The 57,671-nt window shown below is 71.4% G+C and carries 49 protein-coding genes (2 of these 49 cut by a window edge); 31 read left to right on the top strand and 18 right to left on the bottom strand.

Features of this window, described 5'->3' with window-relative positions; genetic code table 11:
• Together ADL03_RS09335 and ADL03_RS09330 are read left to right on the top strand one after the other, a co-directional pair.
• A protein-coding gene (locus tag ADL03_RS09335) for a type I polyketide synthase (RefSeq protein WP_053732972.1) crosses the window boundary here: on the top strand, positions 1-4,468 show its 3' portion. The gene continues 2,798 nt to the left of window position 1, outside the view; 4,468 of the gene's 7,266 nt are visible here — the last part of the coding sequence; its start codon lies beyond the left edge, outside the window; the stop codon is at positions 4,466-4,468.
• A gap of 11 nt (positions 4,469-4,479) precedes the next feature.
• On the top strand, positions 4,480-6,063 hold the full coding sequence (locus tag ADL03_RS09330; RefSeq protein WP_231641688.1) for an aldehyde dehydrogenase: 1,584 nt from the start codon (positions 4,480-4,482) through the stop codon (positions 6,061-6,063).
• 61 nt (positions 6,064-6,124) lie between these two features.
• On the opposite strand, the gene ADL03_RS46795 is transcribed toward ADL03_RS09330, so the two are convergent.
• Positions 6,125-6,883, bottom strand: coding sequence for a hypothetical protein (locus ADL03_RS46795; RefSeq protein ID WP_157528389.1), 759 nt, complete (start codon positions 6,881-6,883; stop codon positions 6,125-6,127).
• Positions 6,880-7,728 (bottom strand): SAM-dependent methyltransferase, encoded by an 849-nt coding sequence (locus tag ADL03_RS09320; protein ID WP_063798519.1) that lies wholly within the window; start codon positions 7,726-7,728, stop codon positions 6,880-6,882. The genes ADL03_RS46795 and ADL03_RS09320 overlap by 4 nt, the downstream gene beginning before the upstream one ends.
• A 533-nt stretch (positions 7,729-8,261) precedes the next feature.
• On the opposite strand from ADL03_RS09320, the gene ADL03_RS09315 reads away from it, so the two are divergent.
• The 4 genes from ADL03_RS09315 (at position 8,262) to ADL03_RS09300 (ending at position 11,324) form a co-directional block, all read left to right on the top strand.
• Complete coding sequence (locus tag ADL03_RS09315) at positions 8,262-8,927, top strand: SGNH/GDSL hydrolase family protein (RefSeq protein WP_053732968.1); 666 nt, start codon at positions 8,262-8,264, stop codon at positions 8,925-8,927.
• A gap of 129 nt (positions 8,928-9,056) precedes the next feature.
• Positions 9,057-10,121: a cobalamin-independent methionine synthase II family protein gene (locus ADL03_RS09310; protein ID WP_053732967.1), complete on the top strand. Its 1,065-nt coding sequence runs from the start codon at positions 9,057-9,059 to the stop codon at positions 10,119-10,121.
• A 53-nt stretch (positions 10,122-10,174) separates the two neighbouring features.
• Complete coding sequence (locus tag ADL03_RS09305) at positions 10,175-10,612, top strand: hypothetical protein (protein ID WP_197288218.1); 438 nt, start codon at positions 10,175-10,177, stop codon at positions 10,610-10,612.
• A 25-nt stretch (positions 10,613-10,637) separates the two neighbouring features.
• On the top strand, positions 10,638-11,324 hold the full coding sequence (locus tag ADL03_RS09300) for a winged helix-turn-helix transcriptional regulator (RefSeq protein ID WP_231641686.1): 687 nt from the start codon (positions 10,638-10,640) through the stop codon (positions 11,322-11,324).
• 4 nt (positions 11,325-11,328) lie between these two features.
• Here the strand turns inward: ADL03_RS09300 and ADL03_RS09295 are convergent, their stop codons facing one another.
• Positions 11,329-12,093: a helix-turn-helix transcriptional regulator gene (locus tag ADL03_RS09295; protein ID WP_157528387.1), complete on the bottom strand. Its 765-nt coding sequence runs from the start codon at positions 12,091-12,093 to the stop codon at positions 11,329-11,331.
• 85 nt (positions 12,094-12,178) lie between these two features.
• Here ADL03_RS09295 and ADL03_RS09290 point away from each other — a divergent pair, with 85 nt between their 5' ends.
• The 12 genes from ADL03_RS09290 to ADL03_RS09235 all read left to right on the top strand — a co-directional run bounded on the left by ADL03_RS09290 (position 12,179) and on the right by ADL03_RS09235 (position 20,895).
• Positions 12,179-12,505: a hypothetical protein gene (locus tag ADL03_RS09290; protein ID WP_053732964.1), complete on the top strand. Its 327-nt coding sequence runs from the start codon at positions 12,179-12,181 to the stop codon at positions 12,503-12,505.
• 105 nt (positions 12,506-12,610) lie between these two features.
• Positions 12,611-12,973 carry a VOC family protein gene (locus tag ADL03_RS09285; protein WP_053732963.1) on the top strand — a complete coding sequence of 121 codons (363 nt, stop codon included), beginning with the start codon at positions 12,611-12,613 and terminating at the stop codon, positions 12,971-12,973.
• A 3-nt stretch (positions 12,974-12,976) separates the two neighbouring features.
• Positions 12,977-14,179 carry a hypothetical protein gene (locus ADL03_RS09280; protein WP_053732962.1) on the top strand — a complete coding sequence of 401 codons (1,203 nt, stop codon included), beginning with the start codon at positions 12,977-12,979 and terminating at the stop codon, positions 14,177-14,179.
• A gap of 19 nt (positions 14,180-14,198) precedes the next feature.
• Positions 14,199-15,056, top strand: coding sequence for a hypothetical protein (locus tag ADL03_RS48305; RefSeq protein ID WP_053732961.1), 858 nt, complete (start codon positions 14,199-14,201; stop codon positions 15,054-15,056).
• A complete protein-coding gene (locus tag ADL03_RS09270; protein WP_053732960.1) occupies positions 15,046-15,738 on the top strand; it encodes an ABC transporter ATP-binding protein in 693 nt (230 codons plus the stop codon). The genes ADL03_RS48305 and ADL03_RS09270 overlap by 11 nt, the downstream gene beginning before the upstream one ends.
• Complete coding sequence (locus ADL03_RS09265; protein ID WP_053732959.1) at positions 15,696-16,412, top strand: heme exporter protein CcmB; 717 nt, start codon at positions 15,696-15,698, stop codon at positions 16,410-16,412. The genes ADL03_RS09270 and ADL03_RS09265 overlap by 43 nt, the downstream gene beginning before the upstream one ends.
• Position 16,413: 1 nt before the next feature.
• Complete coding sequence (gene ccsA / locus ADL03_RS09260) at positions 16,414-17,124, top strand: cytochrome c biogenesis protein CcsA (protein ID WP_053732958.1); 711 nt, start codon at positions 16,414-16,416, stop codon at positions 17,122-17,124.
• A 112-nt stretch (positions 17,125-17,236) separates the two neighbouring features.
• Positions 17,237-17,614, top strand: coding sequence for a cytochrome c maturation protein CcmE (locus ADL03_RS09255; protein ID WP_082373005.1), 378 nt, complete (start codon positions 17,237-17,239; stop codon positions 17,612-17,614).
• Positions 17,611-19,452: a heme lyase CcmF/NrfE family subunit gene (locus tag ADL03_RS09250; RefSeq protein WP_053732956.1), complete on the top strand. Its 1,842-nt coding sequence runs from the start codon at positions 17,611-17,613 to the stop codon at positions 19,450-19,452. Before ADL03_RS09255 ends, ADL03_RS09250 begins: the two co-directional genes overlap by 4 nt.
• On the top strand, positions 19,449-19,961 hold the full coding sequence (locus ADL03_RS09245; RefSeq protein ID WP_053732955.1) for a TlpA disulfide reductase family protein: 513 nt from the start codon (positions 19,449-19,451) through the stop codon (positions 19,959-19,961). Before ADL03_RS09250 ends, ADL03_RS09245 begins: the two co-directional genes overlap by 4 nt.
• Positions 19,958-20,338, top strand: a complete 381-nt coding sequence (locus ADL03_RS09240) for a cytochrome c-type biogenesis protein CcmH (protein WP_053732954.1) — start codon at positions 19,958-19,960, stop codon at positions 20,336-20,338. Before ADL03_RS09245 ends, ADL03_RS09240 begins: the two co-directional genes overlap by 4 nt.
• The gene (locus ADL03_RS09235) at positions 20,335-20,895 is read left to right on the top strand and encodes a tetratricopeptide repeat protein (protein WP_053732953.1); all 561 of its coding nucleotides are present in this window, start codon (positions 20,335-20,337) and stop codon (positions 20,893-20,895) included. The genes ADL03_RS09240 and ADL03_RS09235 overlap by 4 nt, the downstream gene beginning before the upstream one ends.
• Positions 20,896-20,898: 3 nt before the next feature.
• Here the strand turns inward: ADL03_RS09235 and ADL03_RS09230 are convergent, their stop codons facing one another.
• From ADL03_RS09230 to ADL03_RS09210, 5 genes are read right to left on the bottom strand one after another with little or no spacing between them, the layout of a single operon-like run.
• The gene (locus tag ADL03_RS09230) at positions 20,899-21,309 is read right to left on the bottom strand and encodes a thioesterase family protein (RefSeq protein ID WP_053732952.1); all 411 of its coding nucleotides are present in this window, start codon (positions 21,307-21,309) and stop codon (positions 20,899-20,901) included.
• Positions 21,306-26,495 carry a type I polyketide synthase gene (locus ADL03_RS09225; protein ID WP_053732951.1) on the bottom strand — a complete coding sequence of 1,730 codons (5,190 nt, stop codon included), beginning with the start codon at positions 26,493-26,495 and terminating at the stop codon, positions 21,306-21,308. Before ADL03_RS09225 ends, ADL03_RS09230 begins: the two co-directional genes overlap by 4 nt.
• Positions 26,495-27,412 carry an enediyne biosynthesis protein gene (locus ADL03_RS09220; RefSeq protein ID WP_197288217.1) on the bottom strand — a complete coding sequence of 306 codons (918 nt, stop codon included), beginning with the start codon at positions 27,410-27,412 and terminating at the stop codon, positions 26,495-26,497. Before ADL03_RS09220 ends, ADL03_RS09225 begins: the two co-directional genes overlap by 1 nt.
• A complete protein-coding gene (locus tag ADL03_RS09215) occupies positions 27,409-29,277 on the bottom strand; it encodes a CRTAC1 family protein (protein WP_053732950.1) in 1,869 nt (622 codons plus the stop codon). Before ADL03_RS09215 ends, ADL03_RS09220 begins: the two co-directional genes overlap by 4 nt.
• Before the next feature lie 20 nt (positions 29,278-29,297).
• Positions 29,298-30,233 (bottom strand): DUF1702 family protein, encoded by a 936-nt coding sequence (locus ADL03_RS09210; RefSeq protein ID WP_255353346.1) that lies wholly within the window; start codon positions 30,231-30,233, stop codon positions 29,298-29,300.
• Positions 30,234-30,490: 257 nt separating this feature from the next.
• On the opposite strand from ADL03_RS09210, the gene ADL03_RS50160 reads away from it, so the two are divergent.
• Entirely contained in the window at positions 30,491-30,619 is a 129-nt protein-coding gene (locus ADL03_RS50160; RefSeq protein ID WP_255353344.1) for a hypothetical protein, read from the top strand.
• A gap of 90 nt (positions 30,620-30,709) precedes the next feature.
• The gene (locus tag ADL03_RS09205; RefSeq protein WP_082373003.1) at positions 30,710-32,152 is read left to right on the top strand and encodes an FAD-dependent oxidoreductase; all 1,443 of its coding nucleotides are present in this window, start codon (positions 30,710-30,712) and stop codon (positions 32,150-32,152) included.
• A gap of 110 nt (positions 32,153-32,262) precedes the next feature.
• Here the strand turns inward: ADL03_RS09205 and ADL03_RS09200 are convergent, their stop codons facing one another.
• The gene (locus ADL03_RS09200; RefSeq protein WP_053732947.1) at positions 32,263-32,787 is read right to left on the bottom strand and encodes a hypothetical protein; all 525 of its coding nucleotides are present in this window, start codon (positions 32,785-32,787) and stop codon (positions 32,263-32,265) included.
• Positions 32,788-32,971: 184 nt separating this feature from the next.
• Positions 32,972-33,181, bottom strand: a complete 210-nt coding sequence (locus ADL03_RS09195; RefSeq protein WP_053732946.1) for a hypothetical protein — start codon at positions 33,179-33,181, stop codon at positions 32,972-32,974.
• Positions 33,182-33,271: 90 nt separating this feature from the next.
• Between ADL03_RS09195 and ADL03_RS09190 the strand changes: the two genes are divergently transcribed.
• Entirely contained in the window at positions 33,272-33,487 is a 216-nt protein-coding gene (locus ADL03_RS09190; RefSeq protein WP_053732945.1) for a hypothetical protein, read from the top strand.
• Here ADL03_RS09190 and ADL03_RS09185 read toward each other — a convergent pair.
• The 5 genes from ADL03_RS09185 to ADL03_RS48300 all read right to left on the bottom strand — a co-directional run bounded on the left by ADL03_RS09185 (position 33,476) and on the right by ADL03_RS48300 (position 41,610).
• The gene (locus ADL03_RS09185; protein ID WP_082373002.1) at positions 33,476-36,364 is read right to left on the bottom strand and encodes a LuxR family transcriptional regulator; all 2,889 of its coding nucleotides are present in this window, start codon (positions 36,362-36,364) and stop codon (positions 33,476-33,478) included. The genes ADL03_RS09190 and ADL03_RS09185 overlap by 12 nt on opposite strands.
• 435 nt (positions 36,365-36,799) lie before the next feature.
• Positions 36,800-38,266, bottom strand: a complete 1,467-nt coding sequence (locus tag ADL03_RS09180; protein ID WP_053732943.1) for an acyl-CoA carboxylase subunit beta — start codon at positions 38,264-38,266, stop codon at positions 36,800-36,802.
• A gap of 28 nt (positions 38,267-38,294) precedes the next feature.
• A complete protein-coding gene (locus tag ADL03_RS09175; RefSeq protein ID WP_157528379.1) occupies positions 38,295-40,136 on the bottom strand; it encodes an acyl-CoA dehydrogenase in 1,842 nt (613 codons plus the stop codon).
• Between the two features lie 29 nt (positions 40,137-40,165).
• Positions 40,166-41,386 carry a beta-ketoacyl synthase gene (locus ADL03_RS09170; protein WP_053732941.1) on the bottom strand — a complete coding sequence of 407 codons (1,221 nt, stop codon included), beginning with the start codon at positions 41,384-41,386 and terminating at the stop codon, positions 40,166-40,168.
• Positions 41,383-41,610, bottom strand: a complete 228-nt coding sequence (locus ADL03_RS48300) for an acyl carrier protein (protein WP_053732940.1) — start codon at positions 41,608-41,610, stop codon at positions 41,383-41,385. The genes ADL03_RS09170 and ADL03_RS48300 overlap by 4 nt, the downstream gene beginning before the upstream one ends.
• 459 nt (positions 41,611-42,069) lie before the next feature.
• On the opposite strand from ADL03_RS48300, the gene ADL03_RS09160 reads away from it, so the two are divergent.
• The 3 genes from ADL03_RS09160 to ADL03_RS09150 all read left to right on the top strand — a co-directional run bounded on the left by ADL03_RS09160 (position 42,070) and on the right by ADL03_RS09150 (position 44,265).
• Positions 42,070-43,083 carry a beta-ketoacyl-ACP synthase III gene (locus ADL03_RS09160; RefSeq protein ID WP_053732939.1) on the top strand — a complete coding sequence of 338 codons (1,014 nt, stop codon included), beginning with the start codon at positions 42,070-42,072 and terminating at the stop codon, positions 43,081-43,083.
• Positions 43,084-43,108: 25 nt separating this feature from the next.
• On the top strand, positions 43,109-43,567 hold the full coding sequence (locus ADL03_RS09155; RefSeq protein ID WP_053732938.1) for a MaoC family dehydratase: 459 nt from the start codon (positions 43,109-43,111) through the stop codon (positions 43,565-43,567).
• A gap of 104 nt (positions 43,568-43,671) precedes the next feature.
• Entirely contained in the window at positions 43,672-44,265 is a 594-nt protein-coding gene (locus ADL03_RS09150; protein ID WP_053732937.1) for a hypothetical protein, read from the top strand.
• A gap of 61 nt (positions 44,266-44,326) precedes the next feature.
• Here the strand turns inward: ADL03_RS09150 and ADL03_RS09145 are convergent, their stop codons facing one another.
• Entirely contained in the window at positions 44,327-44,716 is a 390-nt protein-coding gene (locus tag ADL03_RS09145; RefSeq protein WP_053732995.1) for an HPF/RaiA family ribosome-associated protein, read from the bottom strand.
• A gap of 198 nt (positions 44,717-44,914) precedes the next feature.
• On the opposite strand from ADL03_RS09145, the gene ADL03_RS09140 reads away from it, so the two are divergent.
• Positions 44,915-46,411, top strand: a complete 1,497-nt coding sequence (locus tag ADL03_RS09140) for a hypothetical protein (RefSeq protein WP_053732936.1) — start codon at positions 44,915-44,917, stop codon at positions 46,409-46,411.
• Between the two features lie 120 nt (positions 46,412-46,531).
• Here ADL03_RS09140 and ADL03_RS09135 read toward each other — a convergent pair whose 3' ends face one another.
• Positions 46,532-47,509: a zinc-binding dehydrogenase gene (locus ADL03_RS09135; protein ID WP_053732935.1), complete on the bottom strand. Its 978-nt coding sequence runs from the start codon at positions 47,507-47,509 to the stop codon at positions 46,532-46,534.
• 697 nt (positions 47,510-48,206) lie between these two features.
• On the opposite strand from ADL03_RS09135, the gene ADL03_RS09130 reads away from it, so the two are divergent.
• The 5 genes from ADL03_RS09130 (at position 48,207) to ADL03_RS09110 (ending at position 55,220) form a co-directional block, all read left to right on the top strand.
• The gene (locus ADL03_RS09130) at positions 48,207-50,930 is read left to right on the top strand and encodes an AAA family ATPase (protein WP_197288214.1); all 2,724 of its coding nucleotides are present in this window, start codon (positions 48,207-48,209) and stop codon (positions 50,928-50,930) included.
• A 33-nt stretch (positions 50,931-50,963) separates the two neighbouring features.
• Positions 50,964-52,190 (top strand): class I SAM-dependent methyltransferase, encoded by a 1,227-nt coding sequence (locus ADL03_RS09125; RefSeq protein ID WP_053732934.1) that lies wholly within the window; start codon positions 50,964-50,966, stop codon positions 52,188-52,190.
• A gap of 2 nt (positions 52,191-52,192) precedes the next feature.
• On the top strand, positions 52,193-53,164 hold the full coding sequence (locus ADL03_RS09120) for an NAD(P)-dependent oxidoreductase (RefSeq protein ID WP_231641684.1): 972 nt from the start codon (positions 52,193-52,195) through the stop codon (positions 53,162-53,164).
• A 75-nt stretch (positions 53,165-53,239) separates the two neighbouring features.
• Positions 53,240-53,806, top strand: a complete 567-nt coding sequence (locus ADL03_RS09115; RefSeq protein WP_053732933.1) for a dTDP-4-dehydrorhamnose 3,5-epimerase family protein — start codon at positions 53,240-53,242, stop codon at positions 53,804-53,806.
• Between the two features lie 19 nt (positions 53,807-53,825).
• Positions 53,826-55,220, top strand: coding sequence for an NDP-hexose 2,3-dehydratase family protein (locus tag ADL03_RS09110; protein ID WP_231641682.1), 1,395 nt, complete (start codon positions 53,826-53,828; stop codon positions 55,218-55,220).
• 31 nt (positions 55,221-55,251) lie between these two features.
• Here the strand turns inward: ADL03_RS09110 and ADL03_RS09105 are convergent, their stop codons facing one another.
• Positions 55,252-56,361, bottom strand: coding sequence for a DegT/DnrJ/EryC1/StrS aminotransferase family protein (locus ADL03_RS09105; protein ID WP_053732932.1), 1,110 nt, complete (start codon positions 56,359-56,361; stop codon positions 55,252-55,254).
• A 258-nt stretch (positions 56,362-56,619) separates the two neighbouring features.
• On the opposite strand from ADL03_RS09105, the gene ADL03_RS09100 reads away from it, so the two are divergent.
• Positions 56,620-57,671, top strand: the 5' portion of a protein-coding gene (locus tag ADL03_RS09100; RefSeq protein ID WP_053732931.1) for a macrolide family glycosyltransferase. Its footprint extends 169 nt past the window's final position; the window shows 1,052 of its 1,221 coding nt (coding positions 1-1,052); its start codon is at positions 56,620-56,622; its stop codon lies off the right edge, out of view.

Raw genomic sequence — 57,671 nt, 5'->3', positions numbered from 1 at the left:
GCACATCACCAAGCCGATGGTGGCTCCCGACGACGAGTCGGTGTTGCCCCGCATGCAGGTGTCACTGTCCGAAGAGGACGGCGTGTTCCGGGTCGCCACCTGCTCGGCCGAGAGGCAGATGTGGGTGACCCACGCACGCGGGCGGGTGCGCCGCCGGGTCGCCTCCGCCCCGCCGCCACTCGACCTGGCCGCACTGCGGGCACGGTTCGCCGAGAGGGGCGAGCACGTGGACCGGGAGACGCTGTACGCCGACGGCGAGCGGATCGGTCTCGGCTACGGCCCCGACTTCCTGGTCATCTCGGACCTGTGGGTGGACGGCACGGAGGTCCTCGCCGACTACGACTGCGGCCACCTGGACTTCACCGGGTTCCACGCGCACCCGGCGTGGACCGACGTGGCCCCGCAGGCCGCGATCCAACTCGGCCGGATGCGCCGTGGCCACGTCGCCGACGAGGACTCCTACATGCCCGTGGCGGTCGGCTCCGCCCGGTTGTGGAACGCGCCCACCAAGACCGGCGCCGTGCACTTCCGCTGCCGCACGCTCTCGGAGTCCTGGGCCTCGGCCGACATCACGCTCACCGACGACGCCGGCACCGTGCAGCTGGAGCTGCTCGACTGCCGGTTCCTGCGGGTCAAGGTGCCCAGCCGGCGCGTGGTCCGGCGCCAGCACACCGAGCTCCGCGCCGCACCGCGCGGCCTGCCGCCCACCGCGGCGGTGCCCTGCCCGTCGCCCCAGGTCGAGGCGCGGCCGGTCACCGGCTACGCGGAGCTGAGGCGACGGCGGCTCGCGGCGGCCGCCGCCTTCACGGTGCGCGCGTTCACCACCATTCTCGACGGAGCGGAGGCGTTCTTCGTCGACGACCTGCTGGCCGCCGGGGTGCGGCCGGAGTTCGGACGCCTGCTCGACCTGCTGACCGGACTGGCCGCCGACCACGACCACCTGGAGTGGTCCGGCGAGTTCCAGGGACGCACCCGCTGGCGGATCCGCCCCGACGTCGCCGAGCCCGTGTTCGCGGGCCTGGTCGCCGACTTCCCCGAGCACGTCCCGGACCTGACCTTGTTCGGCCGGTGCGGCATGCACCTGGCCGAGCTGCTGCGCGGTGAACGCGACGCACTGGACATCCTCCTCCCCGCGCACGGCAGTGACACCCTCACCCACTACTACGACCTGTCTCCGGCGCTGCGGTCCTGCAACCACGCCGCGGCGGAGGTGGTGCGTGCGTTGGCCGAGGCGTGGCCCGCGGACCGTCCACTGAGGATCCTGGAGGTGGGTGGCGGCACCGGTGCGCTGACCGCGGCGTTGCTGCCCGTCCTGCCGAGGGACCGCACCCGATACGTGTTCACGGACGTCTCGCAGTCCTTCCTCACCTCGGCCGAGGCACGCTTCGGGCGGTACGACTTCGTCGAGTACCGGACCCTGGACCTCGACCGGCCCGACATCGAGGCCGGTGGCTTCGACGTCGTGGTGGCCGGGCACGCCCTCCACGCGGCCAAGGACGTGCGTGCCGCGCTGAGTGCGCTGTCGGAGGTGCTGACCGACAACGGACGCCTGCTGTTCGTCGAGGCCCACGACCCGGTGCTGCTCGCCCTGCCGTTCGGCCTGGTGCCGGAGTTCTGGTCGATGACCGATCTCGGCCTGCGGCCCGCCTCGCCGTTGCTGTCCGCTCAGCAGTGGCGTGATCTGCTGCCAGGCAACGGTTTCCATGCCGCGCGAACGGTGCTCGAAGGGGAGCTGTGCTCGTTGACGACGGCGAGCAGGATGCCGCGCACCGCCTCGCTGCCGGAAGCGCCGGGCACCGCGCCGACCAGCCGTGTCGTGGTCGTCGCTGAGGACGACACGGACGACGATCTGGCCGCCGCGCTCACGACGAGGCTCGCGGGGCTGGGTGCCGACGCGGTGCGGACGACCGCCGTCAGCGGCCCGGCTGACTGGTTCACCGCCGCCGAGACCGACGTGGTGCTCGTGCTCGCCGGGACCGAGCGGGATCCGCTGGCCGCCGTCGAGGCGACCACCCGGCGGTTCGAGCTCGTGCGCGCGCTCGCGGTCAGGTCGGCCGAGCTCCCCGCGGGCGCGGTGACGCGGCTGTGGCTGGTCAGCCGCCCCTGCGGGGCCAACCCGGCGCCCGAAGGGGCGACGGACCCGGCCGACGCGGCGTTCTGGGGCGCCACCCGCACCGTGGCCGCCGAACACAGCCTGATCGACATCCGGCGTGTCTCGGCCGGGCGTGACGTCCCGGTCGACCGGGTCGCACGTGAGCTCCTCGACCCCACGAACGAGGACGAGGTGGTGCTCACCGCGTCGGGCCGGTTCGTGCCGCGTCTGCGCGACCTGCCGCCACCACCGGCCGACGACCCCGCCACCCCGTACCGGCTCGTCGCCCGGGACGCGGGGCCCTCCTACGAGCTGGCGTGGGTGGCCGCGGAGATGCCGCGACCCGGTCCGGGTCAGGTTGCCGTCGAGGTCCACGCGACGGGCATCAACTACCGCGACGCGCTGCTCGCGGTCGGACTGCTGCCGGGGTGGGTGGTGGAGGCCGGCATGACCGGCACGCACCTCGGCGGCGAGTGCGCGGGCGTGGTCACGGCGGTCGGCCCCGGCGTGACGCGGTACCGGCCGGGTGACCGGGTCTTCGGGTCCGTCGCCGGGTCCTTCGCCTCGCACGTGCTGGCCGACGAGAACCTGGTGGGACCGGTGCCCGACGGGATCGACCTGGTCTCGGCGGCGACCATGCCCGTCGCGTTGATCAGCGCGAGCTACGGGCTGGTGCGCCAGGCCAAGCTCGCCAAGGGCGAGACGGTCCTGGTGCACGGCGCCGCCGGTGGTGTCGGGCTGGCCGCCTTCCAGTGCGCCCGCTACCTGGGTGCCACGGTGATCGCCACCGCGGGCACCGAGGAGAAGCGCGACTTCCTCAGGCTGCTCGGCGTGGAGCACGTCTTCGACTCGCGCAGTCTCAGCTTCGTGGCCGACGTGCTCGCCGTCACCGACGGGCAGGGCGTCGACGTCGTGCTCAACTCGCTGGGCGGGGAGTTCATCGGCCGCAGCCTGGAGCTGCTGCGGTTCGGCGGCCGGTTCGTCGAGCTCGGCAAGCGCGACCTCTACAGCGACCGCAACGTCTCGCTGTTCCCGTTGCGCAACAACATCAGCTACTTCGTCGTGGACGTCGACCAGCTGGGGAGCCAGCGCCTGCCGGAGATCGCCGCCGAGCACAGCAAGATCATCGAGCACGTCCAGTCGGGAGCTGTCCGCCCGGTCCCGTACCGGGCGTTCCCGGCCGCCCAGGCCGCCGAGGCGTTCCGGTCCCTCCAGCACTCCCGGCACATCGGCAAGCTGGTCGTCACCTTCGACCGGCGCCCACCGGTCGAGCGGGCCGCCCAGCCGAGCGGCTTCGCTCCCGACCCGTCCGGCACCTACCTGGTGACCGGCGGCGCGAGCGGGTTCGGCGCCGAGACGGCGCGCTGGCTCGCGGACCGCGGGGCCGGACACCTCGCACTGGTGAACCGGCGGGGAACGGCCGCACCGGAGGCCGGAGACCTCGTCGCCGAGCTGACCGCACGGGGCGTGGCGGTGACCGTGCACGCCGCCGACGTGACAGACGAGTCCGCGATGCGCGCCGTCATCGACTCCATCGACGGCGGTGGCGCCCCGCTGCGCGGCGTCGTGCACGCGGCGATGGTGCTCGACGACGCGATGATCAGGGACCTGACGCCGGAGCGGTTCCGCGCCGTTCTCGCGCCGAAGATGGCCGGCGCCATGGTCCTCGACCGCCTCACCCGTGGCCACGACCTCGACCTGTTCCTCATGTTCTCCTCGGGGGCGGCCGTGGTCGGCAACGCGGGGCAGGCCGCCTACTGCGCCGGGAACCTCTTCCTGGAAGCACTGGCCCGTGCCCGCCGCACCTGGGGGCTGGCCGGGCAGACGATCGCCTGGGGTGCCCTCGCCGAGGTCGGCTACATCGCGCGCAACGAGGCCACCGCCAAGACGGTGACCAGGGCGGGCCTGGCCCTGCTGCCGTTGCGCCAGGTGCGCCAGGCGCTGGACGACCTGGTCGGCGGCCCCGAGGTCGCGCTGGTGTGGAGCCACGACGGCCAGTTCCTGCGCCGCCTCTACTCCCACCTCACCACACCCAGGCTCGGCGAGCTGGCAGGCGGTGAACAGGCCGCTGACGACGAGGACGACGACCTGCTCGCCCGGCTGCGGGAGGCGTCGGTGGACGAGACGATCGAGCTCGTCGCCGACCACATCGTGAAGTCGCTCGCCGAGGTGCTCGGCGTCGCACCGGACCGCATCGACCGCAACCGGCCGCTGGACCAGCTGGGGGTGGACTCGCTGATGGGCGCCGAGCTGGTCACCAAGATGCGGCGCCGGTTCGGCAGGGAGATCCCGGTCATGCGGGTGGTCGCGAGCAGCGGCATCGACGACCTGGCCCGTTCCCTGGCCACCTACTTCAAGACCGAGGGCAACCAGTGACCCAGACGACCGTGAGGCACTTCCCGCTCTACATCGGCGGCGAGTTCGTGGACACCGACGAACGCGCGTACGGCATGAGCGTCCGCGCCGTCCTGAACCCGGACGGGGCCACCGCGACCTCGCTGTTCCGCCTGCTCCGCGAGGGCACCGAGGAGGAGCTGCACGCCCACCCGCACATCCTCTGCTCGGTCGCGCTGTCCACACCCGAACAGGGGCAGGCAGCGCTGCGGGCGGCAGCCGAGGCAGCGGCACGGTTGCGCCTGGTGCCGTTCGCCGACCGCCTGGCGTGCATCGGCGACCTGTACCAGGGGTTCCTCGAACACCGCGAAGAGCTCGCACGGCTGATGCGCATGGAGGGGTGCCCGCGGCTGCTGGCGGAGGCCCAGCTCAACGCGGTGCTGGACCTCGTCCGCCCGGAAAGCCTGGAGCTGGCCCGTTCCCTGCTCCGGCAGGAGATCACCACCCCGCACCACACGATCGTGCTGCAACGCCAGCCCGACGGTGTGGTCTGCGTCGACCCGCCCGCCAACATCCCGCTGTACGGGCTGATCGCCTCGCTGGTGCTGCTGACGGGCAACAGCGTGGTCATCCGGGTACCGCGCAGCTGCGCCAGCTCGCTGGCACACGCGCTGCACAACATCATCATCCCGGTGCTGGAGGCACACGGTGCGCCGCCGGGAACGATCAACGTGCTGTGCGCCGACTTCGACGTCACCATGCGGCAGTGGCTGAACAGCCCGTTGGTGAACACCATCTACTACTTCGGCTCCAGCGCCCGCGGGCTGGCACTGGAACGCGAATGCGTGGAGCGGGGCAAGCGGGCGATCCTGGAGCTGTCCGGCAACGACGGCCTGCTGGTGTGGCACGACGCCGACCTCGACCACGCCACCGCGGCGCTGATCGAGTCGTTCTACGCCTCGGGCCAGGCCTGCATCGGCCCGAAGTACGCCGTCGTCCACCCCGCCATCGCCGATGAGCTGCTCACCCGGCTGCGCGACGCCGCGTCCGCGTTGCGACCGGGCGACCCGGAAGACTCCGACACGGTGCTCAGTCCCGTTCTGCGCGCCACGGCCTTCAGGCGCTGCCTCGACGAGGCGCTGGGCGCCGGCGCCACGAAGGTCTGCGGCGGCGCGCAGGTCAACCTGCGCGGCGAACCCGATGCCCAGGGACTGTTCATCGAACCGACCGTGTTGCGCGTCAACGGCTTCGAGTTCGCCGAGACCCTCGCCGCCGTGCGGGAGGAGTGCTTCTTCCCGCTGCTGTCCGTGGTGGTGCCGCAGGACGGCCCGGACCTGCTCGACCGCTGCACCGCCTTCCTCAACGGCAACAGGTTCGGCCTGCGCAACTCCCTGTGGGCGGAGAGCCGAGAGGTGATCGAGCGGTTCACCACGGCGGTGACCAACGGGGGAGTGCTCAAGGTCAACGACTCCCACATGGCCCACGTCCCGTACACGCCCGGCCTCGGCGGCACCGGGCACAGCGGAGGTACTCACGGCGAGGCCGCCTACCCGTTCCTGCGCGCCAGCCGCCTCCAAGCCGTCGCCATCGCCACGACCAGGACCCATCCGTGGGAAGCCGTCATCGGCATGAACTGACACCGGACACCGGCGCACCGGGAGAACCCTCCGTGCGCCGGTGTTCGTCCTTTCGGGATGGTCAGGCAGGCAGCGAGGACGGCAGGGGCCACGCGCGACCCCCACCCGTCGCAGTGAACACCGTGTCCGTCACGGCGAACAACGCAACGCCGAACGCCTTCGTGAAGGCGTCCACGCCCTCCTGGGTGGGGGTGATCGGGATGTCGCTGCCCTTGATCACGGTCGGCTGCCCCGGCGCCCCCGGCTGCACGGACAGCCGCACCGCACTCACGTCGCTGGCGTACAACGGCAGCTCGCCGACCCACTGGTCGTTGATCTTCAAGAACGCGAAGACCCGCCCGTCGGGAACCGACGCCCGGATGCCGGCGATCTCCATCCGCGCCTTCGAGTTGCGCAGGACCACCCCGCCCAGCGCGCGTCCGGAACCCTTCGCGGGCTGTCCCACCGGGCTGATCGAGCCCGTGCTGTACTCGGGCGGCAGCTTGACGCCCACAACGGTCGTGCCGTCAGCCCCCGTGATGGCGGTGGCCGGCGCCAAGGCCTGCACCTCGATCTGCTGCGTCGCGAGCCGCTCGCGCGCGACATCGGTCAGCCGCATCTCACCCAGCCCATCCAGCAGGGTGAACGTCGCGTCAGCCGTCGGACTCGCGTTCGCGGATGCCTCTCCGTGCAGCTGCGCGAGAACGGGCGCCGCCATCGCGCCGCCGACAAACATACGTCGAGTGATCGCCATGATGCCCAGTGTCAGGCAATTCCGGGAGGAATCTGCGGTGGATGACACGAAAGGAGGAAGTTCGCGCGTCGCGGAAGGCCAGGTCACGGCCGGGTGATGGCCGCGCGCACGAACCACACGCGTCCCGGGTCCACCAGGTGCCGGTCCAGCACCGGCGGCAGGCGGCGGGCCGCGGTCGCCGCGGGGCGGTCGGGGGACATCACCTGGGCGTTCCAGCCGTAGGTGGCGAGCCAGGCGATCACGTCGTCCTTCGCGGACTTCCAGATCGGCCCCAGGACCGTCAGCAGCTGCTCCGCCACGCAGAAGCGCGGGTTGCGGCGTATCGCGTGGTTGAAGTGGTCTGCCACCAGCCTGCTCCCGGAGGCGGACAGACCGGTGATCTCCGCCATCACCTCGTCGTTCTCCGCTTCGCTCAACCGTGACAGCAAGCCCTCCAGCACCCACGCGGTCGGCTCGTCCGGGTTGAAGCCCGCCGAGTGCAGAGCCGTCCGCAGGCCGGACAGGTCCTCGACCGCAACCGGGCTGCGGTAGCAGGTCGGGTGGGCGGAGGCGACCACGTCCGCTTGCAGCGCGAGCATCGCGGGACTGTCCACATCGAACACTCTGGTGCCCTCGGGCCATTGGAGCCGGAAGGCGCGCGTGTCCAAGCCGCCGCCCAGCAGCACCACCTGGCGGCAGGTGGTGCGGGCGGCCTCAAGCGCACAGGTGTCGTAGAACCAGGTGCGGAGCGGGATGTAGCCGCGCAGGAAACCGGACACGTTGCTGAACGCGGCGGTGGCGGCCATGGACGGGGCGCCGCGCAGGGCGGTCAGGAAGCGGGCGGCGAACGGGTCGTGGAACAGGCGATCTGTGCGCGCGTTCTCCACGCGGCGTTCCAGCACCACGTACAACGCCGTCATGCCGACGCCTGTCGGCAGTCCTCGTCCGGCCATGACGCCTCCACCCCGTTGTGCCACCCGCAGAGGGTCGGGCTGCCGTGGTGTCGGAAGGTGCGAGCGGAGGCAGGTCGGTGTCCTTCGACTGGATCCGTTCCGTGACGAACCGCTGAAGGCTGGGGAAGACAGCTGCTACCTCGACGTCCTCGCCCGCCAGCACCCCGGCGAGCTCGGGTGGGACGGCCACCAGCACGCGGTGGCCTTCCGCGCGCAACGCACGGGTGAACGGCAGCATGGAACGGACGTGGGACGGCGATCCGGTGACGGTGCACAGCACGCGCACGACGACTCCTGTTCGGTGAGGTGAACTTCCTCAACCGAAGGTAGGAGCGACACGCGGGTCCGCACGATCGTCAGGCACCGCATCGGCAGCATCCGACATCGGCTGACGGCGCGCCGGTGGAAAACCACGTCGGCACGGCCTGAAGGACATCTCTGCCAACGGCCTGGGAGTCAGCTGGCACGTCAACCGGTTCTCTGCCAGTTCGGCGTGCGGGGCCTGTCAGCGCATCGGACCAGGGGTCGTGACCATGACGATCACACTCGACTCCGGCAGCAGGGTCATGTTCACCGGTGACTCCATCACCAGCCTCTGGCGCCCGCCTGGCGGGGACCGCGCCGCTTACCCGCTGCAGGTCGCCGGCCGGTGGTGCTTCGAGCACCCCGACCGCCCGATGACCTGGCTCAACACCGGCTACCCCGGCGACACGGTCGCCGACCTGGAGGCCCGCTGGCAGGCGGAGGTGCTCGACGCCCGCCCGGACGTGCTGTCGATCCTCGTCGGCATCAACGACGTCGACCTGCCGGCGATGGTTCCCGGCGCCGGACGGGCCCCGGTGCGGGAGTTCGCGGCCACCTACGAGCGCCTGCTGGCACCGCTCACGGGCACACCGCTGATCCTGGTGGAGCCGTTCCTGCTGCCGGTCGAGGGCGTCATCGAGCGTGAGCTGCACCTCGACACCGGACCCCACCGGGTGCGGATCGGCCCGGACGAGCGCGAGCGGTGGCGGGCCGGCCTGGACCCGCACATCGAGGTTGTCCACGAGCTGGCCGCCCGGCACGGCGCCGAGCTGCTCACCGCCGACCGCCTGTTCGCCGAGCTGGGCGAGCCGGACCGCTGGTCGGACGACGGCATCCACCCGACCCCGGCCGGACACAGCGCCCTGGCCGAGGCCTGGCTGAACCTGGTCGCCTGATCACGCAGCCGGTCGTCGAGGCACAGCGCCTCTTCCGGGCGAGGTTTCAACCGTACGGGTGCAAAGGTGTTCGTCCGGTTCCGAGCCTCGTGGCGCGGTGCTACGTTGCGATCGGGGAGGACGATCGCTATGACAATTCCCACCGAACCGATCGGCAGCATCCCGAGGCCGCCGAGCCTGGTCCAGGCGCTGGAAGACCGCGGCCGGGGGCGCGGTGACGACGCCGCACTTCAAGCAGCGCAAGAAGAAGCGGTGAAGGACACCATCGCGAGGTTCGAGGCGACGGGCTCTCCCGTCATCACGGACGGCGAGCAGCTCAAGCCGAGTTTCGCCACGTACCCCGTCGCGGGCGTCACCACGTTGGTTCCGGAAGGTGTGGTGATCCCGTTCGCGGACGGGCACACCAGGACGCTGCCCTCGCTGAGCGAGGGGCCGTTCCGGTATGCCACCTTTGCGGAAAGCTATGTGCGCCAGGCGAAGAAGCACACCGACCTGCCGGTGAAGCAGCCGGTCATCGCCCCGTCCGCGCTCAGCCTGCTGTACCCGGCGGGGGGTGTCGAGGGGTACCCGAGGGAAGCGTTCCTCGCGGATCTGGCCGATCAGGCGGAGACGGACATCCGGTCCAGCCTGGAGGCCGGTGCCACCTCGGTGCAGCTCGACTTCACCGAGGGGCGCCTGGCGGTCAAGCTCGACCCGTCGAAGGGGTTGCTCGACCAGTTCGTCGCGCTGAACAACGAGGTGCTGGACCGGTTCTCCGACTCCGAGCGGGCGAGGATCGGCGTGCACACCTGCCCGGGAGGCGACCAGGACTCGACGCACAGCCTGGACGTCGACTACGCCGAGCTGCTCCCGTCGTTGTTCCGGTTGCACGTCGGAGCCTTCTACCTGCAGCTGGCGAGCGAGCCCGACCCCGGCAGGGTGCTGGAGGTGGTGCGTTCGCACCTGCGGCCCGGTCAGCGGGTCTTCGTCGGCGTGATCGACCCGATCGATCCGGTCGTCGAGACACCGGAGCAGGTCCGGGACCGCGTGCTGGAGGCGGCGCGGTACCTCCCGGCCGAGCAGCTCGGCACGTGCGACGACTGCGGCTTCGCCCCGTTCGCCGACGACACGTCCACGTCGCGCGACATCGCGTTCGCCAAGATCGCGGCACGGGTGGAGGGAACTCGCCTCGCCGCTGAAGTGCTTGGCGGGTAACGGTGTGGGCCGCGCTGAACGGTCGTCGGCACGGGACGGCGCTGTGGTGGTTCATGGTGGTGGTGATCGCCCATTGGGCCGAGCACCTCGCGCAGGCCTACCAGATCTACGTGCTGGGCTGGCCGGTGCACCACGCGCTGGGCGTGCTGGGCATGCCGTTTCCGTGGCTGGTGCACTCCGAGTGGCTGCACTACGGGTACGCCCTGGTGATGCTGGCCGGTCTCGTCCTGCTGCGGCCCGGCATGACGGGACGTGCGCGGACCTGGTGGACCGTGGCGCTGTGGATCCAGGTGTGGCACCACTTCGAGCACCTGCTGCTACTGCTCCAGGCACTGACCGGGCACCACCTCGCAGGGCGCCCGGTGCCGACCAGCCTGGTGCAGCTGCTGGTCCCGCGGGTCGAGCTGCACCTGTTCTACAACGCGGTCGTGTTCGTGCCGATGGTCGTGGCCGTGGTGCTGCGGCGCAGGAGCGCGCTCGTACCGGCGTGACCCGACAGCTGGAATGTTACCGTCTATGTCGCAAGCGAACCTGCGGCAACGGCGGGGTGACATGGCGGCCAAGCGGGACTACGGGCAGTTCTGCGGACTGGCCGGCGGCCTGAACGTCGTCGGCGAGCGGTGGACGTTGCTCGTCGTCCGCGAGCTGCTGATCGGCCCGGCCCGCTTCAACGACATGATGGACAACCTCGCGGGCATCGGCCCCAACCTGCTCGCCGACCGGCTGCGGACGCTGGTGACGCACGGCGTGGTGGAGCAGGCGGCGGTGCCCGGTGACGGCCGCGGCAAGCTGTACCGGCTCACGGCGCTCGGCGAGGAGTTGCGGGAGCCGGTGCTCGGTCTCGCCAAGTGGGGCATGGGGTTCCTCGGCGACGCCGGCACCGGGGTGGTGCGCGCGGAGTGGGGTTTCCTCGCGGTGCAGTCGATGATCGTGCGCGACCGCGTCCCGGCCGTCGACGAGGTGTACCAGTTCGACGTCGGTGAGGAGGTGTTCACGATCGAGGTGCGCGCCGGTCAGGTGACCTTCTCCCGTGCCGCCGCCGAAGCGCCGACGTTGCGCATCACCTGCGAGCCCGACACGTTCATCCGCATCGGCGCGCGGATGCTGACCCCGTTCGACGCGATCGTCACCGGCGCGGTCAAGATCGAGGGTCCGAACGAGGCGATCCACCGGTGCACGCGGCTGCTCGGACTGGTCGACTGAGACCTCACGACGCGGCGAGCACGGGCAGGGCGAGCACCAGCGGTGGATCGGTCGGCCGCTGTGCCCGCATGGACAGTGGGATGTCCGCGGCGGTGTGGCAGCCGGGAATGCGGGTGGTCGTGCGGGGAGCGGCGACGGTCCACCCGGTGAGGCGGCTGCGGTCGATCGAGTCGGCGAGCGACGTGGCCGGAGGCAGGCAGACGGCCTGCACCCGGTACTCGCCGCACGGCACCGTTCCGAACCTGATCCGCTGCACGCCCGTGCCCACCACGCGCTTGTCCGCGTTGCCCGCCAGGCAGGCGAACGTGACGCCCACGCCGCCGTCCACGATTCCCACCGGGCCGTCTGCTCGCTTCGGCGCCCATCGGCCGGCCACGTCGGCCACCCTGTCGTCGCCCCGGCTGTCCACGAGGGAACGGAGGCGGCCGGGGGAGAGCCCGGCCAGCCTGGTGAACTGGGTGGTGAAGGTGCCGAGGCTCGCGTAGCCGGTCTCGACCGCGATGTCGGTGACCGGCAGGCCGGACCTGATCAGCAGCCGTTCCGCCTCGTGCATCCGCAACGCCGCCAGGAACCTGCCCGGCGTGGTTCCGGTGACCTGCTGGAACACCCGGTGGAAGTGGTACGGGCTGAGGTTCGCCGCCCGTGCGTGGTCCGACAGGTGCTGAGGCCGTGGTAGTTGGTCGGTCATCCACTCGATCGCGCGCTCCACGCCGAGACGCCAGTCGCGCCGCACCCCTGCTCGCGTGAGAACGCCCTCCCCCAAAGACACTTGCAAATCATATAGCGATCGGTCCGGCTATGGTTATCGCCTGTTCGGGTCGACCGGCACCCGGCAGCGGTGGAGGGAGACCGAGATGGCGGACACGGCCGCGGTGCGGGCGAAGAAGATCTTCGACGAGCTCGCGGAGGAGCTGGCGCCGAGCGGAGTGGACCACGGGAGCCTCTTCGGCAAACCGTGCCTGAAGACCGGTGGCAAGGCGTTCGCCTGTCAGTTCAAGGAAGGCGTGGCGTTCAAGCTGCCGGCGCAGCCGCACGCCGAGGCGCTCGCGTTGAGCGGCGCCGTGCTGTTCGACCCGTCGGGCAAGGGACGGCCGATGAAGGAATGGGTTCTGGTGCCGGTGAAGCACTCGGCGACCTGGCCGGAGTTCGCGGCACAGGCGCGCAAGGCGCTCGGCGGCTGAGACCGCGGCGGCCGGGACCGCGAACGGCCAAGACCGCAATCTCGGAGAAGCACGCGGCCGTCCGCACTGCCAGGCTACGACAGGTAGCCGAGCAGAGGTGCGGACATGGGAAACGCCTTTGGGTACGTCCAGCTCGCGACGAGTGATCTCGCGCGGGCACAGGAGTTCTACGGGGAACTGTTCGACTGGCGGCTGGAGCAGACGGGCAGCGATGACAGGCCGTACCTGGAGATCCGGGTCGGTGAGGGCGTCGCGGGCGGGATCATGCCGCAGGCGCCGCACGCCCCGTCGGCGTGGGTGCCGTACGTGCAGGTCGCCGACGTCGCCGCCGTGACGGAACAGGCCCGCGGTCTGGGCGCGACCGTCGCGGTCGGACCGCTGCAGCTGCCGGACGAGAGCTGGTACAGCGTTCTCGTCGACCCGACCGGAGCCGCGTTCGCGCTGCACGGCCCCTTCCCCGCGGCGTAGGCCATGGCGCACAACGGAAGCCGCTACGCCGTCGTGGGACTGTCCGGTCTGCTCGCGATGATGGTCGCGCTGCTGTCCGGCAGCGTGCAGACGAGCACACCGCGGCAGGTCGCCGCACCCGAGCAGGAACAGCAGGGCGACGGACTGCTCGCCCGGGGCCGCTACCTGGCGACCATCGGCGTCTGCGAGGCCTGCCACACGCCGCCCGCCGTGCCGGAGACGCCACCCGATCCGTCCGATGTCGAGCAGGTCAAGCGGGAACGCGAGTTCCGCACCGATCCCGACTGGAAGAAGTACCTGGACGAGACGAGGCGCAACGCCGGTGGTGTGCCGTTCATCCTGCGCCTGTCCGCCACCTCCAGCGGTGTCGTGTACAGCCGCAACATCACGCCCGACCTGGAGACGGGCATCGGCAGCTGGTCCGAGGACGACATCGTGCGCGCGTTGCGGACGGGTGTCACACCGGACGGCCGGGTCCTGTTCCTGTTCGCACCGCACACGTTCTTCGCCAACATGGCGGACTCCGACGCGAAGGCGCTGGCGAAGTACCTGAAGTCCCTGCCGCCGGTGCGGCACAGGGTGCCCGACCGCGAACTGCCCTTCCCGCCGCAGCCGGCACCCGAGGTGCCCCACCCGAAGGACCCGCCGAGGGGACGGACGCCCGAGCGCGCGGAGTACCTGCTCGCCGCGGTCGTCGGCTGCAAGGAATGCCACTCCCACCACGAGAACGGGCAGCTGCAGGAGTTCACCGGCGGAGACCCGAAGGACGCGTTCGTCGGCGTGTTCAGGCTCGGCCCAGACCTGCCGCTGCGCGCTCAGGAAAGGGGTTTCGCGGCCTTCCCGTACCCCGGATACGCGGTGCTGTACGGCGGCAACCTCACCCGGTTCGGCAAGGACGGGCCGAACTCCGACGTGCCGGTGCCCCGGTTGGTGCGCGCGATCAGGCAGGGCATCGCCGTGGAGCCGGACGAGTACGGCCGTCCCCGGCCGCTGGAGCACGTGATGCTCTGGCAGTTCTACGCGCAGATGAGCGACGACGACGCGTACTCGATCGCACAGTTGGTGAAGCGGTTGCGGTACGTGCCGCACGACGTCCACAAGGGACCGATCCGCTTCGGAGAGGACTGGCGGGCCGCCTTCCAGCAGGTGTTCGGCGAGCCGCCGTCTCCCAACGACGAACGCATCTTCGGCAAGGGCAACAGGTGACACGAGGGGGTTGGCAGAGATGACCGAGGCAGATGGCGCGTATCAGGAACTGCAGACCAGGTACCAGGCGCTCAGCGCGGAGCACGACGAGCTCGTCCGGCAGATGGGAGACCAGATCAAGCCGTTCCCCGGCGCCGGGGTGGACGGGTTCCTCAGCCACTTCATCATCTCGCTGGAGGTCACGCAGGGCGACCTCGCGGGAACGTCCGTCTCGTTCACCATGCCGCCCGCGGCGCAGACCGTCTCCCGGTCGGCACCGTTCGTCTACCGGGGACCGGAGGAGGACCACCGCGTGGAGGTCCCGCTCCCCGCGGACTGCACCCTGTCGCCCACCATCGCCGAAGGCGACTTCATCGTCCGGCCGGACAGCTTCTTCGAGCCGGGCAACCAGGTCGTGTGGATGCAGATCCTCAACCTGGACGCGCGCATGGAGCACGAGACGATCGGGCCGATCCGGATCATCCTGGGGGAGACGCTGAAGCGCGACTACCCGGACGTCTTCCAGCCGTCCCTCGGGGTGGCGAGGGCACTGGGCCGCAAGGGCGGTTTCCCGGCGGCGCTGTTCTTCAACCCGTACGCGATGATCGAGACGCAGTTCGGGGTCTTCCGCGCGATCCACGGCACCCTCGCCTACGGGCGCGTCACGAGCTTCCCGCCCATCGGCACCCCGGTCAGCATCCAGGACTGCGTGCCGCTGGAGGACATCGAGGAGGTGCGCCGCACGAGGTCATTGCGCGGTGTCGACGAGTCCATCGAACCGTTCGGCCGGATCGTCGCGCTGTCGCACCCGATCGACGTGCCGATGCAGCTGCCCGGCGACGAGGCGTTCCGCTTCGTCGAGCGGCGGATCGCGCGGACCGGCTCCGGTGCGGCCTGAGGCGGAGACCGCGAGGGCGGCACAGGGTGGCCACGACGCGGGAGCGCCGGCCGTGGTGCTGCGCGGTGTCTCGCGGCTGTTCGGCAGAACGCCCGCTCTCGTCCGCGTGGACCTGAGGGTCGAGCAGGGCGAGTCGGTCCTGGTGCGGGGACACAACGGCGCGGGCAAGAGCACGCTGCTGCAGATCGTGGCGACGGCACTCTCCCCGACCTTCGGGCACGGCCGGGTGCTCGGCCACGACCTGCTCCGCGGTCGCGCGGAGATCAGGCGGCGGACCGAGTTCCTCGGTCACCGCGCCAGGATGTACGACGAGCTGACCGCCGAGGAGAACCTGCGGTTCTGCGCCAAGGTGCACGGGTTCGGCACCGCGGGTGTGCGCCCGGCGCTGGAGCGGGTCGGTCTGGCGGCGACGCCGGGGCTCGTGCGCACCTTCTCGCCGGGCATGCGGCAACGGCTGGCACTGGCCAGGGTCGTGCTGCGGCACCCGTCGCTGCTGGTGCTCGACGAGCCGTACGCCTCCTGCGACGACGCGGCCAAGGACCTGGTCGACGAGGTCGTGCGGGGAGTCGTGCGGGCCGGCGGCACCGTGCTGTCGGCGACGCACGACCCCGGCCGTGGCGACTGGGCGGATCGCACGGTGTGGCTCGACGCGGGCCGGGTCCCGGCCGCGGGCGGGTGCTGATGGCCCGCGTGGCCGCCATGGCGGCCGTCGTGGCGAAGGACCTGCGGGTCGAGGTCCGCGCCCGGCACGCCGCGGCGGTGGTGATCCCGTTCGTGGCGACGCTGGTGGTCGCGTTCGGACTCGCGATGGGCCCGGACGCGACCGCGTTGCGCGGCGCGGCCCCCGGCCTCGTCTGGGTCGCCGGCCTGTTCGGCACGGTCCTCACGAGCCGCCGCAGCTACGAGGCCGAGTTCGCGGACGACGCGTTCACCGGGCTGGTGCTCTCGCCGGTCGACCGGGGTGGCCTCTTCGCGGGCAAGGCGACGGCGCTCGCGGTGCAGTTGCTGGTGTTGCAGGTGGGCGTGCTGCTGACGGTGGGCCTGCTCTACGGCGCGGGGCAGGCGGTATCGCTGCCGGCGCTCGTCGCGGTGGTGGTGCTGGGCGTCTGCGGTCTGGCGGGGCTCGGCGCGTTGCTCGGCGTCGTCGCGGGCGCGTCGCGCGGCCGGGAGGCGTTGCTGCCCCTGCTGGTCTTCCCGCTCGCGGTCCCGCTGCTTGTCGCCGCCTCCAGGGCCACGGGCGCCGCCCTGGAGGGACGTGGCGCGGAGGTGACCGGCTGGCTGGGCCTGCTCCTCGCCTACGACGTGGCGTTCTGGTCGGTCGGGCTGCTGTTCTACGAGCACATGGTGGAGGACTGACATGCGTGCCATGTACGCGGTGCTGGGTGCACGCGGGCAGGTGGTCACGGCCTGGTGCGCGACGGCCAGCGGCCTGGCCGCGCTGCTGGCGGCCGCGCTCGTGCCGGCCGACGCGGAGCAGGGGCCGATCCAGAAGCTGATGTACCTGCACGTTCCGGCCGCCTGGCTCGCCTACCTGTCGTTCACCGTGGTGTTCGTCGCGGGCGTCGCCTACCTGCGCACCGGCCAGGCGCGCTGGGACCGGCTCGGCGAGGCCTCGGCGGAGGCGGGGGTCGTGTTCGCGGCGCTGACGATCGTGCTCGGCGCGTTGTGGGGGCGCCCGGTGTGGGGGACCTGGTGGACCTGGGACCCCCGCTTGACGACGACCGCCGTGCTGCTGCTCACCTACCTCGGCTACCTGGCGGTGCGACGGCTTCCCGACAGCCCGGCGCGGGCCTACCGGTGGGCGGCGGTGATCGGGGTCGCCGGGTTCGTCAACGTCCCGATCGTGCACCTGTCCGTGGTCTGGTGGCGGTCACTGCACCAGCCCGCCTCGGTGCTGCGGGTCGACGGGCCGACGGTGGCGGCGCCGATGCTGGTCACGCTCCTGCTCGCCGTCGTGGCGTTCACGTTCGCCTACCTGTGGCTGGTGGGCACCAGGATGCGGTTGCGGCGGCTCGAGGAACGACTGACGGCCGCGGCGCTCGGCCCCGCGGTGAGGAGCGGGCGATGAGCTACCTGGTCGCGGGGGTGCTGGTGACCGCGGCGGCCGTCGGCGGGCACATCGCCTCGCTGAGGTCGCGGATCAGCCGGGCGAAGGCGCTGCTGCGGGCAGGTGAGCGGCGGTGAGCAGGACGAGGGTGGCCGTGCCGGTCTGCGCCCTTGCCGTGGCGTTGGGGTGGGTGCTGGTCGAGGGGATGAGCGACAGCCTCGTCTACTACCGGACGCCGGGTGAGGTCGCCGCGACGCCGCAGGGGGAGCGGATCCGGCTGGGAGGCCAGGTCACGGCCGGCTCGGTGCGCGACGACGGCCACGAGGTGCGGTTCCGGCTCCGCGACGACGCCGCGGAGGTCAGCGTCGTGCTGGTCGGAGCGGTGCCGGTGATGTTCCGCGAGGGTCAGGGTGCGGTGGTCGAGGGCGAGTTCGACGCGGACCACACCATGCGCGCCGACACCGTGCTCGTCAAGCACGGCAACCGGTACAGCCCACCGGGCAAGTCATGAGCGCGTTCGGGCGGCTCGCGCTCGTCGTGGCGCTGGTGGCCGCGGCGTGGACCGTGGTGACCGGGTGGTCGGCGCACCAGGGCCGGCCGAGGCTGCTCGCGAGCTCCCGCAACGCACCGGTCGCCGTGCTGCTGGCCGTGGCCGCCGCGAACCTGGCGCTGCTGGTCGCCCTGCTGGGCAACGACTTCACGTTGCGCTACGTCGTCGGCAACTCCGACCGGGGTACGCCGCCGGGGTACCGGGCGCTCGCGCTGTGGGCGGGTGACGAGGGTTCGCTGCTGCTGTGGAACCTGGTCCTCGCGGCGTTCGCGGTGATCGCCGCACGCAGGTGCCGGCCGGGCGTGCTGACGGTGCTGGGCGCGGTCCAGGCCTGCTACCTGGTGATCGCGCTGATCGCCGACCCGTTCGCGGCGAGCCACACCGTCCCCGCCGACGGCGATGGCGCGCAACCGCTGCTGCGCACCAACGTCCTCATGGCGATCCACCCCCCGATCATCTACTGCGGACTGATCGCGCTGACCGTGCCGTTCGCCGTCACGCTGGTGGCACTCGTGCGCAGCCCCGAGGACGACGGCTGGGTGCCGGCCGCTCGCCGGTGGATGACCGTCGCCTGGTGCTTCCTCACCGCCGGGCTGGTGCTGGGCGCGGCCTGGGCGTACGCGGTGCTCGGCTGGGGCGGGTACTGGGCGTGGGACCCGGTGGAGAACGCCGCGCTGCTGCCGTGGCTCACCGCGACCGCCTACCTGCACACGTCGCTCGTGCAGCAGCGCAGGGGACTCCTGCGGGCGTGGAACCCGGCCCTGGTGATCATCACGTTCGCACTGTCCGTGCTCGGCACGTTCCTGACCAGGGGCAGTCTCCTCACGTCGGTGCACTCCTTCGCCTCGTCCGCGGTCGGCCCGGTCTACCTGGGGTTGCTCATCGCGGTGGTGGCGCTGGGATTCGGGCTGCTGATGGCGCGGTCACCGCTGTTGCGGCCGGCCGGTGCCACGCCCGCGGCGTGCTCGCGGGAGAGCGCGGTGACGCTGGGCAGCGTGCTGCTGGCGACGCTGGCCGCGAGCGTGCTCGTCGGAACGTTGTACCCGCTCGTGGCGCAGCTGGCCGGCAGCGGGGACGTCGCGGTCGGCAAGCCGTTCTACGCGCGGACGAGCGTGCCGTTGCTGCTGGCCGTGCTGGTGCTCGCCGGTGTCGGGCCGCTCACCCGGTGGCGGGCCGACTCGGTGGCCGGTGTCCTGCGCCGGCTCGCGCCACCACTCACGGCCGCGCTGGTGGTCGGGATCGCCGCCGCCGTGGCGGGCGGGGGCGACTGGGTCACGGTGGTGGCGGTGACCGTGGCGGCGTTCGTGGCGTTCGTGAACCTCGGTGCGGTGACGTGGGTGCGTCAGTCCGCGGGTGGCCGCATCGCCCACCTGGGCGTGGCACTGCTGGCCTGCGGTGCCGCGCTCTCGTCCGGCTACGAGCAGCACGCGGATGTGGTGCTGCGGCCGGGTGCCGAGGCTTCCGCGCTGGGCACGACGGTGCGGCTGACGCGCGTCGACGCGGGCGCGTCGACGCTGACGGCGCAGCTCGACGTCGGCGGCCGGTCGCTGGCGCCCAGGCTGCTGACGTTCCGGGGCAGCACGGACCCGACCGGTGTTCCCGACATCGACAGGGGGTGGTGGAGCGACACCTACGTCGCCCTGCTGTCGGTGAGCAGACCGGAGGACGTGGTCACCGTCCGGCTCTACGACACCCCCGGCATGTCGGTGATGTGGCTCGGCGGGCTGATCACCGTGGTGGGCGGGGCCGCGACGTTCCTGCCGCGGCGCCGGGTGCGGACGAGGGAGGCTGTGCGATGAGGCGGTGGCACCTCGTGGCTGTCGGCACGGCGGTCGCGCTCGTGCTGGGACTGCTGGTCGCGGCCGTGGTGCGCGACTCCGCGCCGGGTGCGCTCCCCGTCGTGGGCAAGCAGGCGCCCGCACTCGCGCTGCCCCGGCTCGACGGGCAGGGGCAGGTGAGCTCGGCCGACTGGCGCGGCAAACCCGTGGTCCTCAACTTCTGGTCGTCCTGGTGCGGACCGTGCCGGGACGAGTTCTCCGTGCTGGGCCGCCACGCCGGACGTGACGACGTCGTCGTGGTCGGCGTCGTGTTCCAGGACTCGCCGGACACGGCGCGGCGGTTCGTCGACGACGTGGGCGCGCGGTGGCCGATCGGCGTCGACGAGAGGTCGGCGGCCGCGATCGCCTACGGGGTGCGCGGCCTGCCGCAGACGTTCCTGCTCGACCGGGACGGCGTCGTCGCGGCCGTCTACACCGGACCCCTCAGCGAAAGCGCCCTGGCCGCGGATCTGGGGCGGCTGACGACATGAGGTCACTCGTCCTGCTGGCCGTCGCGGTGCTCGCGTTCCTCGCGGTGATCTCGCTGGGCATCGGCGAGGCGAGCGTGGAGGAGCGGGCCGGCCGGCTGTCGGCGGAGCTGCGGTGCCCGACGTGCCAGGGCATCTCGGTGGCCGACTCGCCGACGCCGCTCGCGCGGGAGATCAACGCGAAGGTGCTCGCCCGGCTGCGCGAGGGCCGGTCGGAGGACGAGGTGCGGGCGGAGCTCGTGGCGGCGTACGGCGAGTGGATCCTGCTCAGCCCGCCGAAGCGGGGCGCGGGCTGGCTGCCGTGGCTCCTGCCGGTGGTGGTGCTCGCCGGCGGGAGCGTCGCGGCGGCAGTGGCGTTGCGGGGGAGGGAGAAGCGGTGAACTGGTGGGTGGTCGCCGGCACGTTCGTGCTGCTCTGGGCGGTGCTGGCGCTGGTGCTCGGCCCGCTCGCGCGCAAACGACCGGACCGCCGGTGGCTCGTCGCGGCGGCGGTGGTGGCGGCGCTGGCTCCGGCCGTGCTGCTGAACGCGCCGTCGCGGCCGGAGGAGACACCCGCCCCGCCTGCCGTCGACAGGGCGAACGACGTGGGGTCACGGCTGGAGCTCGCCCGGACCTACACCGCGCAGGGCCTCGCCGAGCAGGCGATCGACCAGTACGTCGCCGTGCTGCAGCTGGACAACCGCAACGCCGAGGCCTATGCGGCGATGGGCTACCTGCTGCACCTCGCCGGGCGGTCGGAGGACGGCCTCTGGTCGGTCGAGGAGGCGCTGCGGCTGGACCCGTCCCGCCTCGACGCCGTGTACTTCCGCGGCGCGATCCTCGCGGCGGACCCGAAGCGGGCCGAGGAAGGGCGCGGTGTCCTGCGGGACTACCTCGCGCGTGCCACACAGGGACACTACCGGGCCGACGCGCAGAAGCTGCTCGACCTGGCCCGCTGACGGCTATTCGTAGGAGTCGAGCGCGTCGCTGAGCTCGGCCGGGATCGGGACGGGCACCGCGTTGCCGTCGACAACCCGCAGGCAGGCCACCACCTGGCTGCCGGAAGCCACCTCGCGCGCATCGCGGCGGAAGACGAAGTCCATGCCGATGCGGTTGCCCGTCCGCTGCCGCAACGACATCTCGACGTCGATCACGTCCAGCGCGAAGCACTCCGAGTGGTAGTCCATGTGGCACGACGCGGTGACGAGCGCGAGCGTCCCGGCCCGCACCGCCCGCACCACGCCGGGAGCCCGCTCGGCGAGGAACAGCTCCCGGCAGTGGCCCTGCCACCGGACGTAGTGGGCGAAGTAGACGTTGCCCACCACGTTGGTCTCGTCGAACGTGACGACGTGGCGGTAGGTGTAGAGCCTCATCCGCTCGCCGTTCCCGCTGTCGCCGTCACGGTCACCACACCGCCGTCGGTCGGCACCCTGGCGTTGACGAGGTACGCACCGGCCGCCTGCGTGACCGTCCACATGGGACGCCCACCGGCGGGTTCCACGCTAGCGCTGATCGTGACGTCGTCGCCCTCGCCCAGCCGGTCGACCAGCAGCTCGGCACCGGCTCCGCGGCGCACCACGAGCTCAAGGCGGTCGGCGACCCCGCATTCGACAAGGCGGCGGCTGAGATACGGCCCGAGCAGGCTCAGCGGCAGGCTGCCGCTCTGTCGTGGTGAGGTGGCGCGCAGCCGCAGACCCTCCCAGCGGGACACCGCGCAGCCCTCACGGTCCCGGACCTCGACGTCGAAGACGAAGTCGTCCGCCGTGTGCGCGCGTTCCTCGGCGGTCACGTGCACCAGCCCGTGAGGGCGTCGCCACACCGTCAACCGGTCGATCCCGGTCGGCAGCGCACGGCGGTGCGGCACGCAGGGCAGCAGTGCGTGGATCGCTGCGTCGTGCGCGCCTGCGTCGCCGAGCAGGAGGTCGCCGGGGTGGAAGTCGCCGAACCACTTCTCGTCGTCACGGGCCTCGACCCAGGCACGTACCCGGAACGCGGTCAGCAGCTCGTACCCGAGCACCCGGCGGAACCGACCGCCGTGGAACATCGTCGGCCCGTACAGCTCGCTGGGAGAACCGCCGACCTCCGGCACCGGCAGCGATCGGCCGGCGGGCGCGGGACCGGCCGGCTCGACGCGCATCCGCATCCGCTCGGTGCGGAACCCGTCCAGGTCGTCGGTGAGCCGCACGTCGGCGCCGTCGCCGTCGGACAGCGCGGCGACGCGGATCGTGCGGCTGGTGCGGGGCGGCACGGTGACGGGTGTCCGCAACGCGACGCCGGTGAAGGCCCAGGTGCCGCGGTGCCCCGACATGGTGGCGACCACCTGTGCCGCGGCCTCGGCGCCAAGCACGGCGGGCAGCACCGGCGTGCCGTCGATGACGTGGTCGGCCAGGTGCGGGTCGGAGCCGGTCGTCAGCGTCGCCTCGGTGACGATCTCGACCCCCGGCGTGAAGGTGCGGACGTTCTCGCAGTACCGCAACGGCAACGGGTCGGGACCGGCGATGCGGACGGTGGGGGACTTCGGCAGCCGTCCGGTCACCAGCACGGTGACCGGCGCGTCCGGTGCGTCGAGGAGCCTCATCAGCGCGGCGGCGCCCTCCTCCGGCTCGATCGGCCGGACGCCGAGCCGCCGCAACCGGTCGAGCGACGCCATCCGTGCCGCCATGCCCAGCCCGGCCCACGCCGTCCACTCCACCACGTGCGTGCGGCAGCCGGGGTGTTTCGCCGCCCAGCGTTCGGTCTCGGCCCGCATCCAGTCGTTGGCGATGGCGTACTCGGCCTGCCCGTCGAGCCCGAACGCCCCGATGACCGAACCGAACGCGACCACCAGCGCCAGGTCCGGCGCGGCCGCGAGGAGCGTCCGCAGGCCCAGCACCTTCGGCGCGAGCGTGTCGGACAGCGTGGCCGCGGTGACCTCGGTGAGCGGGCGGGGGTCGTTGACCGCGGCGCCGTGCAGCAGACCGCGCACAGGACCCAGCCGGGCGGCCTGGGCGACGGCGGCCGTGACCGAAGCGGGGTCGGTCACGTCGCAGCGGACGTAGCGCTCGTCGGCGGAGGGGCCGGATCTGCCGAGCACGACCGGCACACACCCGTAGCGGTCGGCGAGATCCTTGGCGCACAACGCGGTGATACCCGCTCCGCCTCCGGTCACCAGGCACACGTCGCCGGGTTCGAGCACCGGCGCGGCGCCGTGGCCCACGCGCAACGGGCGCAGGTGCGCGCGTTCGGTTCCGCCGCTGCGAAGCTCCAGGTAGCCGCGGCGGGCGGCGAGCGAGGTGTCGAACCACTCCGCTCCCTCCGCGAGCTCGACGACGGTGGTGGCGCAGTCCCGTCGTGCCGCGGCCACGGACCGAGCCACGGCGAGGGCAGCGGGGTGACCGTGGTGCAGCAGGAGCAGCCGGGCGGGACGCTGCCCGGCGATGGCCTCGACCAGGCCCGCCACGTCGGCAACGCCGGCCGCCGGAGGCAGGTAGCCGAGCAGCCCGTCCGTGCCGGGCTTCGTGCTCGTCAGCCGGTGCGGCCAGCTGCCCGCGGGTGCGTGGACCCGCCAGTCCGGTGACCCGTGGCGGTCGGCGCGGTGTGGTTCCCAGTCGTGGCAGAACAGTCGCACCCACGGCCGGACGCCGTCCTCCCCGGTGCGTCCGTCGTGGACGGGCGACGCGGCCAGCACCTCGGCCGCCTCGCCCACCGTCGCGTCCACCGGCACCGGCTCGGGTGCGGACCTGCCGAGCTCGGCCGCCACCTCCGCGAAGAGCTGGACCACCTGCAACGAGTTCAGGTGCAGGTCGGTGAGCAGCGACGTGCGTGCCGTGATCGTCTCGACCGGCAGCTCCAACCGGCGGCTGAGGTGGTCGCGCAGCAGCTGCACCGGGTCGTCGGTGGGCTTCGCGGGCCGTGGCGCCGCAGGCGGTTCGACGGCCGCGGGCACCTCGCACGGGTTGGTGAGCAGGACCAGCGGGGTCGTCACCTGGCGCGGCCGGTGCCCGGACCCCGCGAACCACGGGCTGAGGTCGGCGGCCCGTGCGACGGCGAGTGCCGCGGCGCAGAGGGCGTCCCGTCGTGCGTCGCCGCCGCAGTCGAGGCTCACGGCGGGCAGGTCGCCCGCCAGCCGCGTGAGGACGTCGCCCGGCCCGACCTCCACCAGCAGGTCGCACCGTGCGCTCAGCGCGGCCAGGGCTTCCGTGAACAGCACCGGCCCGGTCAGCTGGTCGGCCAGGTGGCTGCGCAGCTCCGTGCCGGGATCGAGCTCGGTGCCCGTGACCGTCGAGAACACGGTGCCGGACGGCGTGCCGAACTCGACGCCCGCCAGCTCGGCCAGCAGCGGATCACGCGCCGGAGCCATCGCGGCGCTGTGAAACCCGTGCGACACCGGCAGTTCCGTCGCGTGGACACCGTTCGCGCGGCAGCGGGACATCAGCTCGCGCAGCTCGTCCCGCCGTCCGGACACCGTCGTCCGGTGCGTCGCGTTGTGGCCTGCGATCGCCAGCCCGGTACCGCTGATGAGCTCGCGTGCCGCCGCAGCCGGGCAGGCCACGCTCACCATCCCGGTTCCCGGCCGGCCGAACCTGGCCATGATCTCGCCGCGCCGCCGGGCCAGTCGCAGGGCTGTGGCGGGGGAGATCGCCCCGGCCCACGCGAGTGCGGTGATCTCGCCCAGGCTGTGTCCCGCGGCGGCGACCGCCTGGCAGCGCAACAGCCGCAGCCAGGCGAGTCCGGCCAGCGACTGGCGGACGACCGCGGGTTGCACGACCTCGGTGCGGATGTCGTTCGCGGCTGGCGAGGCGGTCGCCGGCACCGTGACGCGGTCACCCCACCAGCTCAGCGACGCACGGACGGGCGAGCCCTGACCGGGGAAGAGCAGTCCGACCCTGGCTGCGGGTCCGGTCGCGACCACGTGGTCCGAGCGCACGGCGAACGTTGCCCCGCCAAGGGTGTGCACGGCGGTGGCCGCGGCGTCCCGGAGCTGGTCCGGCCGCTCGGCGACGAGCGCCGTGCGCACCGGGGCGGACGCGTCGAAGCGCCCGTGCGCCGTGGCGGCGACGTCGAACATCTCGGCTGTGCTCCACCCCGGCGCGGCCCGCTCGACCTCGGCGAGCTGACGTGCCAGCTCGGCTGAACCGGCCGCGGAAAGCAACAGGATCGCGCACCGCGGAGGTGTCAGCGGCGCGGGCAACGGCTCGACGACCCGGTCCACGCACCGGGACAGCGTCAGATGCGCGTTGATGCCACCGAACCCCATCGACGACACGCCGGCCAGCGGCCGGTCGGCGGGCCACGGTTCCGGGCGCCGGAGCGTGCGGACCGGTGCACCCTCCCGTGCCAGGAGCTCGTGCGGTTGCTCGCAGCCGGTCGTCGGCGGCAGGGTCCCGTGGTGCGCGGCGAGCGCGGCCTTGATGGTCCCCGCCACGCCCGCTGCGGCTTTGGTGTGCCCGAGGTTGGCCTTCACGCTGCCGAGGGCGGCAGGGCGGTCCAGGCCGTCGAGCACGGTGTGCAGCACCTCGAGCTCGACCCGGTCACCGACCGCCGTCCCGGTGCCGTGGCCTTCCACGAGGGCGAGCTCCCGTGCGGTACGCCCGGCGACGTCGAGGGCTCGCCGCAGTGCGAGCACCTGCCCGGACGCCGCCGGCCGGGTCAGTCCTCCGGCGCCGTCGCTGGACGTGCCCCAGCCGAGCACGTGCGCGTAGGCGCGCAGACCGCGCCGGTCGGCGTCGGAGGCCCGCATCAGCACGACGACGCCACAGCCCTCGCCGGGGAGGAACCCGGTCGGTCTGGCGTCGTACACCCTCATCCGGTCCACCGCGAGCGCGCCCAGCCGTGAGAACCCCACCAGCTCGAACGGGTCGAGGCTGACGTCGACACCACCGGCCAGCACGACGTCGAGCTCGCCCGCGCGCAGCGCACGGCACGCGGTGACCAGCGCGAGCAGGCTCGACGCGCACGCACCGTCCACCGTGTACCCGGTGCCGTGGAAGTCGAAGTGGTTGCAGATCCGCCCGGCGATCGTGTTCGCGAGCGCGCCCGCCAGCGTCTCGTCGTCGGGCTCCGGGAACGGGCTGCGCACCAGTTCCGCGAACCGCTCCACGACCTGCCGCGCGGTGTCGGTGTCGACCCCGGCACCCGCGAGCGCCTCGCTCGCCACCCGTCGCAGGAACGGCAGCCGCAACCGCAACGTCGCGGCGCGGCTGTGCTCGCCGGTGAGCGAGTTGCCGATGATCACACCGCAGCGGTCGCGGCCGAGGCCCTCACCGCCGGGGAAGCCGGCGTCGGTGAGAGCGGCCGCGGCGGTGTCGAGCGCGAGCCAGTGCGTCGGGTCCGCGGCGCGGAAGAGCCTGCCCGGCACCCGGAACGCCTCCCGGTCGAACGTCCAGCCGTTGAGCAGTCCCGCGTGCGTGACGTAGGTGAGGTCGGGATCAGCGGGCGTGCCGACGTAGTCCGGTGCGAGCCGGGTCGGCGGCACCCTGCGGAAGGCACGGCGCTGGTGCAGCACGGTGTGCCACAGCTCGGCCGGGTCGAGCGCGTCGGGGAACCTGCAGCCGATCCCGACGATCGCGACCGGTTCCATCACGGCCGCCGCACCAGCAGGACGGCGCCGCGCAGCACGCAGGTGATCGCGAGCGCGAAGAACAGCCCGAACGAGACACCCGAGACCACCAGGACCCCGTACACCAGGGCGGCCGTCGCGCCGAACACCACCTGCCGCTTCTTCCCGGCCGGTGTGGTCCCCGGATCGGTGATCATGTAGTTGGTGAACAGGAAGAACGCGAGTCCGGTCATCGGGAGCAGCGCACCCGGCAGGGCGTGGCCGAGCAGCGACCACCGCAGCACCGCCTGCAGTGCGAAGCCGCCCACCCAGCCGAGGACCAGGGGCATCTTCCCGGTCAGACCGGCGTTCAGCATGGTGCCCGCGCCGAGCAGGCCGAGCGGGATGATCCAGTCCAGCGCTCCGGACACGTTGTTGGTGAAGTGGTAGGGCGGCGCGATGCCGACCCAGGGGAAGATCAGCAACACCACGACGATGCCGGCGTTGGACGGGTTGAGCACGTGCCGCCGTTTGCCCCGGACCGTGATCCTGACCAGGTACTTCGTGGAGTTGGCGACCACGACCGCGAACACGTACGGCCAGATCGAGGCGTTGCCCCACAACAGCATCGCGCACGCGAGCGCCGTGATGTGCGGTGGCAGGAGGAAGGTGACCAGGCCGTCGCGGTAGTCGGGCCGCCTCCCGGTCGCCCAGCTGTCCAGTGCCTCGAACACCAGCGCGGTCGCGTAGCTCACCAGCACCGCGACGACCGGCACGATCGGCGCCTGTTCGAAGCCCAGGACCAGATGTCCCGCGATGTTGAACACCGTGATGGACATGGCGAAGCGCCGCAGGGCGCGCACCCGGTTGTCGGCGGGTGCGCGGCCGGGCCGCGGGGGAGTGGCGTCCCCGATCCCGTCCTGGTCCTGCACAGGTGCCTGGGGTGCCTCGGTGCTCATCGGGTCACCACCGTTCCGTCCGGACGCAGCAACAACGTTTGGTGACCCGCACGCACGCCGACGGTGGCCTGGTGGACGCCGGCCGCGTCACGCCAGCGGACCTCGGCGGTGTCGGTCCTGTCCGTGAGCGCCAGGTGCAGCTCGGCCGCGGACACGCCGACGTGCCCGTTGGCGGGGTACAGCTGTGCCTTGGCGGCGCCGGTGGTGACCTGGGCGCCCACGGCCGCGCGGGTGCCGCCGCCGGCCGGAACCACCAGCCGCAGGGTCGCCGCCGGGCCGGACCGGGCGGTCTCGTTGTGCAACAGCACCGAGTTCGCCCACTGGTTCGCGACCAGCGCGTCGAGCTTCCCGTCGCCGTCGACGTCACCCAGCGCGATGCCGCGCGACACCGAGTCGCCGCCGACACCGAGCCGTGCCGCGAGGTCGGCGTACCTGCCGTCCGGTCCGCGCGCCCAGAAGCGGTTCCGCTCATGACCGGACAGGTCGTCCCCCGGCTGGAACCGCGGCCACACTTCCGGATGGCGCAGCAGGTCGTCGTTGCCCATGGCGAGCTCCTGGAGCTCGGGCCACCTGTTCCGCTCACCCCTGAGGAAGCCGACCGCCTGCACCAGCTCGTCCGTGCCGTCGTCGTCGAAGTCGCCGGCCTTGACGTCCCACGACCACCCGCTGCGGGACAGCCCCAGCTCCTCGCCGCGGTCGCGGAACGGCACCTCGCCGTGCAGCAGGTCGGCGCCGGAGCCGTGGGGGGTGAACGCGAAGTTGCTCTCCTGCAACGCGAACGGCGACGTGATGTTGCTGACCACCATCATCGGCAACGGCCCGCGGTCCGCGTAGCTGAACGTGACGCCCATGCCTTTGAAGGAGTCCCGGCCCAGCACCTCGGACTTCGGCGTCACGAGGTCACGGCCGCCGCGCACGGCCCGCAGCCGCACCACTCCGGGCGTGGACGTGTTGACCAGCAGGTGGTCGGGCCCGAAGTCGTTGGCCAGGTAGATCTCCGGCAGACCGTCACCGGTGAGGTCCTGCATCCCGGTGGCCAGCGTCCAGGCCCGTGCCACGTCGTCGGGCAGCGCGATCGTCTGGTCGGTCAGCCCCGGTACCGCGTCCGCCGCACCGGACGGGTGGGTGAGCAGCAGCCGGTTCACGCCGCCGTTGCCGGCCAGCGCCATCGAGTGCTGCATCGCCATGCGGGTGTCGTCGCGGGCCTGCGGGTCGAGCACCCGCGCCCCGTCCGGGAAGTAGTTGGCCACCAGCAGGTCCAGGTGCCCGTCACCGTCCACGTCCGCGACGTTGAGGCCGGTGGAGTTCCACACCTCGACCGGTTCGACGAGCTCGGCCGCGCGGAACGAGCCGGGTGCGTCGCCGCCGGTGTTGAGGAAGACCACCGGTGTCCTGCCCCAGTAGTAGACGAGGAAGTCGACGTCGCCGTCCTCGTCCACGTCGGCCGGGGTGCAGCCCATCGGCGCCATGGTGTCGTCGTACGGCAGCCCACGCGGCCGCAGTTCCGTCGGGGGATAAGAAGGTCCGCCGCTCCCCGGGACGGCGATCAGTCGCACGGAGTCGTCCCGCGGGTCCACCAGGCACGCGTCGGCGGACCGTCCCAGGCCGCGCAGGTCCGCCAGTGTGACGGCCGCACCCACGGAGGAGATCCACCCGCTGATGCGGTCCAGGGCCGGCGCCACCCGCCGCACGTACTTCGCGTCCGCCGGTGCCTCGTTGAGGGAGACCGTCGAGAACGCGTACCTCGCCGCGAGCGCACTGGCGTCCTGTTCGGACAGAGTCGGCCTGGCCACGAGAACACCCGTGCCCACGCACAGCGCGATCGCCACCGACGCGGCCGCCATCCGGCGTCCGAGCTGCCCCATCTCTCCCCCAGTCAGTCGGTTCAGCGGTCCTGCGGTAGTTCCCGCAGCCGCGACTTCCACGTCAGGTACGCACCGATGTCCTCGCGTGCTTCGAGACCGCGTGCCGCGACGTCCGTCCATCCCGAGACCTCGTCCGGACCGGCCCCGCACACCTGCCAGGCGGCCGCCCCGGTGTGCTCCGGCACCACCCCGGCCCGATGCCGCGCGGCGACCGCGAAGGCCACGCCTTGCCGCAGGTCTCCCAGGTGTGGCCCACTGGCCTCGACGACCGCACGCCGCGCGGCGTCGTCGACACCTCCGGCATAGGCACATGCCAGCCCGATACCCGACCACAACGGACCACGCGCCGCGGGTGGCCTGGCCGCCACGAACCGGTGCAGTGCCTCGACATCGCCACTTTCGACGAACCACAGGGCTCGCCCGTGGCCCGCCACCCGCGCCAGCCACCGCGCGGACGGCGGTCCGGCACAGCGCTTGCCGATGGCCCGCGCACCACCGAAGAACGCCTCGGCGAACCCGGCCCCGTCCTCGGACAGCCAGCGCAGCAGCCCGCCCCCGCGGGCAGGACGCACACCCAGCCGTCCCATTCCGCGCCACCAGCCGGTGCCGACGCGCACCAGGTGCGGGTAGCCGGCACCGGGACCGCGCAGCAGGTGGTCCACCGCGCCACCCCGTCCCAGCCGGACGACGTCGCGGAACCGGGCGTGCATCGCGGCGCCCTCGTAGGCGAACCCGCGTTCGTCGGCGGGGAACTCCGCGAGTCGTTCGTGCACGTCACGCCAGCCCGTGGCGGCCTCGTTGAATCCACCGAGAAAACTGCGGGCGTGCTGCTCAAGCACTTCCCGCGTTTCGTAGCGGTCTGTCCGGAATCCACGTCGCCTGAAATCGGCCATGCTTTCCGGAAGTGTCAAAGCGACCCACTCGTGGGTGCGCTGGCTCCTGCTCGTGCGCGACACAGCCACCCCGATTCAGCTGCGGACGGTCGGGTGAGGCAGGTCAGGCCGGGCTTGCTCGTTGGCCGCTGTCCATGCGGCATCCCCCTTGATGATCGATATGCGATCACTCCCCTGGAGAAAATTACTACCAGCTCTAATAGTGATCGGTCAACGAACTGGAGAACCTTCAGTCCATCGGGGGAGAGGCCACACATTTGTTGAAACAAACAACAGCTACCGCTGGGCGAGATCAACGCACGCGGGTTTCCGTCGATGTGGTGACCGGTTTCGACGGCGACGGGAATAGTGCGGACGCGCCGATGATCGAGATGCGGCAGCCACGGCTGCCGACCCGCTACGTCGCCCGCTGGGGGACCGGGGACCCGAACCACTCCATCGTGTCGTAGTCCGGCGTTTGATCCCGCAGTACGGTCGAATCGAGGACGGCCGCCTCTCCTACCAGTTCAGGGTGACGACGGTGAGTGAGGGGTTCGGTCATGGCTGTGGACGTGCTCGACCTGTTGAAGGACGGGTTGCCGGAGAGTTCGGCGCCGAAGCGCCGGGTCGTGGTGGTCGGTGCCGGGATGGCGGGCCTGACCTCCGCCTTGCTGCTCAAGGAAGCCGGGCACGAGGTCACCGTCCTGGAGGGGCAGAACCGGTTGGGTGGGCGCATCCTCACCCACCGCGGGTTCGCGGGCGACATGTACGGCGAGTTCGGCGCGATGCGCTTCCCTGAGCAGCACCCGCTGGTGCAGTGGCTCATCAAGGACAAGTTCGGCCTCGCGACCAAGCCCTTCCCGATGTACGACGAGGACACGTTCATCTACCTGCAGGGCAAGGGCGTGCGCAGACGCGACTTCGACGCGACCTCGTTCAGGTTCGACCTGTCGGCGGCGGAGGCCGGCAAGGCGCCGCACGAACTGCTCCGGCACACGGTGCAGCCGCTGATCGACGTGATGGAGAGCGAGGGCCCGGACAAGGCCTGGCAGAAGATCCTCGTCGACTACGACAAGTACACGCTGCTGGGCTACCTCAAGGAGCGCGGGCTCAGCGACGGCGCGCTGTCCATGCTCGGCCCGCTGTTCAACCTGGAGGGCCGCTACCACTTCTCCCTCGTCGAGTGGTTCTCCCACTACTACGAGGACGTCTTCGGCGACCTCGTGTACATCGTGGACGGAGCCGACTCGCTGCCGCGCGCGTTCGAGCCGTACCTGATGGACGACATCCGGCTCGGCGCACAGGTCCACGGCATCGACCAGGACGAGAACGGCGTGCGCGTGCACTACCGCGCGGGCCGCCGATCGCACACCGTCGTCGCGGACGAGGTGGTGGTGACCGTGCCGTTCGCGAGCCTGCGGCACATGGAGATCGAGGGCCTCGACCCGGACAAGTGGTACGCGATCCGCAACACCTACTACGGCCGCGCGCACAAGCTGTTCATGCAGTTCAGCGAGCGGTGGTGGGAGAGCGCGTACGGCATCACGCACGGCCTGACGGTGACCGACCTGGCCATCCGCAACATCGTCTACCCGCCGGCCGGCCAGGACACCCGCTACCGCAAGGGCGTGATGATCGCGTCCTACTGCTGGGAGCAGGACAGCATGCCCTACACGCCGCTGGCCGGCGAGGAGAGCGTGCAGCAGGCCCTGGAGGACCTGGTCAAGATCCACCCGGAGGCGCGGGACACCTTCGAGTTCGGCGTCTACAAGGACTGGGCGCTGGACTGGTACGCCTGCGGCATCGGCCCGTTGTTCCGCGCGTTCGAGATGAGCGAGGGCTTCTACGAGGACGTGATCCGGCCGGTGGGCCGGGTGTGGTTCGCGAACGACGCGTGCGACCGCCGCCACCGCCGCTGGGTGGAGGGCGCGCTCAAGGCCGCGGTGAAGAACGCCTTCGCCATCAACGAGGGCCTGCGCGACGAGATGCCCTGGAAGGACTAGCGCCAGGTCTCGAAGGCGGTGTGGCTGAGCTGCTTTGACCAAGGCCGGGTGCCGTTGCGCGACCAGCGCAACGGCACCCCGACGGTTCTCCCGCTGGGCCTGCGCCGGGTCTACAGGACGGCTGCGAAGGTGACGGTGCCGCTGACGCTGGTCAAGCCCTCAGGGGTGAGACAGGCGGTGAGGTCGGTCGCGGGCAGGACCTTGGTCTGCACGACCGTCGCGCCTTCGAACAGCCCGTCGACCACGGTGCCGGTCAGGACGAGCACGGTGGTGCCGCCGGGCTTGAGGTTGACCTCGAAGCCGCCGCGGACGGTGCTGCTGTGCCCGGTGTTCCAGTGGTAGGTCGAGGTGTGGGTGGTGGAGCCGGCCAGACAGCTGAACGTGCCGCTGACCAGTGAGGTGAAGGTCGCGCCGGTGATGTCCGGGTGGCTGGGCGACACACAGCCACCCAGCGTGCCGGTGGCGTGGAAGTCGATCTGTCTGGGCAGCAGCGTCATGCCGGGGGAGTAGGTGCCGACCTGGGTGCCCAGGGCACAGTTGACATCCACCACGGAAGCCGAAGCGGGTGCCTGGGAAAGCCCCACGGCGCCGAGCAGCCCGCCGACCACGGCGAAAACCAGTGAACGCAGACGCATGAAGATTCCTGTTCTCCGGAAAGGTGATGAGCGAACCCAGTGTCGTGATCCGCTCATCTGCTCTCAATCGGCTGAACGGCTTGCGGTGCAACACCGTCCGTGGGTGTTCCACTTCCGGAGTTGCGTCGAAAGTGTTGTGTCCACAGGAGCCGGGAATTCGTCGTGCATCCGGTGATCCGTGAGATCAGGTGAGCTGGGTGATGGTGATGTCGGCGGGGCCGCTGGTGCCGGTGACGCCTTCCGGGGTGAAGCACTGCGCCGGCGTGGTGTTGAGCAACGCCGCGTTCATCACGACGGTGGCTCCGGTGAACCTGCCCGCGGCCACGGTGGTGGTCTCACCGGTGTTCCAGGTGACGGTCACGGTGATGGAGACGCCACCGCCGAGGCAGGACACCAGACCGTTGGCCGCGATCGCGTACCCGCCGGAGGTGATGGCAGCGTGGCAAATGGGGAAAACAATGAAACTTTCCGTACTCCAGGGCGGATGGGCGTCGGTTCGGATCACGACATTCTGTTGATCTGGATGTGCGTGGCGGTCTCGGCGATCATCTCCGACGACTCGTCCTCGCTGAGCGCCAACGCCCACTCGCCGCCGAAACACCCCGCGGGTAAGACCTCCTCGTTGGACGACGCGATTCCTGTGCGGCAGAACGAAGTGCGGACCGGTGCCCGGCGCGTGCCGGTGGAGTCACATCCGTGAGACGAAGCCCCCGAGCGCGGAGGACAGCTGGGTCCGGCGGCGCACACCGAGCTTGCGGTAGATGCTCGTGAGGTGGAACTCGACGGTGCGCCGGGTGACGTTGAGCTTGTGCGCGATCTCGTCGTTCGAGCCTCCCTCGAGCACCAGGCCCGCCACGCGGTACTCGTGCGGCGTCAGCAGTGTGCTGGGTGAGGAGCGGGATGGCGTCACCGGCTCGGCGGGAGGCGGCACCGGCTCACCTCGCGCCGGGTCGAACCTCAGACCCGCGAGGCGCTCTCCCGGCTCCACGACGACGCCGCACTGCTCGCCCAGCATCCTCGCCTCCGCGAGGTGTCGCCGCGCCGCGTCGCGTTGTCCCTTCTCCCACTGGGTGACGGCGAGCTCGAGCAGCACCTTGGCGTGCAGCATCCGCGCGGGCGACCTCCTCAGCAGTGAGTCGGCCTCGGTCAGCCAAGGGGCTGCGGCGGCGCCGCCGGTCACGACGCCCACGGTCAGCAACGCGCGGGCCACCACGGTCGGCGTGCCCCACTTCCGTGCCAGTGTCAGTTCTTCGAGCGCCAGGTCCAGTGCCTGCCGGCGTTGTCCCAGCCGGAGTCTGGCCAGCGCCGCGTAGGAGCGCCAGGGGCGCACGGCCGGACTGCCCATGCCCCAGGACACCAGGTGCTCACCGCAGTCGAGCTGGTCGGCGAGCGCTCCTTCGGCGTCACCGCGTTCCATGCGCAACGCACCCCTGGCGTGCAGGAGCGCGGTGTGCGGCCAGGTCCGCGGCAGCGTCCTCGTCCGGCCGAGGAGCAGAAGTGCCTCCTCCGCGTCGTCGAGGGCGCCGAGCTCCATCTGCGCGCGCATCAGCGCTTCCACGGCGTAGACGTTGCCGAAGTGGTCAGCGGGCAGCTCCGCCTTCCTCGCCGCGGACAACGCGATCCTGGCGTCCGCGGCCGCCTCCGTGAAGGACCCGCAGTGGTAGTGCGCGCGGGAACGAACGGTGTGGCCGAGCAGCTCGACCAACGACAACCCCTCCCGATGCGCTTCGAGCAGAACCTCGTTGCAGTAGCGCATCACGAGCTCCAGCTCGTCGGTGCGGATGAAGGCGTTGAGCACGCCGAGGAGTCGCTGCGGGTGTTGCAACAGGACGGCCGCGCCGTTCTGCATGGCCGCGGTGGCCGCCTCGCGGCACAGGCGCAGGTCTGCTCCCCGGTTGCCGGCGTCCTCGGCGATCAATGCCGCGAGCCTGCGACCGCGTGCGTCGCGACGGCGCCACTCGTGCTCGTCGAAGCGGGTGAGGTCCGCATGGCCGGGCGCAGGATCTCGGGACGGCACCGTGAGGCGTTTCAGGAGTTGCAGCATGTCGATCGCCGCGGGGATCTTGGGCCCGATCTCGTCCATGGCGCGGCTCAGCACCTCGTCCGCCTTGTCGTAGGCGCCGTCGAGGTACAGGACCTGGGCGAGCCTGCAGACGACCGCGAGGGTCATCTCCGGGTCGTCCAGCTCGCCGAAGCCCTCTTCGAGGTGCACCACCGCCATCCGCGGGTCGAAGTAGGTCTCGGCGAAACCCAGCCGCAGCAGCAGGTCTCGCCTCTGCGCGGCCGAAACCTCCTCCTGCAGGGCCCTGTTCAGTAGTTTGGCGCCGGACCGGGGATCGCCCTCGGTTATCAGTGTCTCCGCAGTGGTCCGGAGCGCGTCCACGGCCCAAGGACCCAGCCGGGAGGACGTCCGCAGGACGTGCCGCGCGATCAGGGACGAAGCCGCTCGCGTCCGGTGCAGGAATCGCGCGGCACCGGCGTGCAGCTCCTCCCGATCGCTGTAGGCGACGGCTTCCTCGATCCCGCTTTTGATGACCGAGTGGGCGAACGTCAGCTTGCCCTCGGGAGCGAGCACACCCATTCCTTCGAGCTGGCGCACCTGGTCCGCGGCCGCGCCGTTGCTCATCCCGGTGACAGCGGCCAGGAGCTCCAGGTGGGGTGGCGCCACGACGGCGATCGCCTTGGCGACCTCGACCAGTTCGCGTGACTGGCGGTTGAGCCGCGCGAGCACGGACCGGCCGAGCTCCTCCGGCTCCGGGGTGATCAGGTCGGTCGCGGCCCTCTCGTCCGGGGCCACCGACTGTTCCTTCATCAGGGAAAGGATTTGGGTGGACACCATGGGGCAGCCGTTGGTGGCCCGCAGGAGGGAGTCGGTGAACTTCTCGTGCGGTTCGCGTCCGAGCACCTGCTCGGTGAGGGCCGCGATGTCCCGCGCGGTGAGAACGCCCAGCCGCACGCGCTCCGAGTAGATCTCGAGCTCGGCGAGCAGGATCGGATCGGTCGGCCGTATGCCGGACGTGCGGCCCAGCAGGATCGTGACCGGGAGCCGGGCGACGCGGTGGACCAGGTAGTTCAGCCAGCGCAAGGACGGCACGTCCGTCCACTGCACGTCGTCGATGACGAGGCAGAGCGGCGCGTGCTGGGCGAGGCCGGTCGTGATGCGGTAGAGGTCGCGGATCGCCCGGTGGACGTGGACCTCCTCGAAGTCGTCCAGATCGCCCGCCAGGTGTCCGGCGATGACCGCGTGCCCGTGCGGTGCGGCTTCTTCGTCCCAACCGGCCGTCGGCTCCTGGCGAAGGTGCTCGAAGAGCTGCTGGACGACGGCGAAAGGCATTTCCCGTTCCATCGGCGACGCCATGGCCCTGCAGATCACGAATCCACGATCGCGTGCCATCGAGCACGCGGCGTCCAGCAGTGTCGTCTTGCCGATGCCGGTCGCTCCTTCGAACAGGAGCGTGGACGGAGTTGCGCCTTCCGCTGCTTCCAAAGCCTCTGTGATGCGTTTCAACTCGGCGCCGCGGCCGACGAGGGCGGTCCGGCTGTCGAGATTCCGGCGTCGACTGGCGTCGGCTTCCATCGTGAACGCTCCGTAGTTGGCAGCTGGTCCGTTCGGGTAATAATTGTATTAGTTCAGGGCGGTTAAATGCGCTCTTTCAATTCCATGCGAGAGTACCCAGCTGGTCACGGGCGTAAAGGAGGCATTCGGGGGACGCTTCTCCGGGGGTGTGACGAGATTTATCACATCGGGAGGGATGTCGTTTGGGGCGATAAGGGCAAGAAGTGGGAAACGAATTCGGTCACACCTCCGCCGTGCGCTGCCGCCAGATCGAAGTCGCCTCCTGAATGAAGGCAGTCGTGACCGATGGGGCAAACCGGCGTTCCAGCCCCTGGCACAAGACGAAGCCCCCCGACTGGCGACTCCTCGGGACCAGCTCAGGTGCGCACCTCACGCAGAATGCCGCCTTCGCAGTAGCAGAAGGCGGCATCCCGGAGGTGAGGTTCTGATCCGTTGTCACTGCGGCATGTTGCCGTGCCTGTGCCGCGGTTGCCGGGCACGCGTCAACGGTCGGATGACCTTGATGATCGCCTCACGGGTCTGCTCCGGCGCGATGAGCGCGTCGACGGCCTGGCGCGCGGTCGCCAGCGCCGGCGACAGTGCTTCCGCGCGGTAGTTCTCCAGCAGTTCCTGGCGCTTGCCGGGATTCGCGGCGAGCTCACGGCGGAACACGATCTCCACCGCGCCCTCCGCGCCCATGACGCCGATCTCCGCCGTGGGCCAGGCGAACACGCGATCGGCGCCGAGCTGCTTGGAGTTCATCACGATGTACGCGCCGCCGTACGCCTTGCGCAGAATGACGGTCACCCTGGGCACGGTCGCTTCCGCGAAGGCGTACAACAACTTGGCGCCACGGCGGATGACGCCGTCGGTCTCCTGGGACCGGCCGGGCAGGAACCCCGGCGTGTCGACCAGCGTGACCAGGGGAAGGCCGAAGGCGTCGCACATCCGCACGAACCGTGCGCCCTTCTCGGCCGCCTGGGCGTTGAGCGTGCCCGCCAACGTGTTCGGCTGGTTCGCCACGACGCCCACCGGCATCCCGTCCAGCCGCGCGAAGCCGATAACGATGTTCGCGGCGTAGTGCGGCTGCAGTTCGAGGAAGCTGTCCCCGTCCACCAGGCCACGCACGACCTGCCGCACGTCGTAGGTCTTGCGCTGTTCGCAAGGCACCTCGGGGACGAGCTCCGGTTCTAGCGCCAGGTGCAGCGGCAGCTCGTCCCAGCACGAGCTGGGCAGGTAGGACAAGACCTTGCGGACCAACGGGAACGCGTCCTCGGGGTGCTCGACCACGAGGTGGGCGAGGCCGGACGTGGTGGAGTGGACGTGCGCACCGCCGAGGTCCGCGGCGGTGACCTCCTCGCCTGTCACGCTGCGCACGACCTTGGGGCCGGTCAGGAACATGTGCGCCTGGCGGTCCATCACGATCAGGTCGGTCAGCGCGGGGGAGTAGGCGGCGCCGCCCGCGCAGGCACCGAGGATCACGCTGATCTGCGGCACCAGCCCGGACAGGGCCACGTTGCGGCGGAAGATCGACGCGTACCCGTCGAGAGCGGAGACACCCTCCTGGATGCGCGCTCCGCCGGAGTCCAGCACGCCCACGACCGGGCACCGCGCTCGCTCCGCCTGGTCGAGGACCTGCGCGATCTTCTGCGCGTGGGTGGCGCCCAGGGTCCCGCCCAGCACGGAGACGTCCTGGGCGAACACGGCGGCGGGCCGCGCGTCGATCTCGGCCGTGCCCGTGATCACCGCGTCTCCGGCCGGCGTCTTGGCCTGCATGCCGAAGGCGGTGCACTGGTGCTTCGCCTCCGCGCCGAACTCCAGCAGGCTGCCTGCGTCGACGAGCGCGTTCAGCGCGTCGCGGGCGCCGGGCTTGGCCGGCTTCACCGGTGCGTGGGTGGCGGTCGAGTTCATCGTCGTGGTCACGGCGTTCTGTCTCCGTCGGCTCTCGTGGTCAGACCAGCGGTAGATCGGGCACGGGCAGCAGTTCGGCGTAGGCCTCGACGTAGTCCGCCGAGGCGATGGGAGCGCGCAGAACGTCGTTGGAGATGCCGAAGGCGTCGACGACGTCCTCGACCCGCGGCAGCAGTCGCTCGTCGACCGCTGCGATCAACGCCGGCAGCTCTCGTGGCTGAGCGGGTTCGAGGGTGCCTTCGCACAGGTGCCAGGCCGCGTCCCGGCTCAGCTCGGCGAGAGCGAACCGCAGGAACAGCGCCCGCAGGATCGCACCGACCTCGGAGGAGGTGGCTCGCTGCGCCAGTGTGTGCAGTTCCTCAAGAGCGCGCCGCACGCCGTGCACCCTGCCGAGCTCCGACGCCAGCAACCCGACGCCGTTCGTCCGCTCGAACGGGTCGTCACCGGTCTTGCGCGCCGCACGGGCTTCCTCGTAGGTCCTGTTCTCGCGGTGCGAGAACAGGCGCAGCAGGAACTCCGGGTCGTCGAGCGTGCCGCGACCAGGCGCTGGGACCGGTGGCTCGTAGCCGCGGCCGAGCAGCATCTCGTTGGCGGCGTCCAGGAGCACGACCTGGTTGTCGCCCTCGGCGGTGATCGACCCCTGGACCAGTGCCACGTAGGGCGAGATCCTGTTGTGCGCGAACATGCCCCGTGCCCCGCAGCGTTCGATGCAGGTGGTCACCACGTCCTGTGCCGTCCACGTGACGAGCGCCTTCGTCACGGCGAGCGCCCGTTTCACCTCGACCGAGGCGAGGGAACCGCGTGCCGCCTGCCGCCTGGTCTCGTTCAGCAGCACGCTGACGGCGCAGGTCCTGGCCAGGGCGTCGAGCAGCTGGGCCTGGTGGGTCCGGAAGGTCATGACGGGAACGGACCGGCCGCCGGAGACGGTGACGCGCCGGCTGTGTGCGTGCCGCACGGCGATGAAGACGCTGGCGCGGGCGGCGGCCGCGGTCGCCGAGGTGAGGCAGAGCTTGCCGGTCTGCACCCTGGTCATCGCCCTGGTGAACCTGCGGCGCAACGACCTGGCCGCACCCGTGCGGCTCCCGTCCGGGCCGATGACCGGCTCTGCGGCGTCGAGCAGCAACGCGCGGGGAACTCGCACACCTCGGAAGGTGGTGACGGCGTTGTCGAGCGCCAGTCCGGGCTTGTCGCCCAGTGACTTGATGTCGACTCCCCGGCAGGGGCCGTTCTCGTCGCGGATGCGCACCACGAACGGGAAAACGCCCTCATCGGCACCGTCGACCTCCAGCCGTGCCAGCACCACGGCGATCTTCGGCACACCGTCGAGGCCGGTGTTGGGCATGAACTTGCGGGCCTCGTGGCTCGGCGTGGTGAGCACGAACTCGTCGGTCGAACGGTCGTAGACCGCCCGTGTGCGCAGTTCGGCGACGTTGTTGCCATACCCCAGCTCGGTCGCGAGGAAGACGCCGACCGAGTCCATCCTGGCCAGTTCGTCGACCACGGCGGCCAGTTCCGGCCGGTCACCGCCCAGTTCCAGGACGGCGCCGAGGCACAGGTTGTAGTGGATGGTCAGCACCGAGACCAGGGTCGGGTCGAGCACACCGGCCCACTCGTGCAGAACGAGGAAGCGCTCCAGGTCACCGCTCACGAACTCGCGAACGGGTCCGAGCTCGGCGTTGACCAGCCGCAGCCGGCGGTAGGCGAGGGCGGCGTTCTCGGCCGGCGAGCAAGCTTCCACCTGGTCGAAGGCCGCGGTGGAGAAGAGCTTGGCGTACCTGTCGTGCTCTTCGTCAGCGCCGTACCGCAGCAGTCCGCGCAGCTCCGCCACCTGGTCCGCGGCAAGCCGCGCGGGCGTCTGCGATCGAGCGTCGTGCGCAACCACTTGCTTGCTCCTCCTGGGGTGAGTGACGTTCAGGGCGCGCCGACGAGCAGTGCGGCGTTCTGGCCGCCGAACCCGAACGAGGTGCTCATGGCGATCTCGATCGCCTGCTGCCTCGGCACCGGGGCGAGGTCGAGGTCGATCTCCGGATCGAGGTTCTCGAGGTTGGCGGTGGGCGGGACCAGTCCGTGTTCGATGCTGAGGGAGGCGTACACGGTCTCGGCCGCACCGGCGGCCGCGAGCAGGTGGCCGGTGACGCCCTTGGTCGAGGCCACCGAGACCCCGTCGCCGAAGACCTCGCGCACCGCTTTCGCCTCCGCCTGGTCGTTCAGCTTGGTCGACGTGCCGTGCGCGTTGAGGTGGTCGACGTCCGCACCGGTGATGCCGGCGTCGAGGAGCGCCGCGGTGATCGCCGCGCGTGCGCCGAGACCGTCGGGGTGCGGGCTGGTCACGTGGTGGGCATCGGCGGAGGCGCCGTAGCCGAGCACCCGGCCCCGCACAGACGCTCCGCGCGCGCGAGCGTCCGCCTCCCGTTCGAGAACGACGATGGCCGCGCCCTCCGCCGCCACGAACCCGTCGCGGTCGCGGTCGAACGGACGAGATGCCCGGCTCGGGTCCGCGGAACGCTTGGTGAGCGCGCCCATCCTGGCGAACGCGGACAGCACGAGCGGCACGAGCGAGGCATCGGCGGCGCCCGCGATCGCGACGTCGCACGCACCGGACTGCAGCAGCATCCGCGCCGTGCCGATCGCGGTCGCACCGGAGGCGCACGCGGTCGACACCGTCAGGTTGGGGCCGGTCGCCGACAGGTGGATGGCGAGCTGACCGGCCACCATGTTCACCAGCGACATCGGCATCGTGAGCGGCGAGGTCGCGGCGGGACCGCGGTTCAGCATCGCCACGTGCTGAGCGGTCAGCGTTCCCATGCCACCGACCGACACCCCGATGACGATCGCGACGCGGGTGCCGTCCCAGTCGTCGGTGCGCAGCCCCGCGTCCTGGACCGCCTCGTCGGCGGCGACGAGGCCGAGCTGGCTGTAGCGGTCGAGCCGCCGGGCGCCGTGACCGAGCAGCATCCGCGCGTCGAAGTCCGTGACCGGGCAGACGACCTGGGTCCCCAGCACGCCGAGGTCCGGGCCCAGCACGGCCCTCGGTTCGCCCGCGCTGACGCGCTTCCAGTTCTCGTCGACGCCGACCCCGGCCGAGGTCACCATCCCCCGGCCGGTGATGACGACCTCGGGACGCGAGGTCATGCCGCGACCTTGCTGCTCAGCAGCCCGGCGACGTCGGCGATCGTGGTGACCGTCTCGAGCTCCTCGTCGGAGATCAGGACGTTGTAGTGCTCACCCATGACGACGCCGAACTCGACCACGTCCAGGGAGTCGGTCAGCACCTCCTCGAGCGCGGTCTCCGCGGTGATCGTGCCGGCCGGAACGGCGAACCTGGTCGTCAGGACCTCGGCGATCGTGTTGTACACGCTGGACAAGATTTTTCCTCCTGCGATGAGCGGCGCGGTGGCACATCGGGCAGCCGATGGCAACCACAACTGTGCGCCGGGAGCAGGAGGTCCATGCTGTGTAGAACCACAGTGCTCGGGACCTGTGGTCCTTCGTCCCGCTCGCGGCGAGCAGGCCCGGCCACCTGCACCAGGCGCTGATCTGCTTTCTGCGCCACGGTTTCCGGGTTCGAGAGGGCACGGTGCCGTCCCGCCCGCTGGGACCTGGGAACGACGAATCCGCTGGTGTGCCGGGGATGCCGGTGCGAGTCAGGCCGGTGGTGACGCGGGCGGGAACGCGCCGCTGTGGACTTCCGCAGTCGATTCCGGCTCGCGCTGGTTAGCGTCGATGACGTCGTACCGGCGTGGACTGTGGCGCCCTGCACGCCCGGACGGCACCAGGAGGCGTCGTCGCGCCGCGTGAGATCAACGGGAGAACGTATGACAGCGGATCATCGCCGTGCCGCGGTGCTGTGCGGGATCGGCACGTGGTTGCCGCCGAGGGTGGTGACGAACGACGAGCTCGCTCGTCAGCTGGACACCTCGGACGAGTGGATCCGGAAGCGGACCGGGATCCGGGAACGGCGGGTGATCGAACCCGGCATGTCGACCTCGGTTCTCGCGGTGGAGGCGGGCGCCCGTGCGTTGAAATCGGCCGGCGGCGCGGACGTCGACCTGGTGATCGTGGCCACGACGACGCCGGACCACCCGTGCCCGTCCACCGCGCCCGAGGTCGCCAGCCGACTGGGGCTGAGCGGGGTGCCCGCGTTCGACCTGAACGCCGTGTGTGCGGGGTTCGTGTACGCGCTCGCGACGGCCGCGGGCCACATCGCCGCGGGCATCGCCGAACGCGTGCTGGTGATCGGCGCCGACACCTTCACCACGGTGCTGAACCCGGAGGACCGCACCACCGCGGCGATCTTCGGTGACGGCGCCGGTGCGGTGGTGCTCCGCGCGGGCACCGCGGACGAACCGGGTGCCCTCGGCCCGTTCGACCTGGGATCGGACGGCACCGGCGCGGACCTGCTGATCGTGCCCGCCGGTGGTTCCGAGCAGCGCGGTTCCGGCCGGCCCCTCGATCCCGCCGACGTCCACTTCCGGATGGACGGCCAGCCGGTGTTCCGCAACGCCGTGGCGCGGATGAGCGAGTCGGCGGGCAAGGTGCTCGACAACGCCGGATGGCGCCTCGAGGACGTGGACCGGTTCGCGTGCCATCAGGCGAACGCCCGGATCATCGGCGCGGTGGCGCGCAACCTCCGGGTGCCGGAGGAGCGCTTCCTCCTGAACGTCGACCGCGTGGGCAACACGGTCGCCGCCTCCATCCCGCTGGTCCTCGGCGATGCGGCCGCGGCAGGGGAGCTGGTGCCCGGCAACCGCGTCCTGGTCACGTCGTTCGGAGCGGGTCTCGGGTGGGGGTCCACCGTGCTGACCTGGCCGGAACTGGTCGTCGAGTGATCCGCCGGTGCCCCGCGGTGGCCTCATGACGGCGCGGGTCTTCGCCACACCGGCCGACCTGCTCGGTGCCGTCGGCGAGCGGCTCGGCACGAGCTCGTGGCGCACCGTCGACCAGCGCACGGTGGACGGCTTCGCCGAGGTCACCGGTGACCACCAGTGGATCCACCGGGCGGGTCCCGCGGCCGACGCGGGTCCGTTCGGAGGGCCGGTGGCGCACGGCTTCCTCACGTTGTCGCTGGTCGTCCCGATGCTCGACGAGGTGCTCCGCGTGGACGGGGCCTCGTCGGTCGTCAACAAGGGCGTCGACGCGCTGCGCTTCACCGCGCCGGTTCCGGCCGGAGGACGCGTTCGTGTGACCGCCGAGCTGGCGTCGGCGAAGTCGCGGCCGCGAGACTTCGTGGAGGCCGTGCTGTCGGTTGTCGTCGAGATCGAGGGGAAGCTCCGTCCCGCCTGCAAGGCCGACCTGGTCATGCTCTACCGGTGAGACGGCGTCTTCCGGCGGGACGTGGTCATGCCGCTCGTCCGTTGCGCTGATCGCCCGGTGTTGGGATCGTCGACCGGAGTCGCGCAGATCAGCCAGGAGCAGCCATGCCGGACCGACTCCACGTGCTCACCGCCATCTACCAGTCAGACCGAGCCGACCGGGCCACCACGCTGACCGTGAGCCTCGCGACGATCGGCGTCGCCACGACCTACCTCATCGGCACGATCGCCTTCTACGACAAGCTCGACCTCCTCGGCTGGGCGATCAGCCTCCTGCCCTTCCCCATGCTGTGCACCGCCGCGTTCCACTCGCAGCTGCTCAACCTCGCAGCCGTCCGAGCCCGCTCGGTCCTCACCCTCGAACGCGCTCTGCTCGCCGCAGCCGGTCCCGACCAGAGCCACCCCGTCGACCCGTCGCACGTCGGCGCGACCGCCGCCGAACACGCCACCAACATCCACACCGCGGGCACACCCCACCGCCTCGCCATGCTCATCGCCTACGGCGGGGCAGGCGTCATCCCCCTCGCCTACACGGTCCTCATGCTGATCAAGGCAGCACACCACCTCAACGGCTGGGTCGCCGTCCCCGCGGTGTTCTACCTGGTCCTGCTCGTCCCGATCACCTTCGCCTGGCGGGACAGCGCCGCGAAGCTCGACTTCGACGCCATCACCTCCGCGTCGGGCTGTGAAGCAGGGTGACCGCCGGCGTCCCCCTGACCAGGAGGACGCCGGCGCGGCCCGCAACGCCATGTCGCCTTGGTCAGCCCCGAGGCTCGTCCTCGGTCGTGACGATCGGCTCCAGGTCGTCAGGAGGGGGCATGTGGCGGATGCTGTCACTGCCCTTGTGGTCGTGGGCGCGGTCGTAGCGGGAGTCCAGCACCCTTCCCAGCTTGTGCGCCGCCCCGGTGTACGCGTCGTCCACGGTGGTCGCGTGGTGGGTGACCGCGACCGGCTGCTTGCCTCCCGGCCGGGCCTCGATGACGCACTTCTTGTCCTCCGGCTTGCTGCCCCCGTCCTCGCTGAGGTGCACTTCCACGCGGGTCAGCCATCCGCTGAACCGGGACAGGCTGCTCTCCAGGTCGGCGGTCACATAGGTGGCGAGTCGTTCGCCACCGTGGATGTTGTGGTCGGTGTTGACCTGGATCTGCATGAGCACCCTCCGGAACGCGACAGAGATCGTCTTGGTCGGTACCACGGGAGCGGCCGGTTCAAACGCGGCACCACTGCGCAATGGGCCGGAGCTTGGTGCTTTCGAGTAGTGCCAACGACCCGCCGTTGCGCGAGGGCAGGCAGCGGCGATCTACCTCGGGACGCGCAAGCGTCAACCACGAGGAGGGGAGCCCGCGCGATGAGGTTCAAGAAGGGGTTCGGTCCGGCCGCACCAGTCCTGTGGGACACGGACTGGGCGCCGGAGCAGAAGTTGCAGCAGATGGAGGAGCTGCCCGGCGGTCTGCGCGTGCCCTTGCTGCTCGACATGACCAAGAAGAGGAACGACCCGGGGGTGCTCGCCGACCTGAACCTGCTGCTCGACTCGTCGCTGCAGGAGCTCGACACGTGGTCACGGCGGGACCTGCACTCCCTGCGGGCGAGTCTGCCGGCCTTGCAGGCGCAACAGCACCTCCCCGCTGTGGAGGACGCGGTGCGGGCGGCGGTGCGCCCTTGCGACACGGGTGGTCTTCCGCCGCAGAAGAAGACACCCGCCGGCAAGACCAGGGTGATCGCCTTCAACTACAAGACCGGGCAGCAGGACGCGCGGAAGAGCACCGAGTTCGCCCACGCCCGGTTCTTCGCCGACCAGGCACGCGCGCTCAAGCTGGGGCTGCGGGTCCTCACCACCGAGGCCGGGCAGCGCGACCTGCTGAGGGACGACGTGTTCGAGGGCCTCGACCCGCACTGGACCATCGTCGACCAGGTGGCCTCCGAGTGGGCCGAGGACAGCGTCGAGTACCTGCAGTCCGGAGAGGTGGCGGTGCTGGAGGAGTTCAACGCCACCGCGTTGCGGGCCGGGCTGGTGGCCGGGCGCCAGGCGCGGTGGGCGGCCTTGCTGGACCCCACCTACGTGAACGACGTCTTCGACCCGATCGCGTCGAAGCAGTGGGTGCCGGAAGGGTTGCTGGTCGTCGCGGGCAAGACCCGCGAGATGGTGGAGTCCGCGCTCGAGCGGCAGCACCGCGCAGCGAGACACCTCCGGTTCTACGCCGAGGGCGGCAACCTGATCGTCGGTGAGAACGCGGCAGGGGAGACGATCGCACTGGTCGGGCGGGACTCGATCGCCGCGACCGCCGGCGAGTACCTGTTCGCCAACGACAACCAGGTGCTGGAGCTGATCGCCGAAGACCTCGGTGTCGCGGTGCAGCGGGTGATCCCCGTCGAGCAGCCGGGGAAGTTCCACCTGGACATGGGTTTGCTGTTCGTCGGCGAAGGCGTCGTGCTGCTCAACGACAGCGGCGACCAGCTCGACGAGGCGGAGGCCAGGCTCACGGCCTACCCGGGCGACGCCAGCCGGCGGCACGCGGCGAAGCTGCGTCTCCAGTGCGGCCTGGAGGCGCTGGCGGAGCGCGACCTCACGGCCGCGGGGTTGACGGTGCACCGGCGCAAGCTGGAAAGCGGTGCCGTCTACAACTTCTTCAACGGCGAGTTCGTCGCGGACGAGGCCGACCAGGTGCACTACCTGACCAACGGCACGGGCGCCGAGGCGGTCATGCAGACCTTCGTCAGCCTGCTGGTCGACGAGCTGAAGGTCGCCGTGGCCGTGCACACCAGCCCGGTCGGCGCGGCCGAGCACAGCCTGGAGAGCCAGGGCGGCGTCGGCTGCCGCATCAAGGGCGCACTCAGCGCACACTGAGTTCCGCGGGGCTGTGCGGTGTTGAGCGCATGCTGACGCTGGGAGTGCTCCCGCGCCAGCATGCGCTGCCGTTCCTGTGAGCCGGTCGGTCATCCGCGTCCCTGACGCGGTCCGGACCCGTCAGGGACGCAGAAGGATCTTGCCCGTCCGGCCGGGGGCCGCGTTGCCCCGCGCGGCGTCGGCGATCTCCTCCAGCGGGTACACGTGCTCGACCGGCAGGGTGAGCGCGCCCGAGGCGATGCCCGTGACCAGTTCACCCAGCAGGGAGGCCCGCTTGCCGGCCTCCATCGCGGGAAAGACTTTGCTGCCCCAGAAACCGGTGATGGTCACCTGCTTGAAGATCACGTCACCCGAGCTGATCTCGAGGGTGGGGGAGGCCATCGCACCGAACACCACGAGCCGGCCGCCCTCGGCGAGCAGCGAGACGACGTCGCCCGCGGCCGCACCGCCGACCGAGTCGACACCAGCCCTGATCGGGGCGTCGCCGACGATCTCGCGGACCCGGTCGCGCCAGCCGTCGTCATCGGTGGCGACGACGTCGCCGATGCCCTGCTCGCGCAGCTCGGCCACACCGTCGGCACGGCGCACGAGGCCGAGGACGCGGACGCCGCGGGCCGCCGCCAGCTGGGCGACGAGCCTGCCGACGGCTCCGTTGGCGGCGTTCTGGACGAACCAGTCACCCTCGGCGAGCCCCAGCGAGTCGAGCAGCGCGATGGCGCTGAAGGGCATCGACACCAGCTGGCTCGCTGCCTCGTCACCGATGGCGTCGGGAACCGGGATCAGCGTGTGGGCGGGGGCGACCACGAACTCGGCCCAGGCGCCGAAGGTGCCACCGGAGGCCACGCGCTGGCCCACCGCGAGGCCGTCGACGCCCTCGCCGAGCGTCTCGACGACCCCGACGAACTCGGTGCCGGAGCGTGCGGGCATCTCGGGCTTGAAACCGTAGCTGCCGCGCACGGTCCACAGGTCGTGGTTGTGGATCGGGGAGAGCAGCACCCGCACCAGGACCTCTCCAGGACCGGGCCGCGGAGCGGGTACCTCCTGCACCGCGAGGACCTCGGCCGGGTCACCGAACTTCTGCTGGACCAGTGCGCGCACGACATGCCTTTCCGAGAGAGCGGGGAACGTGTCAGCACAACGCGGCAGCCGGCCGCGCTATGCCGCTGCTGACGATGATGAGCGTGATGTCACAGCCACGTGATCTTCACACCTGGTGGAGTGCACGGAAATGTCCGTCTTGAGTGTCCACGCCGGACTCGGCATATTCGGTGTTATGTCCGGTTCGTGGGAAAGATTCACCGTTCCGGCGGTGTATCGGTTACCCATGTCATTTGTCCTACACCGCTTTGGGCAACCCCGCCGACCGTGTGGGAACCAGTTGTGGATCTTGGTCGTGGCTGGGCGGCGCCGGGACGCGTCCGGCGTGCGGCACTTCGGGGTCCCGTACCCGCCGCGGAGGCGTGACTACGGTTGCGACACGGATTCGATCAACACGATGATGTCCCGCCCGTGCTGTGCTAAGGAACGTTCCGCAATCGCGTGCCCGAGGTCCGGCGGTCTGCGGTTCGGCCGTACCGGTTAGCCCGTTCGCCACCAGTTGAGACGCGGCCGGTCGAATTCGGATTCGTGATTCCAATGGTTCGCAGGTGCGCCGGGAACACGTTTGACCGCTGTTCTCGGGAGGTGGCGCCGAAGGTGCTGGACAAGCCGCGAAGCCGTGCTATAAAGCGTCCACTTGGGGTGAGCTGTAGCGGAAAGACCATCGGTGGCCATGTTGGAGGGAACTGGACGGTTGGTGCCGACAGACCATGGTGACGCGCTCGCCGAACTGGTCGGCCTGCTCGCCGAGTGCTCGGCGGGGACAGGCAGGATCGCGCTGGTCAGCGGCGGTCTGGCCAGCGGGAAGACCGAACTGCTCCAGCGGTTCCAGCGGCACGCCGCCGCCTCCGGGGCGTTGTTGCTGACCGCGACGGGCGCGCCGGCCGAGCGTCCTCTGCAAGCAGGTGTGATCGACCAGTTGTTCCACGGCGCCGGACTGCCGCCGGAAATAGCGGACCGCGTTTCCCATCTCATCACGCCGATCGCCGCGACCGTAAATGACTCCGGGGCGGACGTGCGGAGCATCCCTCATTCTCACGTGCGGCCCGTGCATGAATTGTGTCAAATTCTTCTCGAATTGTCGCGGGAACGCCCGGTCGTGCTGTGCGTGGACGACGTGCAATTCGCCGACGACTCCTCGCTGCAGTTCATCCTCTACCTGCGGCGGCGGATGAGGGCCGGGCGGGTGCTCGTCGTGCTCGCCGAGTGGCAGCAGCCGCAGCCGACGCTGCCGCTGTTCCACGCGGAGCTGACCCGGCGGCCGCACCACCGCATCCGGCTCGCACCGCTGTCGGCGTGCGCGATCGCCGACCTGCTGCGCGACCGGGTGGCCGATCCCGACGCGCTCGCGCCCGCCTGGCACACCCTCAGCGGCGGCAACCCGATGCTGGTCCAGGCACTGGTCGAAGACCTGGAGGCCGGGCACGACACCGGTCCCGACCAGGTCGGTCCCGCGTTCAAGCGCGCGGTGCTGGAGTGCCTGCACCGCTGGGAGGCGGGGCTGTTCGAGGTCGCGCGCGCCATCGCCGTGCTCGGCGAGGAGCGCACCCCCGTTCTGCTCGGCCGGCTGGCCGGCACCACGCCCGAGGCCGTCGAACAGGCGGTCGACGTGCTCACCGCCGCCGGCCTCCTGCTCGACGGTCGGTTCCGCCACCCAGGCGCGGGGGCGGCGATCCTCGACAGCACGCCGGGCGCCGAACGGGTGCGGCTGCACGCCCGTGCCGCCGAACTGCTCTACCAGCGCGGCGCGGCGGCGGCCGTCGTGGCCGACCACCTCGTGGCCGCCGACCGGGTCGCATCGGGCTGGCCGGTCGCCGTGCTGCGCATCGCCGCCGAACAGGCGCTCATGGGCGACGACGTGGCGGCGGCCGTGCGGTACCTGGAACCCGCGCTGCCCGTGGTCGAGCCGGACGAGCGGCTGGGCGTCACCAGCGTCCTGGTCCGGGCGCTGTGGCGGGTCAACCCGGCCGCGGCCGTCGTGCACATGGAACCCCTGCACGAGGCGATGTGGGCGGGCGGGCTGAGCGGCCGGGACGCCATGACCGTCGTGCACCACGCGCTGTGGATCGGGGACGAGGCCACGGCCGTGCGCGCGCTCGCCGTGCTCGACGAGAACCCCGGCATGCTGGACGCGCAGAGCGCGGCCGAGCTGCGCATCGTCTGCCAGTGGTTCCACGGCCTCGACCCGGCGACCGCCGTGGCCACCGACGTCGTGGCCGACGCGGACCCGTGGGTGGCCGCGGCGCAGGCCATCGGCACCTTCTGGACCGCTGAGTTCCACCCCGACGCCATCGCCAGCGCGGAGCACATCCTGCGGAGCTGCCGGCTCGGCGACATGTCGCTGGAGGTCGTGCTCACCGCCCTGCTGATCCTGGTGCACAGCGGCCACCCCGACCGGGCCGAGCGGTGGTGCGACCGGCTCACCGCCGAGGCGGTCCGCGGTGGCGCGGTGACCTGGCAGGCGATCCTGGAGGTCGTCCGGGCCGACATCGCGCTACGGCGCGGAGAGGTGGTGGTGGCCGCCGCACGCGCCGAGACCGCGCTCGCCCTGCTGCCGCACGAGGGCTGGGGCCTGTCCATCGGCTACCCGCTGGCCGTGCTGCTGGAGGCCAACACCGCGCTGGGCCGGCACCGCGTGATCGCCGACGTGATGCGGCTGCGCGTGCCCGACGCCATGTTCGCCACCGCCGCCGGTCTGCGCTACCTGCACGCCCGCGGCAACGGCAACCTCGCCGTCGGGCGGGTGCTCGCCGCCATCAGCGACTTCCAGAACTGCGGCACCCGGATGCGTGAGTGGGGCGTCGACCTGCCGGTGCTCGCGCCGTGGCGCTGCGGTCTCGCCCAGGCCAACCTCACCCTCGGCCGCCCGGAGGCGGCTCGCGAGCTGATCAGCGAGCAGATGCTGCTGCCGGCCGGCGACCGCCGCACCCGCGGCGCGGCGCTGCGGGTCCTCGCCGCCGCGGGCGAGCTCGCCGAGCGGCCCGCGCTGCTGCGCGAGGCCGTGCGGCACCTGCGGCGGGCGGGTGACCGGGTCGAGCTGGCCCGCGCCCTGTCCGACCTCGGTGAAGCGCTCGACACCCTGGGCAAGCACGCCGAGGCCCGCGAGCTGTCCCGCAACGCGGTGGCCGAGACCAAGGCGTCCTACTCCGGTGCCCTGCCCATCCCGGTCGACTGGGAGGACGGCGACGCCGGTGACGGGCGATCGGTCCTGAGCGAGTCCGAGCTGCGCGTGGCCGAGCTCGCCGCGAAGGGCCACACGAACCGCGAGATCAGCGCCATCCTCTACATCACCGTCAGCACCGTCGAGCAACACCTCACCAGGGTCTACCGCAAGCTCGGCATGCGCAGCCGGGCGGACCTGCCGCACCGCCTGTCCCAGCGGACCGGCGCCGGACCACGGGCCTTCGAAGCCCGCGGGTGACCCGTGCACAACCCGAGTAGAAAGAACCCGCCGATGCCCAACCAGTCCACCTGCCGCGTCTGCGCCGGGACGGTCACCGAGTTCCTCGACCTTGGCCAGCAGCCGCTGTCCGACGCGTTCCGGCTGCCTGAGGACACCTCCCTGGAGTTCACCTACCGCCTCGCCGTGGGCGCGTGCGCGGACTGCGCGATGGTGCAGCTGATGGAGGAGGTGCCCAGGGAGAAGATGTTCCACCAGGACTACCCCTACCTGTCCCAGGGGTCCGCGGTGATGCGCGAGCACTTCCGCGCCCTGGCCGAGCGGTTCCTGAGCACCGAGCTGGCGGGCGAGGACCCGCTCGTGGTCGAGCTGGGCTGCAACGACGGCACCATGCTGCGCACCGTCGCGGCGGCGGGCGTGCGGCACCTGGGCGTGGAACCGTCCGGCGCCGTCGCCGACCTGGCCGCCGAGGCGGGCGTGCGGGTCCGCAAGGACTTCTTCGAGGAGTCCACCGCGCTGTCCATCCGCGACCAGGACGGTCCGGCCGACCTCGTGTACGCCGCGAACACGTTCTGCCACATCCCTTACGCGGACTCGATCCTGCGCGGTGTCGTGGCGCTGCTCAAACCCGGTGGGGCGTTCGTGTTCGAGGACCCCTACCTCGGCGACATCGTCGAGCAGACCTCGTTCGACCAGATCTACGACGAGCACTTCTTCCTCTTCAGCGCCACCTCCGTGGACGCCATGGCCCGCCGGCACGGCCTGGAGCTGGTCGACGTCGAACGCCTGCCGGTGCACGGCGGCGAGGTCCGCTACACCCTGGCCCTGCCCGGTGCGCGCACCCCCTCCGCCGCCGTCGCCGCCCTGCTCGCCGAGGAGCAGGCGCGCGGCCTGCACGACCGCGCCGTCCTCGACGGGTTCGGCGACCGGGTCCGCGCGATCCGCACCGACCTCGTGGCGCTGCTGGAGGACCTGAAGGCGAAGGGGGAGCGGGTCGTCGGCTACGGCGCCACCGCCAAGAGCGCCACCGTCACGAACCTCTGCGGCATCGGACCGGACCTGGTCGAGTTCATCAGCGACACCACGCCCGCCAAGCAGCACCGGCTGGCGCCCGGCTCGGGCATCCCGGTGCGCCCGCCGGCCGCCTTCGCCGACCCCTATCCCGGCTACGCGCTGCTGTTCGCCTGGAACCACGCCGGGGAGATCATGGCCAAGGAGGAGGCGTTCCGCGCGGCGGGCGGCAAGTGGATCCTGTACGTGCCCGACGTCCACGTGGTGTGAGCGTGCCGGGAGAACTGGCCGGCACGCTCGTCGCGGTGCTCGGCGGGTCGGGGTTCGTGGGTTCCGCGGTGTCCGCACGGCTGGCGGCGCTGGACGCACGGGTGCGGGTGGTGGCACGCGATCCCGGCGTGCCGCCGTTCCCGGCCGAGGTCGTCGCGGCTGACCTCACCGAGCCCGGCGCGGTGGCCGCCGCGGTCGCGGGCGCGGACGTGGTGCTGCCACTGGTGCTGTTCACCGGTGGCGGCACCTGGCGGGTCGCGGACGGCGGTGCTGCCGACGCCGCCAGGGTGAACGTCGGCATCGTCGCCGAGGCCGTGGACGCCGCTCGGGGGACCGTCGTGTTCGCCGGCTCCACCTCGCAGGTCGGGCCGGGTGCGCCAGAACGGATCGACGGCACCGAAACCGACCACCCCGGGTCGGAGTACGACCGGCAGAAGTGCGCCGCCGAACGGCTCGTACTCGACGCGGGCGGCTGCTCCCTGAGGCTGCCCACCGTGTTCGGCCCCTCCACCGGCTCCCCGGACCGGGGCGTGGTGACCGCGATGGCACGGCGTGCGCTCGCGGGCGAGCCGCTGACCGTGTGGGGAGCCGGGGACGTGGAACGCGACCTGGTGTTCGTCGAGGACGTCGCCGAGGCGTTCGCGGCGGCCGTGGCGCACGCCGACGGGCTGGCCGGGCGGGCGTGGCTCGTCGGCTCGGGCGCCGGGATCGCGGTGCGCGCGTTGTTCGAGCTCGTCGCCGCCACCGTCGCGGAACTGACCGGCCGCCCGGCCGTGCCGGTGCGGTCGGTGCCGCCACCGCCGTACGCCACCGCGTCGGACTTCCGCAGCCTCGTGGCCGACCCGGCCGGCCTCACCCTGGCCACCGGCTGGCGGGCCCGGGTTCCCCTGGCCGACGCGGTGTCGAGGACCGTCGCCCACCTGATCCAGTCCTCAGTGGACGATCTACGGCCGGACACCCCTAACCCCGGATAGGGGTTCCCCTAAGCTGGTTGACCACGCGGTTCGGGCCGCTGCACGCTGATCACCGTCCTGAGACGGAGGTCGTCGATGAGAGCCCGCGCACTTTCTGTCGGCGGGGCCTGGGTTTTCGAGCCCGAGGTGTTCCCGGACGACCGCGGCCTGTTCGTCTCCCCGTTCCAGCACGAGGTGTTCGCCGAGGCGGTCGGTGCGCCGCTGTTCGCCGTGGCCCAGGCCAGCGCCAGCGTGTCACGCCGCGGGGTTGCCCGCGGCGTGCACTACGCCCGCACGGCACCGGGTTGCGCGAAGTACGTGACCTGTTCGCGTGGGCGGGTGCTGGACATCGTGGTGGACCTGCGGGTCGGCTCGCCGACGTTCGGCGCGTGGGACTCCGTCGAGCTGTCGGGCGACGGCTTCCGCGCCGTCTACCTCCCGCCAGGACTCGGCCACGCGTTCATCGCCCTGGACGACCACTCCACCGTGCACTACCTGCTGTCCCGCGCCTACGAACCCGCCGACGAGCTGGCGGTGTCCCTCGTGGACCCGGACCTGGCGCTGCCCGTGCCGGCCGACGTCGTGCTGTCCGAACGCGACCGCACCGCACCGGGCCTGGTCCTCGCACGGGACAACGGACTGCTGCCGGTACACGCCGCCTGAGCCGAGGAGAGCACCCCAGGTGACCGCGCCCACCCGCCGTCCTGTCCAGACGCGCCTGGCCGAGTCGATGCTCGCCGCGCGTGACGCCGACGCCGTGCACGCCTGGCTCGCCCGCACGGCCGAACACAGCTGGATGACCGTCGAGCGCGTGCCGCTGGACGGCCTCACGGGCTGGCTCACCGAACCGGGCACCGGCAACCTGCGCCACCACACCGGCCGGTTCTTCAGCGTCGAGTCGCTCACCGTCGACCTGCCGGGCGCGCTCGTGCCGCACTGGTCCCAGCCGATCATCAACCAGCCGGAGATCGGCATCCTCGGCATCCTCGTGCGGGAGATCGACGGCGTGCTGCACTGCCTGATGCAGGCCAAGCACGAACCGGGCAACGTCAACGGCCTGCAGCTGTCGCCGACCGTGCAGGCCACCCGCAGCAACTACACCCGCGTGCACCAGGGCAAGCCCATTCCCTACCTGGAGCACTTCCGCGACACCTCCGGCCACCACGTCCTGGTGGACATCCGGCAGTCCGAGCAGGGCGCGTGGTTCTACCGCAAGCGCAACCGCAACATGGTCGTCGAGGTCGACGGCGACGTCGAGGTGCGCGAGGGGTTCCGCTGGTTCACCCTCGGCGAGCTCGCCGGCCTGATGACCGTGCCGGACCTGGTGAACATGGACGCCCGCACGGTGCTGGCCTGCCTGCCCGGCGGCGGCGCGGCCCTGGCCGGGGCGGCGGCCGACCCGTTCGGCGAAGCCCTGGTCCGGTCCGGCGACCCGGCCACGCCCGGCGTGCACACCATCGGGGAGGTGCTGAGCTGGATCACCGAGGTCCGCACGCGCACCGACCTCCGGGTCACCCTCGGCCCGCTGGCCGGGTTGCCGGACTGGACCCGCGAGAACGGCGTCATCGCGCACCGCGGCGGCGGGTTCTTCACCGTCGTGGGCGTGGACGTGCGGGCCGGTGGGCGTGAGGTCGGGACCTGGTCCCAGCCGATGATCGAACCGGTCGGCACGGGCGTGATCGCGTTCCTGGTCAAGGAGATCGGCGGCGTGCTGCACGTGCTCACCCACGCCCGCACCGAGCCCGGCTACACCGACGTGACCGAGCTGGCGCCCACCGTGCAGTGCGTGCCCGAGGCACACGACCACCTGCCGGTGCGGCCCCGGTTCCTCGACGAGGTGCTCGGCTCGACCAGGATCCGCTTCGACGCCGTGCTGTCCGAGGAAGGCGGCCGGTTCCTGGGCGCCCGCAACCGGTACCTGGTGGTGGAGACCGACGCCGAGGTCGCGCGGGACGACCCCGAGTACCGGTGGCTGACCGTGCACCAGTACGAAGAGCTGCTGCGGCACAGCTTCTACGTCAACATCCAGGCCCGCAGCCTGCTGCTGTGCCTGCGCAGCCTCATCACGCGGGGGTGAGGCGGGCGGTACCGCCCGCCAACCGGATCGGTCAGAGCGTCGCCAGCACCTGCTTGAGCGCGTCCACCACGCGCTCCTGCGTCTCCTGGGGCAGCGACGGGTACATCGGCAGCGAGAAGATCTCGCCGGCCACCCGCTCGGTCACCGGCAGGCTGCCCTCGGCGTAGCCCAGGTGCGCGAAACCGGTCATGGTGTGCACCGGCCACGGGTAGCTGATGTTCAGGTGGATGTCGTGCGCCTTCAAGCGTTCCAGGATGTCGTCGCGCCGCGGGTGGCGCACCACGTGGACGTAGTAAGAGTGCGTGTTGCCCGGCGCGGTCGCGGGCAGCACCAGGTCGGTGTCCGCCAGCGCTTCCGCGTACCGCGCGGCCACCGCCTGCCGCGCCGCGACGTAGTCGTCCAGGCGGACGAGCTTGCGGCGCAGGATCTCCGCCTGCACCTCGTCGAGCCGGCAGTTGTGGCCGGGCGTCTCCACGACGTAGTAGGTCTTCTCCATGCCGTAGTACCGGTGGCGGCGCAGGTTCGCGTCCACCTCCGGGTTGTCGGTGATCGTCGCGCCGCCGTCGCCGTAGGCGCCGAGCACCTTGGTGGGGTAGAAGGAGAACGCGGCGGCGTCGCCCATCGACCCGGCCACCCGGCCGTGGTGGCGCGCGCCGTGCGCCTGGGCGCAGTCCTCCAGCACCAGCAGGCCGTGCCGCCGTGCGAGTTCCAGCAACGGTTGCATGTCCACGCACTGGCCGTACAGGTGCACCGGCAGCAGGACCTTGGTGCGCGGCGTGATCACCGAGGCCACCTGGGCGACGTCCATCAGGTAGGTGTCCGGGTCCACGTCGACGAACACCGGTGTGGCGCCGACGGCGTCGATCGCCAGCACGGTCGGCGCGGCGGTGTTGGCCACCGTGACCACCTCGTCGCCACGGCCGACGCCGAGCGCCTGCAGGGCCAGGCGGAGGGCGTTCGTGCCGTTGTCCACGCCGACGCAGTGGGCGACGCCGTGATAGGCCGCGAACTCCGCCTCGAAGGACGACACGCTCGGCCCGAGGACGAGTCGGCCGGAGGAGAAAACGGTCTCGACCGCGTCGAGTATGTCCTTGCGCTCCAATTCGTATTCGCGCGAGTAGTCCCAGACGAGCGTGGCCATCGGCAGCCCTTTCGCTGTGGTCGGTTTCCGGGTCAGCCTAGGTCTGGCCCCCGGCTAGGGGGTAACCCCTAATCTGCAGGTCAGGGTGGTCGGCGCGGCCCGCAGGGGGCGAACGGCCGTTCGTTCGCCCGCGGCCGTCGAGTGGCCGGGAAACAGGGGGATTAGGGGGTGTCCAGGCCGCTTGCGGGCGCTTTACGGTGACCACGCTCCCGGCAGGGTCGCCGGATTCCAGCACAACAATCGGGGCGAGGACGACAAATGTCGCGGCATTTCCTGTTCATGTGCCACCCGGATCACGGGCACGTCATCCCGAACCTCGCGGTGGTCACCGAACTGGCCGCGCGCGGGCACCGGGTCACCTACCTGACCGCGCCGAGCATGGCGGAGATCGCCGCCGAGGCCGGCGCCACCGTCGTGACCTACCCGTCCCGCTACCGCGACGCCGACTTCGCCCGCGTGGCGAACGATCCCGGCTACCTGATGGGCGTGCTGCTCGACGAGAGCGAGGCCATGCTCGCCACCGCGACGGCCGAGCTCGACGGCGACCGGCCGGACTGCCTGGTCTACGACACCTCGGTGCTCTACGCGGCCCGCGTGCTGGCCCGGCACTGGGATCTCCCCGCCGCGCAGGTGATCCCGGTGTTCGCCTCCAACGAGCACTTCTCCTTCCTCAACGCCATGTACAACCCCGAGTCCGACGCCGCCGAGCGGCCGGCCGCGGAACGGCCGAGGGAGATGCCCGAGTGGGTCGGCGCCACGATGGGGCGCATCGGCGCGCTGTGCGCCCGTTACGGGGTGACCGCCGCGCCGCACGAGGTGTGGTTCGAGGTGCCGCCGCTGAGCGTGGTCACCGTGCCACGGGAGTTCCAGTACGCGGGCGAGACCTTCGACGAGCGGTTCGCGTTCGTCGGGCCGTGCGTCGGCGACCGCAGCTTCCTCGGGGCGTGGATGCCGCCCGCCGGCGACCTGCCCGTGGTGCTGGTGTCGCTCGGCGCGGTGTTCAACGAGGACGAGGGTTTCTTCCGCACGTGTGTCGAAGCGTTCCGCGGCCGGCCGTGGCACGCGGTGATGACCACCGGCGGCGGTGTGGACCGCGCCTCGCTCGGCGACCTGCCGCCCAACGTCGAGGTGCACGACTTCGTGCCGCACGTGGCCGTGCTGGAGCACGCGGCCCTGTGCGTCACCCACGCCGGCATGGGCACGGTGATGGAGGCGCTGCGATCGCGCACGCCGATGGTGTGCGTGCCGGGTTCCGCGCTCGACCGGCCCACCGGGTGGCGGGTCCGCGAGCTGGGCCTCGGCACCGTGCT

Origin of the sequence: Nocardia sp. NRRL S-836, from assembly GCF_001279525.1 — a bacterium.
Taxonomy (GTDB): Bacteria; Actinomycetota; Actinomycetes; order Mycobacteriales; family Pseudonocardiaceae; genus Lentzea.
Note: the sequence above shows the minus strand (reverse complement) of the source record. Positions and strands in the feature narration are given on the sequence as shown.

Bases quoted from the DNA above. Each gene is read 5' to 3' on its own strand.
- ADL03_RS09230 (WP_053732952.1), bottom strand. From the start codon at position 21,309: ATGAGGCTCTACACCTACCGCCACGTCGTCACGTTCGACGAGACCAAC.
- ADL03_RS09250 (WP_053732956.1), top strand. From the start codon at position 17,611: ATGAGCGCGTTCGGGCGGCTCGCGCTCGTCGTGGCGCTGGTGGCCGCG.
- ADL03_RS09200 (WP_053732947.1), bottom strand. From the start codon at position 32,787: ATGCGTCTGCGTTCACTGGTTTTCGCCGTGGTCGGCGGGCTGCTCGGC.
- ADL03_RS09105 (WP_053732932.1), bottom strand. From the start codon at position 56,361: ATGGCCACGCTCGTCTGGGACTACTCGCGCGAATACGAATTGGAGCGC.
- ADL03_RS09150 (WP_053732937.1), top strand. From the start codon at position 43,672: ATGCCGGACCGACTCCACGTGCTCACCGCCATCTACCAGTCAGACCGA.
- ADL03_RS09305 (WP_197288218.1), top strand. From the start codon at position 10,175: ATGGTGGTGGTGATCGCCCATTGGGCCGAGCACCTCGCGCAGGCCTAC.
- ADL03_RS09280 (WP_053732962.1), top strand. From the start codon at position 12,977: ATGGCGCACAACGGAAGCCGCTACGCCGTCGTGGGACTGTCCGGTCTG.
- ADL03_RS09220 (WP_197288217.1), bottom strand. From the start codon at position 27,412: ATGAGCACCGAGGCACCCCAGGCACCTGTGCAGGACCAGGACGGGATC.
- ADL03_RS09160 (WP_053732939.1), top strand. From the start codon at position 42,070: ATGACAGCGGATCATCGCCGTGCCGCGGTGCTGTGCGGGATCGGCACG.
- ccsA (WP_053732958.1), top strand. From the start codon at position 16,414: ATGCGTGCCATGTACGCGGTGCTGGGTGCACGCGGGCAGGTGGTCACG.
- ADL03_RS09115 (WP_053732933.1), top strand. From the start codon at position 53,240: ATGAGAGCCCGCGCACTTTCTGTCGGCGGGGCCTGGGTTTTCGAGCCC.
- ADL03_RS09215 (WP_053732950.1), bottom strand. From the start codon at position 29,277: ATGGGGCAGCTCGGACGCCGGATGGCGGCCGCGTCGGTGGCGATCGCG.
- ADL03_RS09145 (WP_053732995.1), bottom strand. From the start codon at position 44,716: ATGCAGATCCAGGTCAACACCGACCACAACATCCACGGTGGCGAACGA.
- ADL03_RS09225 (WP_053732951.1), bottom strand. From the start codon at position 26,495: ATGGAACCGGTCGCGATCGTCGGGATCGGCTGCAGGTTCCCCGACGCG.
- ADL03_RS09245 (WP_053732955.1), top strand. From the start codon at position 19,449: ATGAGGCGGTGGCACCTCGTGGCTGTCGGCACGGCGGTCGCGCTCGTG.
- ADL03_RS09310 (WP_053732967.1), top strand. From the start codon at position 9,057: ATGACAATTCCCACCGAACCGATCGGCAGCATCCCGAGGCCGCCGAGC.
- ADL03_RS09320 (WP_063798519.1), bottom strand. From the start codon at position 7,728: ATGGCCGGACGAGGACTGCCGACAGGCGTCGGCATGACGGCGTTGTAC.
- ADL03_RS09155 (WP_053732938.1), top strand. From the start codon at position 43,109: ATGACGGCGCGGGTCTTCGCCACACCGGCCGACCTGCTCGGTGCCGTC.
- ADL03_RS09300 (WP_231641686.1), top strand. From the start codon at position 10,638: ATGTCGCAAGCGAACCTGCGGCAACGGCGGGGTGACATGGCGGCCAAG.
- ADL03_RS09125 (WP_053732934.1), top strand. From the start codon at position 50,964: ATGCCCAACCAGTCCACCTGCCGCGTCTGCGCCGGGACGGTCACCGAG.
- ADL03_RS09170 (WP_053732941.1), bottom strand. From the start codon at position 41,386: ATGACCTCGCGTCCCGAGGTCGTCATCACCGGCCGGGGGATGGTGACC.
- ADL03_RS09205 (WP_082373003.1), top strand. From the start codon at position 30,710: ATGGCTGTGGACGTGCTCGACCTGTTGAAGGACGGGTTGCCGGAGAGT.
- ADL03_RS09315 (WP_053732968.1), top strand. From the start codon at position 8,262: ATGACGATCACACTCGACTCCGGCAGCAGGGTCATGTTCACCGGTGAC.
- ADL03_RS09140 (WP_053732936.1), top strand. From the start codon at position 44,915: ATGAGGTTCAAGAAGGGGTTCGGTCCGGCCGCACCAGTCCTGTGGGAC.
- ADL03_RS09190 (WP_053732945.1), top strand. From the start codon at position 33,272: ATGGGCGTCGGTTCGGATCACGACATTCTGTTGATCTGGATGTGCGTG.
- ADL03_RS09285 (WP_053732963.1), top strand. From the start codon at position 12,611: ATGGGAAACGCCTTTGGGTACGTCCAGCTCGCGACGAGTGATCTCGCG.
- ADL03_RS09240 (WP_053732954.1), top strand. From the start codon at position 19,958: ATGAGGTCACTCGTCCTGCTGGCCGTCGCGGTGCTCGCGTTCCTCGCG.
- ADL03_RS09185 (WP_082373002.1), bottom strand. From the start codon at position 36,364: ATGGAAGCCGACGCCAGTCGACGCCGGAATCTCGACAGCCGGACCGCC.
- ADL03_RS48305 (WP_053732961.1), top strand. From the start codon at position 14,199: ATGACCGAGGCAGATGGCGCGTATCAGGAACTGCAGACCAGGTACCAG.
- ADL03_RS09290 (WP_053732964.1), top strand. From the start codon at position 12,179: ATGGCGGACACGGCCGCGGTGCGGGCGAAGAAGATCTTCGACGAGCTC.